This window comes from Pseudonocardia nigra (assembly GCF_019396355.1).
GTDB lineage: Bacteria > Actinomycetota > Actinomycetes > Mycobacteriales > Pseudonocardiaceae > Pseudonocardia > Pseudonocardia nigra.
This window is the reverse complement of the sequence record NZ_JAHKRK010000049.1, coordinates 1-41415: the sequence shown is the minus strand read 5'-3', so window position 1 is coordinate 41415 and position 41415 is coordinate 1. Positions and strand designations below refer to the sequence as shown.

The following is a 41415-nucleotide window of genomic DNA, read 5'->3' as shown; positions in this document are numbered from 1 at the left end:
CGCGGTGTCCGGTCGGGCAGCAACGGCTCCAGCCGTGCCCACTCCGCGTCGGTCAAGTCGTGGCGATCAAGCACAGAAGAGATCTACCGCAGCCGACCCGCATGATCCACGGGACACGCTCTAGTCCTGAGCACTGATCCGCTGCGACCGGGGAGGCCCCGTGACGGCACTTGTGCGACAACGTCTCATCGTCCTCGTACCCACGCTGCTGCTGGCGACGTTGCTCGTGTTCTCACTGCTCCAGCTCGTGCCCGGCGACCCCGCTATAGCCATCCTCGGCGAGCGCGCGTCGGCGGAGCAGCTGGCCGAGCTCCGCGAACAGCTGGGCCTGAACGACCCGATCCTGGTCCAGTACTGGCAGTGGCTGATCGGCGTCGTCCAGGGTGACCTCGGCGAGTCGCTGTACACCGGTGAGGCGGTGGTCGAGGCCATCGCCCGGACCCTCCCGGTCACGTTTCAGCTCATGGTGGCAGGGCTGATCCTGTCGCTGCTGATCGGTGTGCCGCTCGGGGTTGCCGCCGCGCGCCGCGCCAACTCGGCCACGGACGCGATGATCACCGGAGTCTCGACGGTCGGCGTCGCGGTGCCCGACTTCTGGCTCGGCCTCATCCTCGTGTCGGTGTTCTCCCTGACCCTGGGCTGGTTCCCGGCCACGGGCTTCGTGGGTGTCGCCACCGATCCGCTGGTCGCGGTGCAGTACCTGATCCTCCCGGCCGTCGCGCTCGGCTCGGGCGGCGCGGCGCTCGTCGCCCGCCAGCTGCGCAGCGCCCTCATCGACTCGCTCAACGCCGATTTCGTGCGCACCCACCGGGCCAAGGGCCTCCGGACGCGGCAGATCGTCTGGCAGCACGCGTTGAAGAACGCCGCGCTGCCGCTGGCGACGGTCACCGGGCTGCTGGTCAACAGTTTCCTCGGGGCCACAGTCGTGATCGAGACCGTGTTCGGTATCCCCGGCCTCGGCAGCCTGGTGGTCGGCGCCACGCTGCAGCGCGACTTCCCCGTCATCCAGGGCGTGGTCCTCACGATGGTCGTCCTCGTCGTGGTCACGAACCTGCTCGTCGACATCTCCTACCGGCTCATCGACCCCCGGACCCGGTAGATCAGGAGGTACGAGTGGACAACGCGTTCCTCGGGCCCGTCGCGTGGCTCCGGCACGATCGCCGGGCCGCCTTCGCCGCCGCGTGGCTGCTGCTGCTGGTGGCGGTCGCCCTCACCGCCCCGCTCATCGCCCCCTACGACCCGGCCGAACAGGATCTCGGCAACATCCTCGCCGGCCCGTCGGCCGAACACTGGCTCGGCACCGACGACCTCGGCCGCGACTATCTCAGCAGGCTGCTGTTCGGCGGCCGCGTGTCGCTGCTCGCGAGCATCATCGCCACCGGCGTCGGGCTGCTCATCGGCGTACCGGTCGGGCTCATCAGCGGGTTCGTCGGCGGCGTCCTCGACAACATTCTCATGCGCATCGTCGACACCCTGCTGTCGTTCCCCGCGATCGTGCTCGCCATCAGCGTGATCGCCATCCTCGGCCCGGGGCTGACCAACGCCATGATCGCGGTGGGCATCATCTTCGCCCCTTCGTTCGCACGGCTCGTGCGCGGCCAGGTGCTCGCGGTCAAGGGCAGGCTCTACGTCGACGCCGCTCGCACGTTCGGCAGCGCCCCGCACCTCACGATCCTGCGCCACGTCGTCCCGAACTCCATCCAGCCGGTCATCGTGCAGACGGCGTTCCTGATGGCGGTGGCGCTGCTCGCCGAGGCGGCGCTCAGCTTCCTCGGCCTCGGGGTCCAGCCACCGACGCCGAGTTGGGGCGAGATGCTCCAGGGAGCGGCCCGGTTCATCAGCCGTGCACCGCTGCAGGTCTATCCCGCGGGGCTCGCCATCGCCGTCACCGTGCTGGCGTTCAACCTGCTCGGCGACTCGATGCGCGACGCCCTCGACCCGGTGGCCCATTCCGAGCGCAGGCTCCTGTCGAGGAGGCGGCTCCGACCGGAGTAGGGAGGTCCCCACTACCCGGCGCGGGGCCACCTCCCTAGCGTCGGCGGGAACGCGCCACCGGACGCAGTGGTCCAAGCGGCAGGGGTTCACGTGCAGGACAACCTGGTCGAGTCCGAAGAGGACTATCTGGAGGACCTGGCGCGGCGGCAGCGCGCGGTGTGGCCCGCTGGTCTGCCGACCGAGCTCGAGTACCCGTTCGGCGAGCGCCCGTTGACGGAGTACCTGCAGGAGTGGGCCCGCACGGACCCGGACCGGGTCCTCCTGGTCTTCTACGGCACCGAGCTGACGTTCGGGCAGGTCGACGACCTGAGCGACCGATTCGCCGGCTTCCTCCTCGAGCGCGGTGTCTCCCCGGGCGATCGGGTGGCCGTCATGCTGCCCAACTGCCCGCAGTTCGTGATCGCCTTCTACGGGATCCTCAAAGCGGGGGCGGTCCACGTCCCGGTCAACCCGCTGTTCAAGGGCGAGGAGATCGTCTACGAGCTGCAGGACACCGAGGCCGCGCTCCTCCTCGTCTGGGACGAACTGCTCCCGCTGATCGAGACGCTGCGCGACCGCACGAGCCTGCAGCACGTCGTCACCACCGGCCTCGACGAGTACCTCCCGGAGTCGCCCACCCTCCCGGTGCCCCCGATGATCACGCACGGGCGCGAGGAGCACGGGACCGGGCTGAGCTGGCAGGACGTCCTCGACGCCCGACCACCGCAGGTCCGCCCCCACCAGGACCTCGACGCGCTCGCCGCACTGAACTACACCGGCGGGACGACCGGGCTGCCGAAGGGGTGCGAGCACACCCAACGGCACATGATCTACACGGCCGCGTGCGCGGCGCGCATGCGCGGCACGGGCCCCGAGAACGGCCCGTCGGTCAGCCTGGTCTTCATCCCGGTGTTCTGGATCGCCGGGGAGGACGTCGCCGTCATCCTGCCGGTGTTCACCGGCACCACCTGCGTGCTGTTGGCGCGGTGGGACCCACAGGCCGTGCTCGCGGCCGTGCCGCGGTACGGGGTGAGCGGGCTGGGCGCCACCGTCGACAACTACGTCGAGCTCATGGAGCAGCCCGACATCGGCGAGCACGACCTGTCCAGCGTCATCGCCCCGGGCGCGATGTCTTTCGTCAAGAAGCTCACGGTGGCGCACCGCAGGCGCTGGCAGCAAGTGGCCGGCGAGCACAGCGTGCTGCGGGAGAGCGCCTACGGGATGACCGAGACCCACACCATCGACACGTTCGTCACCGGCTTCCAGGACGGCGACCGCGACCTGCACAGCGAACCGGTGTTCTGCGGCCTGCCGATGCCCGGCACCGAGCTCAAGGTCGTGGACTTCGACACCGGAGCGCTGGTTCCGCTCGGCGCCGAAGGCGAGATCTGCGTACGCAGCCCGTCCCTGCTCAGCGGTTACTGGCGCCGCCCGGACGCCACCGCTGCGGCACTGCGGGACGGCTGGTTGCACACCGGCGACATCGGGCGCCTCGACGAGGACGGCTGTCTGCACTTCCTGGGAAGGCGCAAGGAGATGCTCAAGGTCAACGGGATGAGCGTGTTCCCGTCGGAGTTGGAGGTGATCCTCGGACGGCATCCCGACATCGTCGGGAGCGCCGTCATCGGGATGCCGGACGAGGAACGCGGCGAGCGCGCCGTGGCGTTCGTGCGGCTCGCACCACCGGCGGCCGGCCGGGTGACGGAGGCGGACCTGACTGCGTGGTGCCGGGAGAACATGGCGACCTACAAGGTGCCGGCGGTCCGGGTCGTCGAGGAGTTCCCGCTCACCGCCACCGGCAAGGTGAAGAAGGACGAGCTGCGGCGGTGCGCATCATGACCGCCCGACGGTCGGTGCGCGCGCTCGTGCTGGCGGCCGTCGTGCTGCTCACGGTCGCCTGCGGGGGCGGCGGGGGCGGAACGAGCGGCGGCACCGAGGTCCTCACCGTGGGTATCGGCAGCGAGCCGGAGAACCTGGATCCCCACGCGACCCGGGCCGGAACGGACGCCTACTTCACGTCCAATGTGTTCGAGACGCTCCTCGAACGCGACGTCGAGGGCAAGCAGCAACCGGCGTTGGCGACGGACTACACGATCTCCGAGGACGGGACGATCATCACCTTCACGCTGCGCCAGGGCGTCACGTTCCACAACGGCGAGGCGATGACGGCCGACGACGTGAAGTACAGCTTCGAGCGCTTCGTCGACCCGGAGCTGGGCAACACGTTCGCGTACCTGCTCGACCAGCTCGACCGCGTCGACGTGATCGACGACTACACCGTGGCCGTGCACCTGAAGCAGTTCGACGGCTCCTTCATCCCGGGCGGCGGCTTCGCCGCGATCGTCCCGAAGGACTACATCGAGCAGAACGGCGACGAGTACTTCGCCCAGAATCCCGTGGGCACCGGGGCGTTGCGGTTCGTCGAGCGGCGGATCCGCGATTCGTTCACCCTCGAGCGGTTCGACGGCTACTGGGGCGAGCAGAAGGCGGCCTACCAGCGGTACGAGTTCCGGATCCTGTCGGACGCCAACTCGCGCGTCGCCGCCATCCGCAGCGGAGCCGTCGACGTCATCTCGCAGGTCCCGCCGCAGAACCTGGCCCAGCTCGAGGCGGACGAGCAGCTCACTGTTGTGTCGGGGTACACCGGCGAGAACGTCTGGGTGAAGTTCGGGCGCCTCGACGGGGACGTCCCGTGGGCGGACCCGACCGTGCGCCAGGCGCTGGACTTCGCCATCGACAAGCAGCGGATCATCGACCAGGTGCTGGGCGGGCTCGGCGTCCCCTACGCCGGCGTTGCGCCGCTCAGCTCCGGATTCGACAGGGTCGACTACCGGCAGCGCCCCTTCGACCCCGAGCGGACCCGGACGCTGCTGGCCGAGGCCGGGTACCCGGACGGGTTCGACATCGAGATCGTCACCCCGGCCAACGGCCGCCTCCCGGCGTCCGAGCAGGTGATGCAAGCCGTGGCCGGATACTGGAACGACGTCGGGGTCCGGGCGGCCGTGCGCGTCGTCGAGTACAGCCAGTGGATCGAGCACATCAGGGCGACGCCCCCGCCCATCCAGGCGGCACTGGGCCTGCACGGCGACCAGACGACCTACGACCCGCAGTTCCGGCTGATCACTCAGCTCGCGTGCGACGCCCCCTACTCGCACGTCTGTGACCCGCAGCTGCAGGCGATGATCGAGGAGATCTCCTCCACCGTCGACGAGGAGGCGCGGGAGCAGGCCTACGTCGAGGCGTTCCGCTACATCCACGACATTGCGCTCGAGATCCCCCTCTACTCCTCCGAGCAGGCCTTCGCCCTCCGAAGTGGCGTCTGCTGGACGCCGATCTACGGTTCGCCCTTCACGGACATGAGCCATGCGAAACCGTGCTGAGGTGCAGCGATGACGGGCAGGGGCCTGGCCATCCGGGTGGGCAGCGGGCTGCTGGCGGTGTGGGGCGCGATCACACTGGTCTTCCTCCTCACCCGGCTGAGCGCCGACCCGGCCGTCCTCATGTCACCCCCCGGGGCGACCGCCGAGCAGATCGAGAACACCCGCAGGCTCCTCGGCCTGGATGTCTCCCTGCCCGAGCAGTACGTGCGCTTCCTCCTCGACGCGGTCCAAGGCGACCTCGGGGAGTCCTACTACTGGCGCCAACCCGTCACGGAGATGATCGGCTCGCGGATCGGAGCCACGGTGGCACTGGCGGTGACCGCCCTCGGTCTGGCGATCGTCGTCGGGGTGCCGCTCGGACTCGTCGCCGCCTTCCATCGCGGGAAGCCCGCAGACCGCCTCCTGGTGACGCTGAGCATGGTCGGGCAGGCGGTCCCCTCGTTCTGGCTCGCCCCGGTCCTGATCCTGATCCTCTCCGTGGAGCTGGGTCTCCTGCCCATCGGCGGCATGACCGGGCCGCAGTCGTTCGTGCTCCCCGCCGTGACGCTGGCGTCGTTCCAGATCGCCGTCCTGTTCCGGATCACCCGGGCCGCCGCGCTGGACGTGCTGGGCCAGGACTTCGTGAAGCTGGCGCGGGCCAAGGGGGCAGGTGAGTTCCGCGTCGGCCTCGGGCACGTCGCACCCAACACGCTGTTGCCGGTCATGACGGTGATCGGGCTGGCGCTGGCGAACCTGATCGGGGGCTCGGTGATCGTGGAAGTCATCTTCGGGTGGCCGGGCATCGGCAACCTCATGGTCGAGGCGGTGGCCGAGCGCGACTTCCCGCTCGTCCAGGGAGTCGCGCTGGTGTTCGGCGTCGGCTACGTGACCATCAACACCGCGGTGGACCTGCTCTACCGGGTGGCGGACCCCCGGCTGCGAGTGCACGCATGACACCGTTGACGCCCGTGCGGCACCACCGGGACTGGGTCCCGCTGCTCGCCACCGGCCTGCTCGTCCTGGTCGTGGTGGTCGGCTTCGCGGCGCCGTGGCTGGTGCCGCACGATCCCTACCAGCAGCGACTCACCGACGCCCTGCTGCCGCCGCTGTCGCACGGGCAGCTCGGCCTCCACGTGCTGGGCACCGACGAGCTGGGCCGCGACACCCTGTCCCGGCTCATGCTCGGCACGCGGCCGATGCTCCTCGTCGCGGTGTCGAGCGTCCTGCTCGCCGCGACCGTCGGATCCGCCGTCGGGCTGACGTCCGGGTTCCGCGGTGGGGCGCTCGACGCCGTGCTGATGCGGGTCTCCGACATCCAGCTCTCGGTGCCCCCCATCATCCTCGCCATCCTGCTCGCCGCGGCCCTCTCGCCCGGCATCACAAGCGCGATCGTGGCGATCACGCTGGTGACGTGGCCGCAGTACGCGCGGGTGATCCGGGCCGAGACGATGCGCGTCTCGACAGCCGACTTCGTGCAGCTCGCGCGCGTGGCAGGCCTGTCCCGGCCACGGATCCTCGGCCTGCACGTCGTACCCAACATCCTGAGCCTGATGGTCGTGCTGGCCACGTTGAACCTGGCGATCGCGGTCATCATCTCCGCGGCGCTGTCGTTCCTCGGGGTCGGCGTGCAGGTACCCCGGCCGGACTGGGGCAACATGCTCGCGGGCGGCACGCAGTACCTGCAGTCGTGGTGGCTGGTGGTGTTCCCCGGCCTCGCCATCACCCTCACGGTGCTGGCGCTCAGCCTCGCCGGTGACCATCTCCGCGACCTGCTCGATCCCCGGGTGGCCAACCGCGGCCGACGGGACATCGCCATCGGCGAGGCGGGAGCGCAGTGATGCACGCCGCGAAGACCCAGCGCGCCGGAACGGGCCGCGAGGTCGGTGATGTCGTTCTCGAGGTGCAGGAGCTCGAGGTCGGCGTCCGCACCCATGGGCAGGGCGCCGGTCCGTCGATCATCCGTGACGTGTCCTTCTCCTTGCGCGCGCAGGAGGTGGTGGCGGTCGTCGGCGAGTCGGGCAGCGGCAAGTCGACGCTGTGCCACGCGGTCGTCGACCTCCTCGCCGACAATCTGACGATCACGGCGGGCACGGTCCGGGTGGGCGGCGGCAAGGACCTCACGACCGCGTCGCCGGCGGAGCTGCGCCGTTCCCGCGGGCGGGAGGTCGGGATGGTGTTCCAGGACCCGCTGGCCGCCCTCAACCCGGTGCGCCGGATCGGCGCGCAGCTCGCCGAAGCGCGGATCCTGCACGGCGTCGAGAACCGGTCGCAGGCGATGCAGTGGGCCCGCAAGCAGCTGGCGGCACTGGGCTTCGACGATCCCGACGCGGTGCTCCGCGCTTACCCCCACATGCTCAGCGGCGGGATGCGGCAACGGGTGTGCGTGGCGATCGCCTTCTCGGCCGACCCGAAGGTGGTGATCGCCGACGAGCCGACGACATCGCTGGACGTGTCGCTGCAGGGCAGGCTCCTACAGCTGCTGCTGGCCGAGATGTCCGCCGTGGGGAGCGGGCTCCTGCTGGTCAGCCACGACATCGCGGTCGTGCGCGCGATGGCCGACAGCATCATCGTGATGTACGGCGGCCGGATGCTGGAACGCGGGCCGGCGGCGCAGCTACTGACCCGCCCCCGGAGCCCGTACACCAGGGCCCTGCTGGACGCGCTGCCGTCCCTCGACCGGGGCACGCGGGGCGCGCCGCTGCCGACGATCACCGGCGGATCCGACGGCGGGACCGGGACGGGCTGCCCCTTCCGCTCCCGATGCCCCAACGCGCTCGACCGTTGCGCGGAGTTCCCGCCGGAGGACCGGGACGGGGCGGAACACTCCTACTGGTGCTGGAACCCCGGAAGGTGACAGCCATGGCACCGCTGCTCGAGGCGGCCGACGTCCGGCGGCACTACGGCCGCCACCGCGAGGTGCGGGCGGTCGACGGCGTGCACCTGGCCGTCACCGCAGGCGAGTCGGTGGGCATCGCCGGCGAGTCCGGCAGCGGGAAGTCGACCCTGCTCCGGTTGCTCCTGTGCCTCGAGCCGCCCAGCGCGGGCACGATCCGGTTCGACGGGTCGGACGTGCAGCAGCTGCGGGCCGCCGCCTACCGCCGGTACCGGGCCCAGATCCAGGCCGTCTTTCAGGACCCGGGCGGCTCCATGAACCCCCGGCACCGGGTCTGGCGTGTCATCACGGAGCCGTGGTGGGCGGGAACCGGGGCGCGCAGCGGGAGACGACGCGAGCTGGCGGCCGAGCTGCTCACGTCGGTGGAGCTGCCGGCGAGCTACATCGACAAGTTCCCGCACGAGCTCAGCGGCGGGGAGCGACAGCGGGTGGCCATCGCGCGGGCGCTGTCCCCCGACCCCCGACTCGTGCTGCTGGACGAGCCGGTGACGTCGCTGGACATCTCCGTGCGCGGGCACATCATCAACCTGCTCAACGACAAGGCGCGCTCAGCCGGGTTGACCTACGTCGTCGTCTCGCACGACCTCACCGCGATCTTCCATCTCACCGAGCGCCTCTTCGTCATGCGGCACGGTCTCGTGGTCGAGTCCGGGCCGACCGTCGACGTGATCGACAACCCCTTGCACCCCTACACGCGCACGCTCGTCGCAGCCGTCGACGACCCCCTTGCCGCGCAGATCTCCGCCGCCGAGCAGGACGAGGTGACCGATACGTCGACGAGCTCGGACCGCCGGGCGTGCGGTGCGCTCGTGCCCGCCGGCAGTGATCGGTTCGTGCGGGAGGACGTGACATGACGACAGGAAGAGAGGTCAGCCGATGAAGGTCTCCGTACTCGGTGCCGGTGTCATGGGATCCGGTATCGCCCAGGTCCTCGCGCTGGCCGGGCATCCGACGGTCTGCTACGACCTCGAGCCCGCCGCCCTCGACCGGGCCCGCAAGGCGATCCGGAGCGGGCGCTTCGGCCTCGATTCGGCGGTGCAACGGGGCAAGGCCACCGCCGAGCAGGCCGAGCAGGCCGAGTCGCGGATCCGGTTCACCGCCGACCTGGCCGACACCGTTGACGCGGAGCTCGTGATCGAAGCGGTGCCCGAGCGGCTCGACCTCAAGATCGGGCTGTTCCGCGAACTCGATCGCCGCATGCCGCCGGACACCGTGCTCGCGTCCAACTCCAGCGGCTTCCCGATCTGCGCCCTTGCGGCAGCCACCGAGCGCCCCGACAAGGTGGTGGGCTGGCACTGGGCCTCGCCCCCGCCGGTGATGAGGTTGGCCGAGATCGTACGGGCCCCGGCCACGTCGGACGAAACCGTCGCACTCATGACCGGGCTGGCCCGCGACCTCGGCAAGAACCCGATCGTCGTGAAGGACACCGACAAGGCGTGGGGATACGTCGCCAACCGGGTGTACCGCGCGGTCCGGCGGGAAGCGGAGAGCGTGGTGCAGGACGGGATCGCCACGCCGGAGGAGGTCGACCAGCTCCTGGTCGACTGTTTCCGGTGGCCGGCAGGCCCGTACACGATGGCGGGAGGGGCGCGGTCGGGCTGGGCGTGACCCCCCTCGGAAGAGAACCCGCCGGCGGGCCTGATGAACCCTCTGAGGTCGATCTTGCGCGGCGAACTGCGGGGCAGGGCGCTCGATGTCGTCGGTCAGGCCCGCGCCGTACCGGCTGGCGGTCTCGACCCCGGCGCAGACGAACGCATCGCCCTCCCCGGACCTGCCGGCAACTTCTCCAGCGCCGCCTGCACCGCGTGCGCCGCTACCGACCCTCCGATTCCCGGCATCACCCCATTATCGCGATTCCGATGGGCTGGCAGTGCGATGCCCACCTGCCGCGGCCTGGGCTCCCGATGGCTGCGCCCGGATCTCTCCGGATCTCCCTCTTCCCCCCGGATCTGGCTTAACCTCGATGAATGGCCGACATGGATGTCGACGCCCGCTCGCGCGACGGGGATGCGGCCGGGAGCCGGGACAGCACCCTCGCCCGCTTCACGGAGGCCGTCGCCGCCGTCGCGCACGGGCGGGGTGGTGCCTGCCTGGTCACTGGGGAAGCCGGCATCGGCAAGACCCGGTTGCTGCGCGAACTTCTCGATCACGGCGAGTCGCTGGGCTGCCGCACGCTGTACGCCCCGGCCCAGGGCTACGACCACGGCATCGCCTACGCCACCCTCAAGGACCTTCTCGCGCCGCTCGAACGCGAGACGCTCGATCCGGACGTCCACCGCGAGCTGGCGGCGCTGCTCGACGCCGCGGACCAGGCGGTGCTGACCGATCCGCTCGATGCCCGCGCCACCCGGTCGCCGTCACCCTACGTACTGACGACCAGGCTGCTGCGGGCCCTGGCGCATGCGCAGCCGCTGGTGCTCGCCGTCGACGACGCGCACCTGGCCGACGACGAGAGCCTCACGGCGCTGTCGCTGGCGGCACGACACCTCGCGGCCCATCCCATCCTGCAGCTCTTCGCCGCGCGCCGCGACAAGTGGGGCTCGGGCACGGGCTTTGCGGCAACCGTCGGCCGCCTCGTGGACGGCGGACTCGGCTTCACGGGTGAGCTCACGCCGCTGGACCGGAACGCCGTCGAGGCGTTCGTGTCCGCCATGCTGGACGGCCGGCCCGACGTCGAGCTCGTCGACTACATCAACGCCCGGAGCCGGGGGAATCCGCTGTTCGCCCGCGAGACGCTGTTGTCGTTGCAGGCGGGGAACGCGATCCGCGCCGAGCAGGGCACCTATTACCTGACCGGTGATCCCGCACCCGGCGTTCTCACCCGACGGAGCGCGCTGCTGCACCGCGTGTTCCAACAGGACCAGCACAGCCGCGAGCTGGCCAGGGTGCTGTCGGCGTTCGGCCGGGTGCACCTCGACCACCTCGCGCTGCTGTCGGAGCTGACGTCACTGTCCACGCAGCGCGTGCAGCAGGCCTTCGACAGTCTCAGCGAGGCCGGCATCCTCGTTCCCGGCCGCGTCGGCTGGTACGAGTTCGCCCACCCCTTGATTGCGGAAGCGCTCTACGAGGACCTCGGTCCGGTGGAACGCAGGCGCCTGCACCGCGCGATCTCCGACCACGTCCGCGAGAACGGGTCAGCGCTGCGGATGGGGTTGCTCGAGTGGGCCGGGCACGTCACCGAGGGCGCCGGCCCCGGCGATCGCCCCGCCATCGACGCAGCCCTGCAGGCCGCAGCGGCCACGCGCCATGCGGCTCCCCTGTCCGCCGGGCGGTGGTACCAGCGCGCCCTGGACCTGCTGCCGCCGGACTCCCCCGAGACGCCACTGCTGCTCGCCCGCCAGACCGTCGCCTACTGGAAGGGCTCCCGGCCGGAGTTCGCGGTGGAGGCCGGTCGGCGTGCGCTTGCCCTGCTCCCACCGGGCCGGGCGCACGCGACCACGCTGGCCAGCGTCGTCAACGCGACCTACGCGATGGGCCGGCTCGGTGAGGCGCTGGAGTTGCTGAGCGCGGCGCTGTCGGAGGTCGAGGAGGCCGCGCCCTTCCTCGCCCAGCGGGCGCTGCTCCTCGCCCATATGGGCCGTACCAACGAGGCTGTTTCCCAGATGGCGGCCGCGCGCGTCGCCGTTCCCGGCAGCGCCCCCGAGGACCAGGCCATCACCTACAGCTATCTCGGGCACGCCGAGAACTCCATCGGCCACTACGAGGCCGTGCTCGCCGCCGCGGATCGGTTGGCCGAACTGGGTTCGTCGGACAACGGGTGCCTGCCATCGGGGGCGCGGCTGTCCGCACTCGAGTCCGGCGCCTACATCCTGAGCCGTGCCGGTGCGCTGCCCCGAGCCCGTGACATGCTCGTCCAGGCAGGCGAACTCGCCCCGCAGACGGGCAGCCAGGACATCGGTGGCCAGATCGGCTATGCGACCGCGATGACGCAGTTCCTCGCGGGTGAGTGGTCGCAGGCACTCGAGACCATCCGATCCGAGGCGGTCCGGCTGGAGTTCAGCGGCCTGGCCAAGAACCTGGCGTGGCTGCGTCTCATCGAGGTGCAGATCCTGTTGGAGCGCGGGCGTTACGGCGACGCGGCCCAGCTGCTCACCGCCGTCGCGCCCCCGTCGGAGTGGGCGAGCTACGCCTCGGTGTGGGAGTGCTTGCGAGCCCGGGTCGCCCTGGCACGCAAGGACTTCGACGATGCGTTCGCGTCGCTGCGCGTCCAGCGCGACGTCGGGCACGAGCACCGCTGGCGTGAGGTGTCCCACCAGGCACTCGATGCGCTGACCGGGGGCTACCTGGAGGTGGGGGACGTCGGGGAGGCGTGCCGGACGGCCCGGGAGTTCGCCGACGTCGCCGACGCCACCGGTCTGCCGAAGATCCGGCACACCGCCGATCTCGCCATGTCTCTCACGCACCGGCAGCCAGAACTCGCGCAGAGCGTGCTCGCGGAGGCGACCGCAGCGGGCCTGCGGTTCGTCGCGGCACGCGCCCACTACGTACTCGCCGCCCTGGATCAGGACCGGGAGGAGCACCTGAACCGCGCGCTGGCGCTGTTCGGAGACCTGCAAACGCCGGTGTGGCAGAAGCTGGTGCTGGCGCAGGCCCGTGCGGCCGGACTGACACTCGACCGCATCCACCGCCCGACGCCCCGTGGTGGCGAGCTGACCGACACCGAGCGGCAGCTCGTCCAGCTGGTGCACGACGGGCTCAACAACCAGGAGATCTCGCAGGTCCTGCACTACAGCCGCAAGACCGTCGAGGCCTACCTCAGCAGGCTGTACCGCAAGACCGGATGCCGCTCCCGCATCGATCTGGTGGTCGCCCTGGAGCGTGGTGGGTTGGTGCCCGGGTTGGTTCCGCCCGACCGCGGCAGTAGGGAGGGAGCCGCGACTCCGTAGGGACGCTTCCACATCCGCCGCCGGTGCCGCCGGCCGTATCGTCCGAACGTGGAATCGACCACGGGCGCGCCGCTGCGGGAAGTCATCGTCCGGTTCGAACGCCTGCCCGCCGGAAGCGATCCCGACGCGGCGCAGGTGCTCGGGACCGTCATTGCCGCGGGTGACTCCCAGCAGGCGAGAGCCTTCACCGGCTGGCTCCAGCTGCTCAGCCATCTCGAGGTCCTCAGCGGCTGTTCGGGTGTCGAACAGGCCGAGATGACCGAGTCGCGGGAAATCACGTGAGTCCGCCCGGCCTGACCAGCCTGCTCGTCGCCAACCGCGGGGAGATCGCGGTCCGGGTCCTGCGCGCGGCCGCCGAGCTCGGCGTCCACACCGTCGCGGTGCACGCCGAGGACGACGGAGGCTCGTTCCACACCCGGCTGGCGGACGAGAACCGCGCCCTGCGGGGCACCGGAGCAGCGGCGTACCTCGACGCGGAACAGCTCGTGCAGGTGGCGCGCGACTGCGGATGCGCGGCCGTGCACCCCGGCTACGGGTTCCTGAGCGAGGACCCTCGGTTCGCCACGCTGTGCGGGAAGTCCGGCCTGGCGTTCGTCGGGCCGCGGCCGGACGTCCTCGAGCTGTTCGGCGACAAGACCCGCGGCCGAGCCCTGGCGCAGGCGTGCGGGGTGCCCGTGCTGGCGGGAACCTCGGAGCCGACGCCGCTTGCGGACGCGCAGCGGTTCCTCGAGTCGCTGCCCGACGGGGCGGCGGTGATGGTGAAGGCGGTGGCGGGCGGCGGCGGCCGGGGCATCCGGGCCGTACGCACCGCGGACGAGCTGGCTGATGCCTACGCCCGGTGCGCCGCGATGGCGCGCGCCGCCTTCGGCAATGATGCGCTCTACGTCGAGCGGTATCTGGAACGCGCGCGGCACGTCGAGGTGCAGATCGTGGGGGACGGCTCCGGTGCGGTGAGCCACCTGTGGGAGCGTGACTGCAGCATCCAGCGTCAGCACCAGAAGCTCGTGGAAGTGACTCCGGCCCCCGGCCTCCCGAGCCCGATGCGTGACCGGCTGCTCGACGCGGCGGTGCGGATGGCGGCCGAGGTGAGCTACGGCAACGCCGGCACGGTCGAGTTCCTCGTCGACCCGGCCGGCGACGAGTTCTTCTTCATCGAGGCCAACCCGCGGTTGCAGGTGGAGCACACCGTCACCGAGGAGCTCCTGGGTATCGATCTCGTGCAGGCCCAGCTGCGGCTGACCGCAGGCGCGGCCCTGCACGAGCTCGGGCTGGACCAGGGGAGCGTCCCGGCGTCACAGGGCTTCGCCATGCAGGTGCGCGTCAACATGGAGACGATGGCACCCGACGGCACGGCCCGCCCGGCAGACGGCACGCTGCGGATTTTCCAGCCGCCGTCCGGGCGCGGCATCCGGGTCGACACCTTCGGCTACGCAGGCTATGAGCCCAGCCCGCACTACGACTCCCTGCTCGCCAAACTCGTGGTGCGCACGGCGTCGGACCGGTTCGCCGACGTCGCCGGTAAGGCCTACCGGGCCCTCTCGGAGTTCCGGATCGACGGGATCGACACCAACACCGCTTTCCTGCAGAGCCTGCTGTCCCACCCCGAATTCACCGCCGGTCACGTCTGGACCGGGTTCCTGGCCGAGCACATGGCCGAGCTGGTCTCCGGCGTCGCTGAGCACCAGCCGCTGTTCGTCGCACCGCAACCGGCCCCGGCCGTCCGCGTCGACCGCAACGACCCGCTCGCGGTACTCCACCACGGGAAGACCGCTGCACCGGCGGCGAGTTCGGCGGAACTCGGTGCCGGCGCGATCGCCGCCCCGATCCGGGGAACGGTTGCGAGCGTCGACGTCACGCCGGGCGACAGTGTCCGCGCGGGACAGCAGGTGCTGGTCATCGAGGCGATGAAGATGGAGCACGTCGTCGCCGCCGACGTCAGCGGCGTGGTGCGGCGGCTCGCCGTCGCGGCCGGGGACACGGTGGCCCAGGGCGACGCGCTGCTGCAGCTCGAGGAGTCCGACGTCGAGCACGCCGACACCGTCGAGGAACGGGAGTGGGACCCCGAGGAGGTCCGCCCGGATCTCGCCGAGGTCATTGACCGGCACCGGTACGGGCACGACGAGGCCCGCCCGGACGCCGTCGCCCGGCGGCGCCGGACCGGGCAGCGGACCGCCCGCGAGAACGTGGACGACCTGTGCGATCCGGGCACCTTCCTGGAGTACGGACCCCTGGTGATCGCCGGACAGCGCAGGCGGCGCCCGCTGCAGGAGCTCATCGAGAAGACGCCTGCCGACGGGCTGCTCACGGGAATCGGTGACATCAACGGCAGGCAGACGATGGTGTTGGCTTACGACTACACCGTCTTCGCCGGGACGCAGGGCGGCCAGAACCACCGCAAGAAGGACCGCATGTTCGCCCTCGCCGAGCAGTGGCAGCTGCCGGTCGTGTTCTTCACCGAGGGCGGCGGCGGCCGCCCGGGCGACACCGACGGGTCGGGCGTCGCCCACCTCGACGTGCACGCGTTCCACTATTTCGCTCGGCTGTCCGGGCTCGTACCGCTGGTGGGGATCAACTCGGGGCGCTGCTTCGCCGGCAACGCCGCGCTGCTCGGCTGCTGCGACGTCGTCATCGCGACGGCCGACTCGACGATTGGCATGGGCGGGCCCGCCATGATCGAGGGCGGCGGCCTCGGGATCTACCGGCCCGAGGAGGTGGGCCCGATGAGCGTGCAGGTTCCCAACGGGGTCGTCGACATTCCCGTGGCCGACGAGGCCGAGGCCGTCCGGGTGGCGAAGCAGTACCTCTCCTACTTTCAAGGGCCGCAGGAAGGCTGGCAGTGCGACGACCAGCGCAGGCTGCGCAGCCTCATCCCGGAGAACCGGCTGCGCACCTACGACGTCGAGCAGGTCATCCGCACCCTCGCCGACACCGATTCGGTGCTCGAGCTGCGCCGTGACTTCGGGCGCGGAATGGTGACTGCGCTGGCCAGGATCGAGGGCAAGCCGCTGGGCATCGTGGCCAACAATCCCACCCAGCTCGCCGGCGCGGTCGACGCCGACGGGGCGGACAAGGCAGCCCGCTTCCTGCAGCTGTGCGACGCCTTCGACCTGCCCATCCTGTTCCTCTGCGACACCCCCGGGATCATGGTCGGCCCCGACGCGGAGCGCACCGCGCAGGTACGCCACGTCAGCCGCATGTTCGTGGTCGGCGCGAGTCTCACCGTGCCCTTCTGCACCATCGTGCTGCGCAAGGCCTACGGCCTCGGCGCCCAGACGATGGCGGGCGGCAGCTTCCACGCCCCCCGCTTCGCGGTCAGCTGGCCCACCGGCGAGTTCGGCGGCATGGGTATCGAAGGGGCGGTGAAACTCGGATACCGCCACGAGCTCGCGGCGATCAAGGACCCCCGCGAGCGCAAGGAGGCCTTCGACCGGATGGTGGCGGAGCGCTACGAGCAGGGAAAAGCGGTGAACACCGCATCACACTTCGAGCTCGACGACGTGATCGACCCGATGGACTCGCGCCGGTGGGTCCTGTCGGCGCTCCGGTCACCGGCCCCCGTCCCCGTACGGTCACAGAAGAAGCGGCCGTGCATCGACACCTGGTAGGGAGCGTCCGTCTCAGCAAACTCGGGGTCTGCCTTCCGTCTCTCGGACCGGGCTTCCACGAGATGCGCGTGCTGCTCGACGTACTCGTCGAGGACCTCTTCCACCCTCGCGCTCAACGTGTACCGGTCGTGGGAGGAACACCCTCTCGCAGCTGCTCGCCGCCGCGAGCACCTCAGCGACCTGCTGCACGTCACCGCAGGGCGTAGAGCTCGTACACGAGCGTGTTCCCGGTCCGCTGTCCCTTGCCGACGGCCTGCACCGCGTTGAGCCATCCGTACCGCTCGTCGTCGGTCTCGAACGTCGGGGCGGTGTAGACGATCCCTCCCTCGCCGGGAGGCCGGGCCGCCCTTCCCCGGTAGGTCATCGCGATCGTGGCCCCGTCGTCGGTGCGCAGCAGGATCCGTGCGTCGACGCCCATCGATCCGTCGGAGTGGAAGCGCACCCAGTCGGAGGCGCTGCGACCGAGCTGCCGGGCCCACACCCGGTCACCCTCCCAGCGGCAGTCGGCCGCCTCCCCGATCAGCAGGCCGCCCTGGGGCGTGCCACGGACCACCGTCTGCTGCTCGATGCTGATCGTCAACGTGCCGAGGGGTTCCAGCTCGATGGGCATGGCGCCTCCGTTCGTCGGGGTTAACTCTCGCACAACGGAGAAGCATTCTGCTGAGAAGAACTCCGGGCGTCGGGAGACGGAAACGATGCAGCTCGGCCTGTCGGTGGCGACCCGCAGCGGACTACCCGCCGCGCGTATCGCCGCGTGCGCCGCCGAGGCGGAGGCGGCGGGCGCCGACGCGTTCTTCGTCGCCGAGCGGGTCGCCGACGCCCTCCCGATCGCGCAGGCCGCGCTGGCCGCGACCCGCTCGATCGGCGTCGGCACGGCCGTCGCGAACGCCCGGCTCCGGCATCCCGCGCTCCTCGCGATGACCGCAGGCACCCTGGACGAGCTGTCCGGTGGCCGGTTCCTGCTCGGGCTCGGCACGGCCAACGCCGCCCTGAACGAGGCCACGCTCAACCTCCCGGCCGTACCACCGGTCGCCTCGATGCGGGAGTACGTCGACGTGCTGCGCCGGACGCTGGCCGGTGAACCGGATGCCGGCGGCCCGATCGCGCACCGGTCCACGGCCTGCACCTCGACCGCCCTGCCGCGAACCCGCGGGTCCCGCTCTTCCTCGCCGGCCTGCTCCCCCGGATGCTCCACCTCGCCGGCGAGGTCGCCGACGGGGTCCTGCTCAACCTGACGACGCCCCGGTCGCTGCCGCCCGCGGTCCGCACGGTCCTCGACGGGGTGCGCGCCGCGGGACGGCGCCGCTCCGAGGTGGTGGTGGCGTGCGTGCTGCCGTGCAGCCTGGGCGACGACGAGGAGCTCTCCCGGCGGACCGGGCAGGAGCTCGTTGTCGGGTACGCCTTGCACCCCGCGGCCGGCCGGCTGTTCGCCGCGAGCGGCTACGGGGAGGAGCTCGCGAACGCGGCCCAGCTGCTGCGCGACGGCGACCGGCCCGGGGCGCTCGCCGTGATCGGTGACGGGATGGTCGATGACTTCCTGCTCCGCGGCGACGCCCACCAGGTCAGGGCGCGCATCGAGGCCTACCGGGCGGCCGGGGTCGACCTGCCGATCCTCTTCCCGGTGCCCGGCGACGGCGACTGGGACGCGGCCGTCGGGCGGACCATCGACTTCATCTCCGGGCTCCGATCCGCACCGACGCGAGAGGAATCAGCATGACGACCACCACCCGACCGGCAGGTCTCAACCACGTCGCCTACGTCACCCGAGACACGGAGGCCACGAAGCGCTTCTACACCGAGGTCCTCGGGATGCGCCTGGTCAACTACGCACGCGACGAGAGCGTGGGCAGCACCGGCGAGCCGACCACGTTCCTGCACACGTTCTTCGAGATGGGCGACGGCAGCTGCGTCGCCTTCTTCGAGATCGAGGGGTTGGACCAGGACCACCACGACTCGCCGCTGCCCCGCTGGGCGCCGCACCTGGCGCTGTCGGTCGGCAGCCGCGAGGAGCTCGAGGCCGCGCATCGGCGCCTCACCGATCGGGGCATCGAGGTGCGCGGCGTCGTCGAGCACGAGGGCATCTGGTCGTCGATCTACTTCTTCGACCCCAACGGGGTGCGACTCGAGCTCACCTACCAGAACCGGGCGTTGACCGACGCCGACGCCGACGCCGCCGAGCAGGCCGTCGACGACTGGCTGCGCGAGCACTCGTCGGCGAGCGCGTGACGCTGACGTCGCCCCGGATCCCCGTCGCCGACGAGGAGGCGGCGCGGGAGCTGTTCACGCGCAACGGGTGGGGTGACGGGTTGCCGGTCGTCCCGCCGACGCCCGAGCGCGTCGAGCGGTTCGTGGCGGCGTCCGGGCTCGCGCCGGACGACGTCGTCGGCGTCCTGCCCGAGCAGGGTCGCACGCTCAGCTGCGAGAAGGTCGCGGTGAACGCCGTGGCCGCGGGATGCCGCGAGGAGTACATGTCGGTGCTCCTCGCGGCCGTCCGGGCGCTCACCCGCGAGGAGTTCAACCTGCATTCCACGACGGTGAGCGGTGCGACGGCCCCGCTGCTGGTGGTGAGCGGGCCGGTCGTCGACCAGCTCGCGATCAACACCTCGTACAGCGTGTTCGGGCCCGGCCACCACGCCAACGCCACGATCGGCCGCGCCGTGCGCCTCGTCCTGCAGAACCTGTGCGGCGGCATCCCCGGTGTGCTGGACAAGGCGACCTTCGGCCATCCCGGCAAGTTCAGCTACTGCATCGGCGAGAGCCGAACCGCCAACCCCTGGCCGCCCCGGCACGCCGACCGGGGCGTGCCGGCGGACGCCAGTGCTGTCACCGTGCTGGCCGGCGAGGCGCCGATCAACGCGCGCAACGACTGGGCCGCCAAGCCAGGCCCGATCCTCGCCACGATCGCCGACGCGATGCTGCCGTCGCACTACACCGGCGGCTGCGTGCTGGTGGTGATCGGCCCGCTGCACGCGGCCGTGCTGCACCGCGCCGGCCTGCACAAGGCCGCGGTGCGCGCCGAGCTGCACCGGCTCGCCAGGCGCAGCGTCGCCGACCTGAAACGGGCGGGCCGGCGGCCGGGGCCGATCACGCCCGAGGACGAGACGACCGAGTAGCCCGTGGTCCGCAGGCCCGAGGACATCCTGGTCACGGTGGCGGGTGGGGACCTCTACGGCTACTCCGCGGTCGTCCCGTACTGGATCGGCGGGCACGAGTCCACTCCCGTCACCGAACCGCTGCCCCCGGAGGCGTCACCATGAGCGCACAGCTCGAAGTGCTCGACCCCACCAACGGCGCCGCGCCCGTCGAGACCGAGGCCCTCCCCCGTCCGTCGTCGCTGGCCGGGCTCGTCGTCGGCTGCCTCGACAACGGCAAGCCGAACAGCGACCGGTTCCTCGACCGGCTTGCGGCCCGGCTGCAGGCCGACGGGGTGCGGGACGTCGTGCGCGCCCGCAAGCCGAGCATCGGGCGGCTCGCGGCACCCGAGCTGCTCGACGACCTCGCGACCCGCTGCGACGTCGTGGTCACCGGGGTCGGGGACTGCGCTGGGTGCTGCCCGTGCTCCGTGCAGGACGGTGTGGCCCTGGAGCGGCGGGGCACGCCCACCTACGTGGTCTGCACCTCCGAGCTGCTGACCACCGCCACGATCGCGGCGACCACGGCCGGGGTGCCGCGCTACCCCTTCGTGGTGGTCGAACACCCGCTCGGCTCGCTCACTGAGGACGCGCTCGCCGGCCGTTCCCGCGACGCGTGGCGCCAGATCAGCGGGGCTCGGGTGCCGGGCCGGCTGGCTGACCGCGTCGTCGTGGTCACCGGCGCGGCGCACGGGCTGGGCCGCGCCTACGCCGTGCGGCTGGCGGCCGCCGGCGCGCGGGTGGCCGTCGTCGACATCGCCGGGCAGGCGGCCGGGGCGGTGGCGGCGGCCATCACCGCGACGGCCGGACCCGACGCGGCCGTCCCGCACGAGGCCGACGTCACCGACGAGCACCAGGTCCGCGGGCTCGTCGAGGCGGTGCTGGATCGGTGGGGCCGGATCGACGCGTTGGTCAACAACGCCGGCGGCGCGCTGCTGCCGGCGGCCCCGTTCGACTCCGTCGTCCGCGCCGACTGGACCCGCGTGCTCGACCTGAACCTCACCGCGCCTTGGATCTGCGCGGCCGCCGTCGCGCCGGCCATGCGCTCCGCGGGCTACGGCAAGATCGTGAACGTCGGCTCGACCACCGTGTCACGGGGCAACCCGGTCGGGCTCGCCCCCTACATCGCCGCCAAGGCCGGCGTGGTCGGGCTGACCAGGGCACTGGCGCGCGAGCTCGGCGGCGACGGCATCCGGGTCAACGCGATCGCCCCGGGCTACGTGCCGGTGGACACCCCCCCAAGGCCGTGCACTCCCCCGAGGCGGCGCGCGCCCTGCGCGAGCGGATGGCCGCCGAGCAGTGCCTGCCGGTCACCGGGACGCCGGAGGACCTCGCGGGGACCGTGGAGTTCCTCTGCTCGGCCGACTCCGACTTCGTGACCGGGCAGGTGTTCAACGTCGACGGCGGGTGGGCGCACGGCTGACCAGCCCCTTTACCACCCCTACCCCCGTTGCTACCCTCCAGATACCGTTTCTGCAATGAGGAGAAACGTACCCCGCACGACAAAGGATCAACGATGATTCGAGCCGGGAGTACGGGACCCGCGATCGCCGGGCTGGCGGTCGCCGCGCTGGCCCTCGCCGCCTGTGGCGCCGAGAGCGCGGGCGAGGGAGGCGGTGAGTCCGGCGGCGCCTACCCGATCGGACTCGTCACGAGCTCCGCGGGCCCCTTCGCGAACAACTCCGACACGATGCAGGCCGGTGCCGAGTACGCCGTACAGCTGATCAACGACGCCGGCGGCATCAACGGGAGCCCGATCGAGCTGATCACCGTGGACGGCCAGAACGACCCGACGAACCTCGCGACGCTGATCCCCGAGCTCGCGGCGCAGGACGGGGTCTACGCGATCATCGGCCCGGTCGACAGCGCGGGCTGCGAGATCGCCTGCGCCACGGCCAACCAGCTCCAGGTGCCGATCATCAGCCCCGGAGCGGCCCGCCCGGGCGTCCTTGCCAACTCCCGCCCCTACGGGTTCACCCTCGCGCAGCCGGACGCCGCCAACAGCATCCCGGTGCTCACGCGCATCATCGAGGAGCAGGGCGTGCAGACCGCCGCGATCATCACCGACGAGGCCAACGCGACGACGAAGGCGCAGGCCGACCTGTTCACCCAGGTCTTCGAGCAGACCGGCGTGGAGGTCGTCGAGCGGCAGACGTTCACCTCCGGCGACTCCAGCTTCGCCTCGCAGATCACGGCGATCAACGCGGCGAACCCGGATGTGCTCGCGCTCGCCGCCGGCCCGGACGACGCCGGCCGCATCGCCCGCGAGGCCCGCAGCCAGGGGATGGACGCCCTGTTCCTCGGCACCGACGCCCTCCAGTCGGGTGGGGCCGCCTACGTCGCCGCGGGCGGGGAGGCCACGGAGGGCACGCTCGCCGCGGCCCAGTACGACCCGCACAGCCAGAACCCCGAGGCGCTCAAGCTGCTGGAGCAGGCGCAGGCCGACACCGGCATGGCCGAGATCCCGCTCAACTTCGCCTACGCGTTCGACGCGGTGAACATGGTCGCCGACATCATCGAGCAGCAGGACCTGCCCCCAGGCTCGGAGGACATCCAGCAGTCCCGGATGGCGATCCAGGAGGGGCCCTGAACGACCTCGAGAACTACGTCGGTATGGCCGACACCACCACGTTCGCCGATGACGGCACGGCGATCCGGCCGCAGCTGCGGGCCGTCGTGCAGGGCGGGCGGTTCGTCATCGACCAGAGCGTGAGCTGACCGGCCGATGCTCACCCAGCAGCTGTTCAACGGGGTGCTGCTCGGGGCGACCTTCGCCCTGGTCGCCCTGGGCTTCAACCTCGTGGTCGGCGCGCTGGACCGGCTCAACTTCGCGCTCGGCGAGACCGCCATGGTCAGCGCGATGCTCGGCGCGATCGTCATGGGCGAGGCCGGCCTGCCGTTCCCGGTCGCGTTCCTCGCCGCGGTCGGGCTCGGCGGCCTCGTCTCGGTCGCCGTCTACTTCGTGTCGTTCAAGTACGTCTCCAAGGAGTTCCGCACCGCGTCGATCCTCTCCAGCCTCGGCATGGGTCTCGTGCTGACGGCGCTCGTCACGAAGTTCCTGGGCAGCAACCAGCGCTCGGTGCCCGACGTCCTCCCGGGCGTGCAGCTCGACCTGGGCCTGTTCCAGGTCTCCGGCAGCCAGCTGGTGATCCTGCTGCTGGCCACGCTGCTGACCGCCGGGCTCTACGTGTTCCTCGAGCGCACGATCTGGGGCACCGCGATCCGCGGCGTCTCCGACGACATGACCGTGACCGCGCTGCTCGGGGTGCCGGTGCAGCGGGTCATCCTGCTCACCTTCGCGCTCTCGGGCGTGCTCGCCGGGGCGGCCGGGATGCTCACCGGGCTCGCGTACCACACGGTCAGCCCGTTCGACGGATTCCCGACCACGCTCACCGCGCTGATGATCATCGTGCTCGGCGGGCTCGGCAGCGTGACGGGCGGCCTCGTCGCGGCGCTGCTCATCGGGGTGATCGAGACGCTGACGGTGGCGTACCTGTCCGCGACCCTGCGGGACCTCATCGTGTTCGTGCTGGTGGGCATCGTGCTGCTGGTGCGGCCGCAGGGGCTCTTCGGGCGCGACTCCGGTGTGCTGGAGCGCGTGTGATGTCCGCGTACACCGAGGCCGTCGTGCTGCAGGTCGGCGTCAACGTGCTGCTCGCGCTCGGCTACTGGATCGCGGTGTCGACCGGCAAGTACTCCTTCGGGCACGCCGGGTTCATGGCGATCGGCGCGTACACGGCCTCGATCCTCACACTGAACGCCGGCTGGCCGCTGCCGCTCGCCATGGTCGCGGGCGGCGCCGTCGCCGCCGTCGCGGGCGCCGCGATCGGCTGGATCGCGCTGCGCCTCTCGCTGCTGTACCTGGCCATCATCACGTTCGTCTTCGCCCAGCTGGTGCAGGTGCTCCTCGGGCAGTGGGAGTACGTCGGCGCGGCCACCGGCATGATCGGGATGACCGGCACCACCGTCGCGCTGCTCCTCGGCACGATCGCCGTCGTCATCGGCTACCTCGTGCTGCTCACCCGCTCGCGGCTCGGCCTCGCGCACGCCGCCATCCGCGAGGACGAGCAGGCGGCGATGGCGTCGGGCCTGCGGATCACGCTCATCGCCGTCGGGGCATTCGCCACATCCGCCGCGGTCACCGGCGTCGCCGGCGCCCTCGCCGCACACCACCTCATGATCATCACGCCCGCGCTCTTCGGCCCGCACCAGGCGTTGCTGATCATCCTGTACTGCGTGTTCGGCGGGGTGCAGTACTTCTGGGGCGCCGCGATCGGGGCCGTCGCGCTCAGCCTGCTGCCGCTCTACCTCGACTGGCTCGACGACTGGTACCTGATCGTCTACGGGCTGCTGTTCGTGGTCCTGATGATCGTGCGCCCGCAGGGGCTGATCGGGCGGGGCACCATGCGGCCGGGCCGGCGGCCGAGAGCGATCGTTGGCCGGGAGCGTGAGTCCGTTGGCTGAGCCACTGCTGCGGGTGTCCGGCGTCGCCAAGCGGTTCCGCGGGGTCGAGGCGCTCGCCGACGTCGACCTGGCGCTCACCGAGGGTTCGGTGCACGGCGTGGTCGGCCCGAACGGGGCGGGCAAGACCACCCTGCTCAACGTGATCTCCGGCTACGTGGCGCCGGACGTGGGCCGGGTCGAGCTGGCCGGCCGGGACGTGACGCGGCGGACGCCGCAGCGGCGCGTCCCGCTCGGGGTGGTCCGCACGTTCCAGAACATCCGGCTCTTCGGCGGACTGACCGTGCTGGACAACGTGCTCATCGGCCAGCACAGCCGGGCGCGCACCGGGCCGGGTTCCCTCTGGCCGGTCCGGTCGGCGCGGGAGCGGCAGCTGCGGGCCGAGGCCGAGCGGGCGCTGGAGCTGTTCGACCTGCTGCCGTACCGGAAGCGGCGGGCGGGCGAGCTGCCCTACGGGCTGCAGAAGCAGCTGGAGCTGGCGCGAGCCCTCGCCGCGCGGCCGCGGGTGCTGCTGCTGGACGAGCCCGCGGCCGGGATGACGGCCGAGGACCGGAGCGCGCTCGTGACCCGGATCGGCGAGCTGCGCTCCGGGGGGCTCAGCATCGTGGTCGTCGAGCACGACATGGACGTGATCTCCCGGGTCTGTGACCACGTCACGGTGCTCAACTTCGGCCGGATGCTCGTCGACGGCGCCCCGGAACACGTGCTGACCAGCGACGCGGTGAGGACGGCCTACCTTGGGACGTGACACGACGCTGGCCGGGACCGAGCCGGCCGCCGCCACCGCGGGCGCACCCCAGGACGTGCTGCTGGAGGTCGAGCACCTGCGCGCGGGCTACGGGCGCATCACCGCGGCCGAGGACATCGGCCTGCAGGTCCGCCCCGGCGAGCTGGTGGCCGTGCTCGGGCCCAACGGGGCCGGCAAGAGCACGCTGCTGCGGGCGATCTCCGGCATGATCCGGCCGTGGGCCGGCCGGGTCGTCCTCGCCGGCCGGGACGTCACCGGCGCGCGCAGCGACGTGCTGGTCCGGGCCGGGCTGGTGCACGTGCCCGAGGGGCGGCGGGTGCTGCCGCGGCTCACCGTCGAGGAGAACCTGCGGCTCGGCGCGTTCTCCGCCCGGCGGGACCGCGCGGCCGTCGCCGCGGCGCTGGAGGAGGTCCTGACCCGCTTCGGCGCGCTCGCCGACCGGCGCGACCAGAAGGCCGGGACGCTGTCCGGGGGCGAGCAGCAGATGCTCGCCATCGGCCGGGCGCTGATGGCGCGGCCCTCGGTCCTGTTGCTCGACGAGCCGTCGCTGGGCCTGTCGCCGCGGCTGGTCGCCGAGGTGTTCGAGCTCATCCAATCGCTGGTGGCCGAGGGCCAGACCGTGCTGCTGGCCGAGCAGAACGTCGCCCAGGGGCTGCGGGTGGCCGACCGCGGCTACGTGCTCACCACCGGGCGGGTCACCGCCACCGGCAGCGCGGCCGACCTGCTGGCCGACCCCGCGCTGCTGCGCAGCTACCTGGCGCCCCCCGCCGGGCGTCCACCACATCTCTCGACGGCCCAGCCTCCCGCTGAGCGCACCGGCGAACCGCCCGAGTACGTCAAGTACGAGGGTCGGCCCGCCGGCACACTCAGCCGAAACCTGGATCCGCCGATACATGCACCGAACCCCCGGCGGGGGACGCCAGGCGCGGAGAACCCGTCATGACCCGGTTCGCGGGCAGTTCCGTCATCATCACCGGCGCTGCCTCGGGCATCGGGCGGGAGACCGCGCTGCGGTTCGCCCGCGAAGGCGCGCTGGTCACCGTCGCCGACCGGGACGAGGCGGGCGCCCGCGGCACCGTCGACGCCATCACGGGCGACGGTGGCACGGCGCGCGCGAGTGTCACCGACGTCGCCGAGCGGACCGAGGTACGGGCCATGGTCGAGGGCGCCGTCGCCGCCTACGGCAGGCTCGACGTCCTGCACAACAACGCCTACTGGGCCCCGCTGAACCGGGCGGTCGCCGACACCAGCGAGGAGGAGTGGAGCCGGACGATCGCGGTGACGCTGACCGGGGTGTTCCTCGGCTGCAAGTTCGCGATCCCGCACATGGTCGCCGGCGGTGGGGGCGCGATCGTCAACACCGCCTCCACGGCGGCGCTGGCCGCGACCCCGGCGTTCGCGGCGTACGCGGCGGCGAAGGGCGGCGTCGTGGCGCTCACCCGGTCCGTGGCCTTCGACTACGGGAGGCGGGGCATCCGGTGCAACGCCGTGGCGCCCGGCCTGGTCCGCACGCCGGCGACCGAACCGGTGTTCCGCGATCCGGAGCGGATGCGGTTCCTCACCGAGAAGCTCCTCGTCGGCCGCGCCGGCGAACCGGGTGACATCGCCGCCGCGGTGCTGTTCCTGGCCAGCGCCGAGGCGGGGTTCATGACCGGCCAGACGATGGTGGTCGACGGCGGGCGGTTGATCGCATGAGTACGCCCGAGCTCCTCGGCATCCCGATGGCGCACGCCGGCCGCGTCGACGTCTACTCCGGCGTCGCCCGGATCGCCGGCAAGCTGTGGGCGGCCATGCACCGGGCCCCGGGCGGGTCGCGGACGGCGGTCGCCGTGGTGCACCCCAGCTCGAACTTCCTCGGCCACTACCTGCTCGGCCCGCTCGCCGAGCGCGGCGTGGACGCCGTCGGGCTGAACACCCGCTACCTCGGCAACGACAGCACGCTGATCATGGAGAACTGCGTGCTGGACGTCGGCGCGGCCGTCGGTTTCCTGCGGGAGCGCGGCTACGAGCGGGTGGTCCTCGTCGGGAACTCGGGCGGCGGCGGGCTCGCCGCGTACTACCAGAGCCAGGCCGAGTCGCCGACGGTCCGCCGGACCCCGGCCGGGGATCCGCCGGACCTCACGCATGCCGCGCTCCCGCCGGTCGACGCGCTGGTCGAGCTGATGGCCCATCCGGGCCGGGCGATCGTCTACTCGGAGTGGATGGACCCGGCGATCGTCGACGAGCACGACCCGTCCCGCCGCGACGCGGACCTCGACATGTTCGACGCGCGCAACGGGCCGCCGTACAGCGCGGAGTTCCTCACCCGGTACCGCGACGCGCAGCTGGCCCGCAACCGCCGGATCACCGCGTGGGTGCGCGAGCGGCTCGCCGAGCTGGAGAAAAGCCCCGACCAGGCCCAGGACCTCCCGTTCGTCGTGCACGGCACCACCGCCGACCCGCGGTTTCTCGACATCACCATCGACCCGTCGGACCGGGAGCCGGGCACCCTCTGGGGTCCGCCGGTCGAGGCCAACCTGCTGCCCGCGACGCTCGGCCACCACACCAGCCTGCGGTCCTGGCTGAGCCAGTGGAGCGTGGACGACTCGCACTGCGACGGGCCGCGGCACCTCGCGCGCACGACCGTGCCCACGCTGGTCGGCTACGGCACGGCCGACCAGGTGTGCTTCCCCGGGCACGCCCGGTCGCTGTTCGACGCCGTCCCGCACGACGCGAAGCGGCTGTTCGCGGTCGAGGGTGGCACGCACTACCTGCAGGGCCAGCCGGAGCTGGTCGGGCAGGTCGCCGACACGATCATCGGCTGGCTGGAGGAGACGGGGGTACGGGCATGACGGACACCGCGGCGCTGCACCCGGACTTCGGCGACCTGCGGGTGCAGCCGGGCGAGGCGCACATCACCGACCGGCCGGAGCTGTTCGGCCTGGTCAACCTGGTCGCGTTCGGCGGAGCGGCCGACCGCCCCACGCACGTGCCCGCCGAGGTCGGCAGCGTCGGTCCCGTGGTGCTGTGGGAGTCGACCGGGGCGGCCGACCAGCTGCCGTTCTGGAACACCAACCTCGACGGCGACCAGTACCTCTACGTGGTGCACGGCTGCGTGCGCGTGGAGTTCAAGGAGACCGGGGGCGAGCGGCGCTACGGCCACTACGTCGGCCGCACCGGCGACCTGCTGCGCCTGCCCGAGGCGATCGCGCACCGCACGTGGTCCGGCGACGGCAAGCGGCGGATCTGGCTGGAGGTCCTGCCCCGCAACCCGTACTGGGCCGGTATCGGCACGCAGCCCGTCGCCGCCGACCCGAGCGGCCGGATCGGCGGATTCGCCTTCGCGATCGAGGACGCCGACGTCGTCGTGCGCTGGCCGGGCGGCGAGCTGCGCACGCCCCGCGACCTGTTCCGCCGCGGCCTGCGTGCCCTGGTGGCCTACGAACTGCATCTCGGGCACAACGAGTTCGACGGCGGCCTCATCGTCAACGACCGCGGCGACCAGGTCGTGCTCGCGGGGCCAGGGCACGCCGAGACGCTGGAGGGTCGGGCCGTGCTCGCGGTGTTCCGCGGCCTGCTCGACCGGCTCGCCATGGACGGCACGGCCCACGGAGGGGACGGGGAATGACCGACCGGAACGGGGTGCTGGCCGACGTCCGCCGCGGCATGATCCCGGCGCACATCTACAACGACACCGAGATCTTCGAGCTGGAACGTGAACGCGTCTTCGGCCGCACCTGGGTCTTCGTCGCCCACGAGTCGGAGATCCCGGCCCCGGGCGACTACGTCGTGCGGCGAGTGCTCGACGACTCGTTCATCGTGGTGCGCGACGAGCACGGCGAGGTGCGCGCGCTGTTCAACATGTGCCTGCACCGCGGGATGCAGGTGTGCCGGGCCGAGGTGGGCAACGCCTCGCACTTCCGCTGCCCGTACCACGGCTGGTCCTACCGCAACGACGGCCGGCTCGTCGGGCTGCCGTTCCACCGGGACGCCTACGGCGGGGAAGCCGGCTTCCCGCGCGCCGGGCAGACCCTGCTGCCGGCCCCGGCGCTGGGCATCCACAACGGGATGGTCTTCGTGAGCCTCGACCCGGACGCGCCGCCGCTGCGCGAGCACCTCGGCGACTTCGCGTTCTACCTCGACTACTACACGCGCCAGAGCGGCAGCGGGATCGAGCTGCGCGGGCCGCAGCGCTGGCGGATCAAGGCGAACTGGAAGATCGGCGCCGAGAACTTCGCCGGGGACATGTACCACACCCCGCACACCCACGCGAGCGTCGTCGAGATCGGGTTGTTCCGCGAGCCCAAGGCCGAGAAGCGCAAGGACGGCGCCATCTACTGGGCGGGCAGCGGCGGCGGCACCACCTACAAGCTGCCCCCGGGCACGCTGGAGGAGCGGCTGCGCTACGTCGGCTACCCGGATTTGATGATCGAGCGGATGAAGGCGGCCTGGTCGCCCGAGCAGCTCGCGGTGATCGGCGAGAGCGGGTTCATGATCTCCGCGGCCTCGGTGTTCCCCAACCTCAGCTTCGTGCACAACTGGCCGCGGGTGGCCGACTCCGACGACGTGCTGCCGTTCATCTCGCTGCGCCAGTGGCAGCCGGTGAGCGCCGACGAGACGGAGGTGCTCTCCTGGTTCGCCGTCGACAAGGAGGCCCCCGAGGAGTTCAAGCGGCTGTCGTACAAGGCGTACCTGATGTGCTTCGGCAGCAGCGGCATGTTCGAACAGGACGACGTCGAGAACTGGGTGTCGCTGACCAGCACCGCGGCCGGGTCGATGGCGCGCAGGCTGCGGCTCAACAGCCGGATGGGGCTGCTCGCCGACGACACCCCGGTGGTCGCGCCGCTGCCCCGCACGCAGTTCGCCGGGCCCGGGGTGGCCCGGGTCGGGTACGGGGAGCACAACCAGCGGGAGCTGCTGCGGCGGTGGGCCGACTGCCTCGAGACCCCGGTCGGCGCGGCGCGTCCGGTCGAGGTCGCCGCGCAGGTGGTGCGGCCGTGACCGGTCTCCCGTTCTCTGACGAGCGCCACCTCACCGCGCACCGGTGGCTCGTCGACGAGGCGTACCTGCTCGACGCGCAGGACTACGCGACGTGGCTCGACCTGCTCGCCGACGACATCCGCTACCTCATGCCGGTACGCGTGACCACGGCCCGGGGCGCCGGGTTCGACACGGCGCCGGGAATGGCCCATTTCGACGAGGACAAGTACTCGCTCTCCCGGCGGGTCGCGCGGTTCGCCACCGAACACGCCTGGACCGAGGACCCGCCCTCGCGGATGCGCCACCACGTCACCAACGTCCGCACCTTCGCCACCGCCGACGCGGACGAGCTGGTCGTGGAGTCCGCGGTGCTTCTGTTCCGCAGCCGCGGCGACGTGCGGGAGGCCGCGTTCGTGTCCGCCGGCCGGGAGGACCTGCTGCGCCGCACGGACGGCCGGTGGCTGCTCGCCCGGCGGGTGATCACTGCCGACGAGTCGGTGCTGCGGATGCAGAACCTGGCGGTGTTCCTGTGAACGACGCTCCGTTCCACGGCGCGCAGCCGGTCGGCGAGCCGATCGTGCTGGGCAACGAGTTCGCCGAGATCCGCGTCCAGCGGCTCGACACGCGCAACGGCTCGCGGCTGCTCGTCCAGTCGCCGAAGAGCGGGCAGTGGGTCCTGCTCTGCCCGCTCGAGCTCGAGGCCCTCACCTGGCAGTCGCCGCAGACGTTCTCCGCGATGCTCGGGCAGCCGTTCGGGTCGCTGTTCGGGGAGGATGACGCGTGAGCGAGCTTGCGAGCTCACCATCCAACACAGCAGCGTCACGAATGCGGCCGACGAGCGCCGGCGAGGAGGCGGTATGAGCGACTGGCTGGCCGGGTGCCGCGCGCTGGTGGTCGGGGCGGGTTCGGGCATCGGGCGCGCGGTCGTCGACGCCTATCTCGCCGAGGGCGCGCAGGTCGCGGTGCTGGAGCGGGACCCGGCCAAGTGCGACGCGCTGCGCGAGGCGGTGCCCCAGGTGCCGGTCGTCGCCGGTGACGCGACCACCCGGGCCGCGAACGACGAGGCGGTGGCCGCGGCCGTGGCCGCGTTCGGCGGGCTCGACGTGCTGGTCAGCTGCGTCGGGGTGTTCGACTTCTATCGGGGCGTGCGCGACCTCGACGCGCTCGACGACGCGTTCGCCGAGGTGTTCGCCGAGGTGTTCGCCGTGAACGTCAAGAGCTGCCTGCACGGCGTCCGGGCCGCACTGCCGCACCTGGCGCCCGGCGCCTCAGTGATCCTCACCGAGTCCACGTCGGCGTACCACCCGGGCCGCGGCGGCGTGCTGTACGTGTCGTCGAAGTACGCGGTGCGCGGGCTGGTCACCGCACTCGCGGCCGAGCTGGCCCCCGACGTCCGGGTGAACGGCGTCGCACCGGGCGGCACCCTGCACACCGACCTGCGCGGGCCGCGAAGCCTCGGGCTGGAGGGCAGGCGCCTGGCCGACACCCCGGACCGCGAGCAGGAGCTGCGGGCACGCACCCCGCTGGGCGTCGCGCTGTCCGGAACCGACCACGCGGGGAGCTACGTGTTCCTGGCCTCGCCGCGGGCCCGCGGGATCACCGGGGACGTCCTGCACTCCGACGGCGGGATCGCGGTGCGCACATGAGCGGCGGCCACCAGGAGGAACGCGCCCTGGTCGCACTGGCGTGCCGGGTGCTCGCCGCGCGCGGGCTGGCCGACGGCGTGCTCGGGCACATCAGCCTGCGGGTGGGCGACGAGCGGGTGCTGGTGCGGTGCCGCGGCCCGCGTGAGCGCGGGCTGGCCTGGACCGAGCCCGCGGACGTCCGTCTGCTCGACCTCGACGGCGGCCCGGCTCAGCCCGACGAGCTGACGGGCCACGCGCCCCCGAACGAGCTGCCGCTGCACACCGAGGTGCTGCGCGCCCGACCGGAGATCGCGGCGGTGGTGCACGCGCACCCGCCGGAGGTGGTGGCGGCCGACCTCGCGGGCGTCGCGATCCGGCCGATCGTCGGCGCCTTCGACATCCCCGGCGCGCACCTCGCGGCGGGCGGCGTGCCGGTGTACCCGCGGGGCGTGCTCGTGCGAACCCGGGAGCTCGCCGCCGAGATGGTGGCCGCGATGGGGCAGCGCCCGGTCGTGCTGCTGCGCGGGCACGGGCTCACCAGCGCGGCCGCGTCGGTCGAGCAGGCCGTGCTGCAGGCCGTGAGCGTCGATCGGATCGCCGCGCTGTCGCTGCGGGTGCTGTCCGCGGGCGGCCGGCTCACCGATCTTCCCTCGCGCGACCTGGCCGAGCTGCCCGACCTCGGGGGCGCGTTTACCGTCGCCGTCGCCTGGAGGCACGAGCTCGCTCGCCTCGCGGAGCCCGAGGCGAGCGCGTCCCGGCGGATAGACTCGCAGGCATGACGGGGGCGCGGCGGAAGGCGGTAGAGGGCCGGCCGCCCCCCTACCCCATCGAGTCCGTGGACAACGCACTGCGGCTGCTGCTGCTGTTCGCCGAGAAGCCGCGCATCCGGCTCACCGACGCCAGCACCTACCTCGGCGTGGCCACCTCGACCGCCCACCGGCTGCTGGCGATGCTGCAGTACCGCGGGTTCGTCCGTCAGGACGCCGCATCGCGGGCCTACGAGCCCGGCGGCGCCCTCACCACGATCGCCGCAGCGGTGCTGCGCCAGGTCGACGTCCGAGCCCGCGCCCGCCCAGTACTGGAGCGGCTCAACGCCGAGTTCGACGAGACCGTCCACCTCGGCAGGCTCGACGGCCAGATGGTCACGTTCCTCGACTCGATCGAGAGCAGCCGAGCCGTGCGCGTCGCCTCCCGGCTCGGCCGATCGCTGCCGGCGCACTGCACCTCCACCGGCAAAGCCATGCTCAGCCTGCTCAGCACCGACGAGCTGCACCGCCTCTACCCCGACGAGGAGCTCGAGGCCATCACGGACCGGACCATCTCCACGCGCACCGCCCTCGAACGCGAGCTGGACCTGACCCGCCGCCGCGGCTACGCGGCGAGCATGCAGGAGAGCGAGGAGGGCGTCGCCTCCGTCGCCGTTCCCGTGACCAGCCCGGGCGGGGCCAGCTACGCCATCAACATCTCGATGCCCACCACCAGGATGACCAGCACCGCACGCACCCGGATCGCCGAGGCACTCGCCGGGGCGAGCAAGGAGCTGAGCGGTCTGCTCGTCTGATCGAGCGTAGGCCGATCACCACCACCCGAGCACCGAGCGCGACGGGCCTGACCAGCACTCCCCCGGTGAGCAGCACCTGCACGTGGTCACCCCACCGACGTGATCGCCACAGCCCCACCGGACGCCCTTCCACCGCCTGGTCTCGTGGAGGACCCTGATGCCCAGGGGAACGGGGAGGGAGACGTCGGATGGCCGGGATCGTGGTCGGCATGGACCGGTCGGCGCACGCCGTCGACGCGTTGCGCTTCGCTATCGAGGAGGCCCGCTACCGCGGCTGCGGACTCACTGCTGTCGAGGTGTGGGAAGTGCCCTACCTTGCCGAGGACATCGGCGAGGCCGCCCTGGCGCTGGACGAGGCGGCGCACCGACGTGCCGAGCAGGAGCTGCGGGAGCAGGTCGAGAAGGCGCTGGACGGCAAGCCCGTCCCACCAGGCCTGCAGGTCGAGACCCGCGCCGGCAACCCGTCCGAGGTGCTCATCCAGCTCGGCCAGGCGGCTGACCTGCTCGTGCTCGGCGCCCGCGGCCGGGGTGGGTTCCGCCACCTGCTCACCGGATCGGTGGCTACGCAGGTCATCCACCACGCCCCGTGCCCGGTCGTCGTGGTGCCGGGCAGGCGGGGCCCCGCAGCAACGGGAGAATGACCGGACGCGCCTGGCATCCGCGGTGTTTACGAAGGCATCAGTGAGCGACCGCTTACCACCTTCTTTCTCGAGGTATGCGGAAACGAACGACCTATACCGCGGATCGGTCGGCTGCCATCCGGTCGACGCCCAGGGGCAGCAGCGGCTCGGGGTCGATGAGCCAGTTGAAGCTGGTCTTGGGTGCATCGACGGGGTCGGCCTGGCGGATGCCGATCCCGGGCGGCACGATGTCGCCCCCGACGCCCGGGTCGTCGGCGAGCACGTGTAGCGGCGCGTAGTAGTTCGGGTCGAAGTAGTCGAGAGGTTCGCCGACGTCGGCGAGGTCGCCGTCCTGGATGAACCCGGCTCCGCCGATCCGGGCGTGCCAGTCGAGCAGCTCGGCGGGATACCGGCCGTCGACGAGCACATCGAGCGCCGAACGGTTGATGAGCAGATCGAGGAGCCGGGCGGCGTCCTCATGCCGGGGCGCCTGGTCGGCGGCTGCCACCGGCCAGTACGAGCCGGGATCCGCAGCTCCAGGTCCCCGGCGGTGGTGGTCAGGATCCGGGCGCGGTGGCCGTTGCGCAGGGCGTTGCGTTCCGCGGAACGCTCGTGTGGGCAGCACCGATCAACTCGGTCAGCTCGGCCTCGATCAATGCTTGGTAGACGGTCTCGGCCGCGGCGCGGACACGGTCGCCGACATCGGCGGCCTCGAGGACGTCCAGGACTTCGAGCAGGGCAGAGTGGTCCAGGGCAATCGCGTGGTGCTTGTCTGGGTGCCTCTGCGGGTTCACGCAGAGACTCACGCGGTGGTCCCGCCTACGTGCTCAGGCACGCCGTTCTCAGGCCCGGAACACCGTTCCCCGGCCGCCGAGGCGTAGGTCTCGGCGTCCGAGCGGCCCCGCCAGAGCGGGCTGACCTGCCCCCGCCCGGACACCGGACGTGCAAAGGCGTCACGTTCGGCGGCGTTGTGCCGGGCGAACCAGTCGTGCAGGACTCCGGCCAGCTCGTCGCGCACGCCGGCGCGGCCTGGCTCTGTCGCCCGGTTCTCCCGCTCGTCCGGGTCGTCGGCCAGGTGGTACAGCTCCTCGGGGCCGTCGCCGTGGCGCACCACGTACTTCCACTCCCCCGTGCGCACCATGCGCGTGCCGCCGTACTCGTCGAAGACGACCACGGCCTCCTCGCCGCCCGCCTCCTCTCCGAGCAGCCGCGGCAGGATCGAGCGGCCCGCCGCCAGCGGGTCCTCCGGCGCGGCGACGCCGGCGAGCTCGAGGATCGTCGGGTGGAGGTCGCACGCACTGGTGAGCCCGGAGTCGACGCGGCCCGCCGGGATGCGTCCGGGCATGCTCACGGCGAACGGGACCCGTACCGAGTTCTCCCACATGTTCAGCGGCCAGGTGGCGTTGCCCTTGCCCCAGACACCGTGGTGCCCACAGCTGAACCCGTTGTCCGAGGTGTACACGACGCACGTGCTCTCCCGCAGCCCTGTTCGGTCGAGGAGGTCGAGCACCTGCCTCACCCCGGCGTCGACCGCAGTGAGCGACGCGAAGTATCCCAGCAGGCTGGGGATCGGGTCCCGCATCGCGTCGGACACGGGACCGGGCTCCCAGCTGAACCACCGATGGGGTTCCTCGCGGGGGCACGACGCAAAGGTGCAGCCGTTGTAGGGGTCGGTGTAGCGGGCAGGGTGCTGATCCACCCAGGGGCTGTGCGGGGCGGTGTAGTTGACCTGGAGGTAGAAGGGTCGATCGGAGCCGGCATTGCGCTCCAGGAACCCGATCGCCTCCTCGGTGATCGCCTCGGTGAGGTACCGAGGTTCGGCCACGGGCTGCTCGTCGCGCCAGACGGGTGCGCCGAAGTAGCGGCCGTCGCCGGTGCGGTGGGAGTACCAGAAGTCGAAGCCAGGCGCGGGGTTCCGGGACGTCCCGAGATGCCATTTGCCGCTGTGCCCGCACTCCCACCCCGCAGCGGCGAGCACCTCGGGGGTGTTCGTGAGCCCGCTGAGGTAGCTGTCCTCGTCGCGCACCCCGTACGCCTCGCCGCGAATCCAGTCGTGGACCCCGTGCGCCGACGGCATGCGTCCCGTCAACAACGATGCCCTGGCGGGCGAGCACACCGGCGATGCACAGAAGAATCGGTCGAGCTCCGTGCCGCCCGCGACCAACTCGTCGATCGTCGGGGTGATGAGGTCGCGGTTGCGGTGCCCCATCGCCCACGGGCCCTGGTCGTCGGTGAGGACGACGAGCACGTTGGGCCGGTTCACGTCTCGGCTGGCCAACTCCTACCTCCGTCCACCGCGGTCGACACTCATCCGGCCGCCTCCTCGTCACCGAGTCCGCGCTCGGCGTAGATCGCGAGCGTCGTGTCCCACGGGATCACCCCCACGCGGTCCGCCCACCGCTGCCACCGACCGGCGAGCTCGGCGACGACCTCGGGGTGCTCGGCTGCCAGGTCGTGCAGCTCGGTGCGGTCGCGGTCGAGGTCGTAGAGCTCCCACGGCGCCGGGTACTCGCGTACCAACTTCCAGCGGCCGACCCGTACGGCGGCGTTGCCGGTGTGCTCCCAGAACAGCGGAAGGGGGTCCTGCGACCGTCCGCGCAGGGCAGGCAGGAAGTTGCGGCCTTCCAAGGGGAGCACCGGACGGCCCCGATGCACGCCCAGGTGGTCCACCCCCACGCAGTCGAGCAGAGTGGGCAGCACGTCGACCAGCTGCACCGGCAGGTCCACGACGCTGCCGCCCGCGAGGCCACCGGCCGGCCAGTGCACGAGGAACGGCGCCGCGATCCCGCCCTCGTGCACCCACCGCTTGTAGAAGCGGAAAGGCGTGTTCGACAGGTTGGCCCACGCCCGCCCGTAGCTCGCGTACGTGTCCTCCGGGCCGGGCCCGATCCCCGGCTCGTTGCCGACGCGCAGGTCGCGCCCGTCCCGCGTGCGCGTCGGCACGATGTCGGTGCGCCGGCGGAAGCTCTCCACCTCGCCCTTCGGGAGGTCCTCCGGCGAGGCACCGTTGTCGGAGAGCACCACGACCACCGCGCCGTCGAGCCTGCCGGCGCGCTCCAGGCTGTCGACGACGCGGCCGATCCCGGCGTCCATCCGTTCCACTTGCGCGGCGTAGGCCTGCATCCGTCGCGCCTGCCAGCCGGGCTCGTCCGCCTCCACCCACGGCGGTTGGGTGGGATCCCGATCGCTGAGCGCTGTGCCGGCAGGCAGTACTCCTTCGTCGATCAGTCGTTTCATCCGCCGCTCCCGTAGCACGTCCCAGCCGTCGTCGAAGACGCCGTCGAGCGCGGCGATGTCCGCCTCGGGTGCGTGCAACGGCCAGTGCGGCGCGGTGAAGGCCATGTAGAGGAAGAGCGGCTGCTCGGGCGCGGTCGCGGCCTGGTGCTCGACGAAGGCCACGGCCTCGTCGGCGATGGCGTCGGTGTAGAAGAAGCCGGGGTCCTGCGCCTCTGCGCTCGCGTCGGCCTCGCCGCGCGTCAGCGTTCCTGGGTCGTAGTAGCTGCCGCACCCGGTGAGCGTCCCGAAGAAACGGTCGAAGCCGCGGCGGGTCGGCCAGGCGCCGTTCGGCTCGGTCATCTCCGACGCCAGGTGCCATTTGCCCGCCAGGCAGGTGGCGTACCCGGATCCGCGCAGCACCTCGGCCGCGGTGACGCACCGGTCGTTCAGCGTGCCGCGGTAGCCACGCGGTGCGTCGTCGTTGGTGAGGATGCCGATACCCGTCTGGTGCGGGTGCAGCCCGGTCAGCAACGAGGCGCGCGACGGGCTGCAGCGCGCAGTGTTGTAGAAGGCGGACAACCGGACCCCGTCCCGGCCCAGGCGGTCGGCGTGCGGCGTACGGATCTCGCCGCCGTAGCAGCCCAGGTCGGAGAAGCCCATGTCGTCGGCGAGGATCACGACGACGTCCGGGCGCCTCATTTGACCGCTCCCCCGGTGAGCCCGGAGATGATCTGCCGGTTCGCCACAATGGCCAGCACGATGATCGGCACGGTGGCGAGCGAGCCCGCCGCCGCCATCTGGCCCCAGGCCACCTCGTAGGGCTGCACGAGCGAGGCGATGCCGACGGTCAGCGGCGAGGTACGCCCGCCTGAGGTCATCACGAGACCCATGAGGAACTCGTTCCACGCCATGATTCCCACGAACACCGCCACGGCGGCGAGACCCGACCGGGCGAGCGGCACCATGACCTGCACGAACACCCGCAGCTCCGACGCGCCGTCCACCACGGCGGCCTCTCGGAGCTCACCGGGCACCCCGTCGAAGTAGACCTTCATGAGCAGGGCTGCGAACGGGAGGTTGAAGACGGTGTTGAGCAGGATCAACCCTTGGACCGATCCGAGCAGGCCGAGGTTGTTCAAGGTGACGTACAGACCCGGCACCAACGCCATCGGCGGGATCAGTGGAAGGAGCGCGCTGACCGCGAGGAGCGTAAGCGTGACCCACCTGGCCATCTGCAGCCGCGACAGCGCGTAACCGGTGGCCGACCCGATCACCAGGCACAACACGATCGTGCCGGCCACGATCAGCAGGCTGTTGACCAGCTGCGCCGTGAACGGACGGCCGGGGCCGAGCAGCTCGGCGACGTTCTCGGTGGTGAAGCCGAACTCCCAGTCCGGGCTGACGATGTTGCGCCCGGGCTGCACGCTCAGGACCACCAGCCACGCGATCGGCAGGATGAACGCCGCCAGCAGGAGGAGCAGAGGCAGGTCGATCGCGGGCCGGAACCTGCGCCGGCGCCGGGGCGCGGCCGGTCCCGACGCCGTTCCGGGCGCGGCCGCCGGCCGATCGGTCAGCACGCCGGGGGTCATGGACGTACTCACGCGGCCGCTCCTCCCTGTCGCACGGTCCGGCGCACGACCACCGAGACCAGCAGCACGACGATGACGAACAGCACCACGGCCAGGCTGAACGCCGCCCCGTACCCGAGCTCCAACCGATCGAAGAAGACGTTGCGGATGTGCAGACTCACCAGCGTGGTGGCATCGCCGGGGCCCCCGCGGGTGAGCAGGTACATCTCGTCGAACGCCTTGACACCCATCACCAGCCGGATCAGCGCCGCTGCCGCGAGCGCGGGAGCCAGCAACGGAAGCACGATCCGCCAGAAGATCTGCCGTTCGGTCGCACCGTCGACCCGCGCGGCCTCGAGGAGCTGGTCGTCGATGCCTTTGAGCGCGGTGTAGACGAGGAGGAACACCACGGGCGTCCAGTGCCAGACGTCCACGAGGATGATCGACAGCATGGCTCCCGCCTCGCTGCCGAGCCAGCCCTGCGGCGGCAGCCCGACGTCGATGAGCACCCTGTTGAGCACCCCCACGGTGGGGCTCAGGATCAGCAGCCAGATGAGGCTGACCACCACCGGCGCGACGACCGCAGGCCAGAGCGCGATGTTCCGGGCGATCGGCCCGAACAGCGCCGACCGGTCCACCAGCACGGCCAGCAGGGTGCCCAGCACGAGCGTCAGCGGAACGGTCGCCGCGATGAACACCGCGGTCGTGACCGCCGACGACATCGCGAGCGCGTCGTCGAACATGCGGGCGAAGTTGGCGAGGGTGCCGAAGTCCCAGATGAACGCGCCGTTCTGGATCTCGACGTGCGACAGCGCCATCCGCACCACCTGCGTGAGCGGGTAGACGGCGAACAGCAGCATGAACGCGATGAAGGGCAGGACGGCGAGCAGGCCGAACCGGCCCCCGTGCAGGGGACTCCGTCCGCGCGGTCGCCGCGCCGTCGACGCCGTGGTCACTGGAGGAATCCCGCTTCGCGCACGACCCGCGTCAGCTCCTCCTGCAGCTGCGCGAGGCCGTCGGGGGCAGGGGTCGCGCCCGCCCCGATCGCGCTGAGGATCCGTTCGGTCACCTCCAGCATGGGGGCTGAGAAGACGTAACGCACCGCGCTGTGTACGTCCGGCATGGAGTCGGCGACCGCCTGGAGGTACACGGCATCGCCACCGCCGAGCTCGCCGAGCACGTCCTCGCGGGTGGCGATGCCGCCCGCCTCGCCGAACGCCGTCTGCTGCTGCTTGTCCAGCATCCACCGGATGAACCGGTAGCTGGCCTGTGCCCGCTCGGGCGGCAGGCCCCGCGGGACGCACAGCGACCAGGTCCCGCTGGTGGGAGCGGGCTCGCCGGTCGGGCCGGCGGGCACCACCGCGTACCCGAGCTTGCCGACCACGTTCGACGCCGACGGATCCTCCAGCTGAGCCGCGGCCGCCGCCACGACGTGTGCCTGCAGCGCTTCGCCGCTCTGCAGGGCCGCGATGACCTCCGCCTGGCCCACCGTCTGCGGCTCGGCCGGGCCGAGCGCGAGCAGCCGCCGGTACATCTCGGTGCCGGCGAGGGCCTCCGGCGTGTCGACCGCGGGCGTCCAGTCGCTGCCCTCGTCGACGAACCAGGTGGCGCCGTAGCTGTAGAACACGGGCATGTAGTCGTAGGTGATGGACTGGCCACCCGACGAGGCCTGCCCCCGGGTCGCGTAGCCGTAGCGCGCGAGCCCCGCCTGCTGCGCCTGCTCACCGGCCGCCACCGCGTCCTCCCACGTGCGGGGCACGGGCAGGCCGAGCTGCTCGTAGAGGTCCCTGCGGTAGATCAGCAGGTGGACGTTGCCGTTGATCGGCAGGCCCATCACCCGCCCGCTCGGGTCCGAGGTGCGGGCCTGGGGGTCCCAGAACGGCAGGGCGGCGTAGGTCAGCACGGCCGGGTCGAGCGAGAACTGGGCGTCCACCTCGTCCAGCGGCGCGACCCAGTCATTGTCGTAGAACTGGTGGGTCCACGGCTCGTCGAGCTGGAAGAGGTCGAAGACGAGGTTCTGGTTCTGGATCGCGTTGGTCATCTGCGTGCGCAGGCCGTCGTAGGGGAACTCGCGCAGCGTGATGCGTACGCCGCTCTCCGCCTCGTACTGGGCAGCGACCGTCCGGTAGGCGTCCAGCCACGGGGACTGGTTGGTCGGGACGATCAGCTCGGTGACCTCGCCGCCCGCGCCACCACCTCCGCCGAGCGCGCCGGCACCGCCGCCGCCGCAGCCCGTCAAACCTGCGATGGCCGGGATGGACACCCCGCCGGCCGCGAGCTGGAGGAACCGTCGACGGCTCATCGCCGCCGAGTTCTTGTCTGGGGACATGGTGCTCTCCTCGCCTGGAGTCCGACGCTGCGGATGGAGGGCAGCTCGACCGCATCTCCCCCGGTACTCACGTGCGTCGGCGCGCACGAGACGCGGGACGGGCTGGGCTCTCCTCCGGTGGCCTGGCCACTTGGAACGTCAGTGTGTCTCCGGCCCCAAAACACAGTCAAGACTTTGTCCGAACATATTCAGAATCTTCCACATGTCGGGATCGCAGCATGCTCGAAGATCGCTTGAGATCCACCTCAGCCGAGATCCATGACGTCGAGCCGTCGCCGATGCAGCCGGCACCGACCGCACCCACCTGAGGACGGCGCCCATCATCGGTCGGTTGACCGACTGTCCGGGCAGTACGGCTAGAGCGTGTCCCGTGGATCATGCGGGTCGGCTGCGGTAGATCTCTTCTGTGCTTGATCGCCACGACTTGACCGACGCGGAGTGGGCACGGCTGGAGCCGTTGCTGCCCGACCGGACACCGCG

General features: G+C 71.7%; 39 protein-coding genes and 3 pseudogenes. 34 read left to right on the top strand and 8 right to left on the bottom strand.

Annotated features, from left to right (window positions below; translation table 11 throughout):
* Positions 1 to 160: 160 nt before the first annotated feature.
* The 12 genes from KME75_RS15115 (at position 161) to KME75_RS15060 (ending at position 16717) form a co-directional block, all read left to right on the top strand.
* Positions 161 to 1099, top strand: coding sequence for an ABC transporter permease (locus tag KME75_RS15115; RefSeq protein ID WP_219415347.1), 939 nt, complete (start codon positions 161 to 163; stop codon positions 1097 to 1099).
* Between the two features lie 14 nt (positions 1100 to 1113).
* Entirely contained in the window at positions 1114 to 1995 is an 882-nt protein-coding gene (locus tag KME75_RS15110; protein WP_219415345.1) for an ABC transporter permease, read from the top strand.
* A gap of 90 nt (positions 1996 to 2085) precedes the next feature.
* Positions 2086 to 3813: an AMP-binding protein gene (locus tag KME75_RS15105; protein ID WP_308282793.1), complete on the top strand. Its 1728-nt coding sequence runs from the start codon at positions 2086 to 2088 to the stop codon at positions 3811 to 3813.
* Positions 3810 to 5354 carry an ABC transporter substrate-binding protein gene (locus KME75_RS15100; protein WP_219415343.1) on the top strand — a complete coding sequence of 515 codons (1545 nt, stop codon included), beginning with the start codon at positions 3810 to 3812 and terminating at the stop codon, positions 5352 to 5354. Before KME75_RS15105 ends, KME75_RS15100 begins: the two co-directional genes overlap by 4 nt.
* Before the next feature lie 9 nt (positions 5355 to 5363).
* Positions 5364 to 6287, top strand: a complete 924-nt coding sequence (locus KME75_RS15095) for an ABC transporter permease (RefSeq protein ID WP_219415342.1) — start codon at positions 5364 to 5366, stop codon at positions 6285 to 6287.
* A gap of 14 nt (positions 6288 to 6301) precedes the next feature.
* Complete coding sequence (locus KME75_RS43155) at positions 6302 to 7171, top strand: ABC transporter permease (RefSeq protein WP_219415340.1); 870 nt, start codon at positions 6302 to 6304, stop codon at positions 7169 to 7171.
* Positions 7171 to 8187, top strand: coding sequence for an ABC transporter ATP-binding protein (locus KME75_RS15085; RefSeq protein ID WP_219415338.1), 1017 nt, complete (start codon positions 7171 to 7173; stop codon positions 8185 to 8187). The genes KME75_RS43155 and KME75_RS15085 overlap by 1 nt, the downstream gene beginning before the upstream one ends.
* Before the next feature lie 5 nt (positions 8188 to 8192).
* Positions 8193 to 9080: an ABC transporter ATP-binding protein gene (locus tag KME75_RS15080; RefSeq protein ID WP_219415336.1), complete on the top strand. Its 888-nt coding sequence runs from the start codon at positions 8193 to 8195 to the stop codon at positions 9078 to 9080.
* Between the two features lie 22 nt (positions 9081 to 9102).
* Positions 9103 to 9834: a 3-hydroxyacyl-CoA dehydrogenase family protein gene (locus KME75_RS15075; protein WP_219415334.1), complete on the top strand. Its 732-nt coding sequence runs from the start codon at positions 9103 to 9105 to the stop codon at positions 9832 to 9834.
* 359 nt (positions 9835 to 10193) lie between these two features.
* Positions 10194 to 13112, top strand: coding sequence for an ATP-binding protein (locus tag KME75_RS15070; protein WP_219415328.1), 2919 nt, complete (start codon positions 10194 to 10196; stop codon positions 13110 to 13112).
* Positions 13113 to 13160: 48 nt separating this feature from the next.
* Entirely contained in the window at positions 13161 to 13394 is a 234-nt protein-coding gene (locus tag KME75_RS15065) for a hypothetical protein (RefSeq protein WP_219415327.1), read from the top strand.
* The gene (locus KME75_RS15060; RefSeq protein ID WP_308282792.1) at positions 13391 to 16717 is read left to right on the top strand and encodes an acetyl-CoA carboxylase family protein; all 3327 of its coding nucleotides are present in this window, start codon (positions 13391 to 13393) and stop codon (positions 16715 to 16717) included. The genes KME75_RS15065 and KME75_RS15060 overlap by 4 nt, the downstream gene beginning before the upstream one ends.
* 190 nt (positions 16718 to 16907) lie before the next feature.
* On the opposite strand, the gene KME75_RS15055 is transcribed toward KME75_RS15060, so the two are convergent.
* Complete coding sequence (locus KME75_RS15055; protein WP_219415317.1) at positions 16908 to 17327, bottom strand: DUF3237 domain-containing protein; 420 nt, start codon at positions 17325 to 17327, stop codon at positions 16908 to 16910.
* A gap of 85 nt (positions 17328 to 17412) precedes the next feature.
* On the opposite strand from KME75_RS15055, the gene KME75_RS44930 reads away from it, so the two are divergent.
* From KME75_RS44930 to KME75_RS14950, 22 genes and pseudogenes are all read left to right on the top strand, one after another.
* Complete coding sequence (locus tag KME75_RS44930) at positions 17413 to 17952, top strand: LLM class flavin-dependent oxidoreductase (RefSeq protein ID WP_219415314.1); 540 nt, start codon at positions 17413 to 17415, stop codon at positions 17950 to 17952.
* Entirely contained in the window at positions 17904 to 18434 is a 531-nt protein-coding gene (locus tag KME75_RS44925) for an LLM class flavin-dependent oxidoreductase (RefSeq protein WP_281424528.1), read from the top strand. The genes KME75_RS44930 and KME75_RS44925 overlap by 49 nt, the downstream gene beginning before the upstream one ends.
* Positions 18431 to 18943, top strand: a complete 513-nt coding sequence (locus KME75_RS15040; protein WP_219415310.1) for a VOC family protein — start codon at positions 18431 to 18433, stop codon at positions 18941 to 18943. Before KME75_RS44925 ends, KME75_RS15040 begins: the two co-directional genes overlap by 4 nt.
* A complete protein-coding gene (locus KME75_RS15035) occupies positions 18940 to 19830 on the top strand; it encodes a hypothetical protein (RefSeq protein WP_219415308.1) in 891 nt (296 codons plus the stop codon). Before KME75_RS15040 ends, KME75_RS15035 begins: the two co-directional genes overlap by 4 nt.
* A gap of 3 nt (positions 19831 to 19833) precedes the next feature.
* Complete coding sequence (locus KME75_RS15030; RefSeq protein ID WP_219415306.1) at positions 19834 to 19974, top strand: hypothetical protein; 141 nt, start codon at positions 19834 to 19836, stop codon at positions 19972 to 19974.
* A pseudogene (locus KME75_RS15025) lies at positions 19971 to 21065 on the top strand (SDR family NAD(P)-dependent oxidoreductase); the annotation flags it as partial. The gene KME75_RS15030 and the pseudogene KME75_RS15025, both read left to right, overlap by 4 nt.
* A 68-nt stretch (positions 21066 to 21133) precedes the next feature.
* A complete protein-coding gene (locus tag KME75_RS46760) occupies positions 21134 to 21271 on the top strand; it encodes an SDR family oxidoreductase (RefSeq protein ID WP_372452603.1) in 138 nt (45 codons plus the stop codon).
* 93 nt (positions 21272 to 21364) lie between these two features.
* On the top strand, positions 21365 to 22438 hold the full coding sequence (locus tag KME75_RS15020) for an ABC transporter substrate-binding protein (protein ID WP_219415302.1): 1074 nt from the start codon (positions 21365 to 21367) through the stop codon (positions 22436 to 22438).
* Between the two features lie 135 nt (positions 22439 to 22573).
* Positions 22574 to 23452 (top strand): branched-chain amino acid ABC transporter permease, encoded by an 879-nt coding sequence (locus tag KME75_RS15015; protein WP_219415299.1) that lies wholly within the window; start codon positions 22574 to 22576, stop codon positions 23450 to 23452.
* A complete protein-coding gene (locus KME75_RS15010) occupies positions 23452 to 24312 on the top strand; it encodes a branched-chain amino acid ABC transporter permease (protein ID WP_219415296.1) in 861 nt (286 codons plus the stop codon). Before KME75_RS15015 ends, KME75_RS15010 begins: the two co-directional genes overlap by 1 nt.
* Positions 24305 to 25057 (top strand): ABC transporter ATP-binding protein, encoded by a 753-nt coding sequence (locus tag KME75_RS15005; protein ID WP_219415294.1) that lies wholly within the window; start codon positions 24305 to 24307, stop codon positions 25055 to 25057. Before KME75_RS15010 ends, KME75_RS15005 begins: the two co-directional genes overlap by 8 nt.
* 121 nt (positions 25058 to 25178) lie before the next feature.
* Positions 25179 to 26000 (top strand): annotated as a pseudogene (locus tag KME75_RS15000) (ABC transporter ATP-binding protein); the annotation flags it as partial.
* On the top strand, positions 25997 to 26752 hold the full coding sequence (locus tag KME75_RS14995) for an SDR family NAD(P)-dependent oxidoreductase (protein ID WP_219415285.1): 756 nt from the start codon (positions 25997 to 25999) through the stop codon (positions 26750 to 26752). The pseudogene KME75_RS15000 and the gene KME75_RS14995, both read left to right, overlap by 4 nt.
* Positions 26749 to 27888 carry an alpha/beta fold hydrolase gene (locus KME75_RS14990; protein ID WP_219415283.1) on the top strand — a complete coding sequence of 380 codons (1140 nt, stop codon included), beginning with the start codon at positions 26749 to 26751 and terminating at the stop codon, positions 27886 to 27888. Before KME75_RS14995 ends, KME75_RS14990 begins: the two co-directional genes overlap by 4 nt.
* Positions 27885 to 28664 (top strand): cupin domain-containing protein, encoded by a 780-nt coding sequence (locus tag KME75_RS14985; RefSeq protein WP_219415282.1) that lies wholly within the window; start codon positions 27885 to 27887, stop codon positions 28662 to 28664. The genes KME75_RS14990 and KME75_RS14985 overlap by 4 nt, the downstream gene beginning before the upstream one ends.
* Positions 28661 to 30037, top strand: coding sequence for an aromatic ring-hydroxylating dioxygenase subunit alpha (locus tag KME75_RS14980; RefSeq protein WP_219415280.1), 1377 nt, complete (start codon positions 28661 to 28663; stop codon positions 30035 to 30037). The genes KME75_RS14985 and KME75_RS14980 overlap by 4 nt, the downstream gene beginning before the upstream one ends.
* Positions 30034 to 30549, top strand: coding sequence for a 3-phenylpropionate/cinnamic acid dioxygenase subunit beta (locus KME75_RS14975; protein ID WP_308282791.1), 516 nt, complete (start codon positions 30034 to 30036; stop codon positions 30547 to 30549). The genes KME75_RS14980 and KME75_RS14975 overlap by 4 nt, the downstream gene beginning before the upstream one ends.
* Positions 30546 to 30800: a hypothetical protein gene (locus KME75_RS14970; RefSeq protein WP_308282790.1), complete on the top strand. Its 255-nt coding sequence runs from the start codon at positions 30546 to 30548 to the stop codon at positions 30798 to 30800. Before KME75_RS14975 ends, KME75_RS14970 begins: the two co-directional genes overlap by 4 nt.
* Before the next feature lie 73 nt (positions 30801 to 30873).
* On the top strand, positions 30874 to 31662 hold the full coding sequence (gene hcaB, locus KME75_RS14965; protein WP_219415276.1) for a 3-(cis-5,6-dihydroxycyclohexa-1,3-dien-1-yl)propanoate dehydrogenase: 789 nt from the start codon (positions 30874 to 30876) through the stop codon (positions 31660 to 31662).
* A complete protein-coding gene (gene phtC / locus KME75_RS14960) occupies positions 31659 to 32420 on the top strand; it encodes a 3,4-dihydroxyphthalate decarboxylase (protein WP_219415274.1) in 762 nt (253 codons plus the stop codon). Before hcaB ends, phtC begins: the two co-directional genes overlap by 4 nt.
* Positions 32417 to 33202, top strand: coding sequence for an IclR family transcriptional regulator (locus tag KME75_RS14955; protein ID WP_219415273.1), 786 nt, complete (start codon positions 32417 to 32419; stop codon positions 33200 to 33202). Before phtC ends, KME75_RS14955 begins: the two co-directional genes overlap by 4 nt.
* Positions 33203 to 33390: 188 nt before the next feature.
* Positions 33391 to 33843, top strand: coding sequence for a universal stress protein (locus tag KME75_RS14950; protein ID WP_219415271.1), 453 nt, complete (start codon positions 33391 to 33393; stop codon positions 33841 to 33843).
* Positions 33844 to 33934: 91 nt separating this feature from the next.
* On the opposite strand, the gene KME75_RS14945 is transcribed toward KME75_RS14950, so the two are convergent.
* The 7 genes and pseudogenes from KME75_RS14945 to KME75_RS14915 all read right to left on the bottom strand — a co-directional run bounded on the left by KME75_RS14945 (position 33935) and on the right by KME75_RS14915 (position 40935).
* Positions 33935 to 34330 (bottom strand): glycoside hydrolase family 1 protein, encoded by a 396-nt coding sequence (locus tag KME75_RS14945; RefSeq protein WP_219415267.1) that lies wholly within the window; start codon positions 34328 to 34330, stop codon positions 33935 to 33937.
* Positions 34321 to 34580 (bottom strand): annotated as a pseudogene (locus tag KME75_RS14940) (transposase); the annotation flags it as partial. The gene KME75_RS14945 and the pseudogene KME75_RS14940, both read right to left, overlap by 10 nt.
* Before the next feature lie 44 nt (positions 34581 to 34624).
* Complete coding sequence (locus KME75_RS14935; protein WP_219415265.1) at positions 34625 to 36100, bottom strand: sulfatase family protein; 1476 nt, start codon at positions 36098 to 36100, stop codon at positions 34625 to 34627.
* Between the two features lie 29 nt (positions 36101 to 36129).
* Positions 36130 to 37737 carry an arylsulfatase gene (locus KME75_RS14930; protein WP_219415264.1) on the bottom strand — a complete coding sequence of 536 codons (1608 nt, stop codon included), beginning with the start codon at positions 37735 to 37737 and terminating at the stop codon, positions 36130 to 36132.
* Positions 37734 to 38639 (bottom strand): carbohydrate ABC transporter permease, encoded by a 906-nt coding sequence (locus KME75_RS44920; RefSeq protein WP_219415262.1) that lies wholly within the window; start codon positions 38637 to 38639, stop codon positions 37734 to 37736. Before KME75_RS44920 ends, KME75_RS14930 begins: the two co-directional genes overlap by 4 nt.
* Positions 38636 to 39562: a carbohydrate ABC transporter permease gene (locus KME75_RS14920; protein ID WP_219415260.1), complete on the bottom strand. Its 927-nt coding sequence runs from the start codon at positions 39560 to 39562 to the stop codon at positions 38636 to 38638. The genes KME75_RS44920 and KME75_RS14920 overlap by 4 nt, the downstream gene beginning before the upstream one ends.
* Positions 39559 to 40935: an extracellular solute-binding protein gene (locus tag KME75_RS14915; protein WP_219415257.1), complete on the bottom strand. Its 1377-nt coding sequence runs from the start codon at positions 40933 to 40935 to the stop codon at positions 39559 to 39561. Before KME75_RS14915 ends, KME75_RS14920 begins: the two co-directional genes overlap by 4 nt.
* Positions 40936 to 41415: the final 480 nt, after the last annotated feature.

What these genes read in the sequence shown, in the direction of transcription:
- KME75_RS15100 (WP_219415343.1), top strand. Translation starts at nt 3,810, where the DNA reads ATGACCGCCCGACGGTCGGTGCGCGCGCTCGTGCTGGCGGCCGTCGTG.
- KME75_RS15095 (WP_219415342.1), top strand. Translation starts at nt 5,364, where the DNA reads ATGACGGGCAGGGGCCTGGCCATCCGGGTGGGCAGCGGGCTGCTGGCG.
- KME75_RS15085 (WP_219415338.1), top strand. Translation starts at nt 7,171, where the DNA reads ATGCACGCCGCGAAGACCCAGCGCGCCGGAACGGGCCGCGAGGTCGGT.
- KME75_RS15080 (WP_219415336.1), top strand. Translation starts at nt 8,193, where the DNA reads ATGGCACCGCTGCTCGAGGCGGCCGACGTCCGGCGGCACTACGGCCGC.
- KME75_RS15075 (WP_219415334.1), top strand. Translation starts at nt 9,103, where the DNA reads ATGAAGGTCTCCGTACTCGGTGCCGGTGTCATGGGATCCGGTATCGCC.
- KME75_RS15070 (WP_219415328.1), top strand. Translation starts at nt 10,194, where the DNA reads ATGGCCGACATGGATGTCGACGCCCGCTCGCGCGACGGGGATGCGGCC.
- KME75_RS15055 (WP_219415317.1), bottom strand. Translation starts at nt 17,327, where the DNA reads ATGCCCATCGAGCTGGAACCCCTCGGCACGTTGACGATCAGCATCGAG.
- KME75_RS44930 (WP_219415314.1), top strand. Translation starts at nt 17,413, where the DNA reads ATGCAGCTCGGCCTGTCGGTGGCGACCCGCAGCGGACTACCCGCCGCG.
- KME75_RS44925 (WP_281424528.1), top strand. Translation starts at nt 17,904, where the DNA reads ATGCTCCACCTCGCCGGCGAGGTCGCCGACGGGGTCCTGCTCAACCTG.
- KME75_RS15040 (WP_219415310.1), top strand. Translation starts at nt 18,431, where the DNA reads ATGACGACCACCACCCGACCGGCAGGTCTCAACCACGTCGCCTACGTC.
- KME75_RS46760 (WP_372452603.1), top strand. Translation starts at nt 21,134, where the DNA reads ATGGCCGCCGAGCAGTGCCTGCCGGTCACCGGGACGCCGGAGGACCTC.
- KME75_RS15020 (WP_219415302.1), top strand. Translation starts at nt 21,365, where the DNA reads ATGATTCGAGCCGGGAGTACGGGACCCGCGATCGCCGGGCTGGCGGTC.
- KME75_RS15015 (WP_219415299.1), top strand. Translation starts at nt 22,574, where the DNA reads ATGCTCACCCAGCAGCTGTTCAACGGGGTGCTGCTCGGGGCGACCTTC.
- KME75_RS15010 (WP_219415296.1), top strand. Translation starts at nt 23,452, where the DNA reads ATGTCCGCGTACACCGAGGCCGTCGTGCTGCAGGTCGGCGTCAACGTG.
- KME75_RS14995 (WP_219415285.1), top strand. Translation starts at nt 25,997, where the DNA reads ATGACCCGGTTCGCGGGCAGTTCCGTCATCATCACCGGCGCTGCCTCG.
- KME75_RS14990 (WP_219415283.1), top strand. Translation starts at nt 26,749, where the DNA reads ATGAGTACGCCCGAGCTCCTCGGCATCCCGATGGCGCACGCCGGCCGC.
- KME75_RS14985 (WP_219415282.1), top strand. Translation starts at nt 27,885, where the DNA reads ATGACGGACACCGCGGCGCTGCACCCGGACTTCGGCGACCTGCGGGTG.
- KME75_RS14980 (WP_219415280.1), top strand. Translation starts at nt 28,661, where the DNA reads ATGACCGACCGGAACGGGGTGCTGGCCGACGTCCGCCGCGGCATGATC.
- hcaB (WP_219415276.1), top strand. Translation starts at nt 30,874, where the DNA reads ATGAGCGACTGGCTGGCCGGGTGCCGCGCGCTGGTGGTCGGGGCGGGT.
- phtC (WP_219415274.1), top strand. Translation starts at nt 31,659, where the DNA reads ATGAGCGGCGGCCACCAGGAGGAACGCGCCCTGGTCGCACTGGCGTGC.
- KME75_RS14955 (WP_219415273.1), top strand. Translation starts at nt 32,417, where the DNA reads ATGACGGGGGCGCGGCGGAAGGCGGTAGAGGGCCGGCCGCCCCCCTAC.
- KME75_RS14950 (WP_219415271.1), top strand. Translation starts at nt 33,391, where the DNA reads ATGGCCGGGATCGTGGTCGGCATGGACCGGTCGGCGCACGCCGTCGAC.
- KME75_RS14930 (WP_219415264.1), bottom strand. Translation starts at nt 37,737, where the DNA reads ATGAGGCGCCCGGACGTCGTCGTGATCCTCGCCGACGACATGGGCTTC.
- KME75_RS14915 (WP_219415257.1), bottom strand. Translation starts at nt 40,935, where the DNA reads ATGTCCCCAGACAAGAACTCGGCGGCGATGAGCCGTCGACGGTTCCTC.